The 57671-nt window shown below is 38.4% G+C and carries 57 protein-coding genes, 1 tRNA gene and 1 pseudogene (2 of these 59 cut by a window edge); 28 read left to right on the top strand and 31 right to left on the bottom strand.

What is annotated here, in order from left to right; genetic code table 11:
• The 5 genes from PSF31_RS02910 to PSF31_RS02890 form a co-directional block, all read left to right on the top strand.
• A protein-coding gene (locus PSF31_RS02910; RefSeq protein WP_096864819.1) for a ShlB/FhaC/HecB family hemolysin secretion/activation protein crosses the window boundary here: on the top strand, window positions 1–678 show its 3' portion. The gene continues 1104 nt to the left of window position 1, outside the view; the window shows 678 of its 1782 coding nt (coding positions 1105–1782); its start codon lies off the left edge, out of view; it ends in the stop codon at window positions 676–678.
• 24 nt (window positions 679–702) lie between these two features.
• A complete protein-coding gene (locus PSF31_RS02905) occupies window positions 703–5883 on the top strand; it encodes a two-partner secretion domain-containing protein (RefSeq protein ID WP_096864820.1) in 5181 nt (1726 codons plus the stop codon).
• 458 nt (window positions 5884–6341) lie between these two features.
• Window positions 6342–6755, top strand: a complete 414-nt coding sequence (gene cdiI / locus PSF31_RS02900) for a ribonuclease toxin immunity protein CdiI (RefSeq protein WP_136134808.1) — start codon at window positions 6342–6344, stop codon at window positions 6753–6755.
• A gap of 147 nt (window positions 6756–6902) precedes the next feature.
• Window positions 6903–7328 (top strand): hypothetical protein, encoded by a 426-nt coding sequence (locus tag PSF31_RS02895; protein ID WP_164560855.1) that lies wholly within the window; start codon window positions 6903–6905, stop codon window positions 7326–7328.
• Complete coding sequence (locus PSF31_RS02890; RefSeq protein ID WP_096864823.1) at window positions 7325–7930, top strand: hypothetical protein; 606 nt, start codon at window positions 7325–7327, stop codon at window positions 7928–7930. Before PSF31_RS02895 ends, PSF31_RS02890 begins: the two co-directional genes overlap by 4 nt.
• A gap of 136 nt (window positions 7931–8066) precedes the next feature.
• Here the strand turns inward: PSF31_RS02890 and PSF31_RS02885 are convergent.
• A pseudogene (locus PSF31_RS02885) lies at window positions 8067–8333 on the bottom strand (choline transporter); the annotation flags it as partial.
• Window positions 8334–8427: 94 nt separating this feature from the next.
• On the opposite strand from PSF31_RS02885, the gene PSF31_RS02880 reads away from it, so the two are divergent.
• Genes PSF31_RS02880 through PSF31_RS02870 form a run of 3 tightly spaced genes read left to right on the top strand, consistent with a single transcriptional unit; the run spans window position 8428 to window position 9219 of the window.
• Window positions 8428–8574: a hypothetical protein gene (locus PSF31_RS02880; protein WP_164561211.1), complete on the top strand. Its 147-nt coding sequence runs from the start codon at window positions 8428–8430 to the stop codon at window positions 8572–8574.
• Between the two features lie 24 nt (window positions 8575–8598).
• A complete protein-coding gene (locus tag PSF31_RS02875; protein ID WP_164561210.1) occupies window positions 8599–8814 on the top strand; it encodes a hypothetical protein in 216 nt (71 codons plus the stop codon).
• 9 nt (window positions 8815–8823) lie between these two features.
• On the top strand, window positions 8824–9219 hold the full coding sequence (locus tag PSF31_RS02870; RefSeq protein ID WP_096864745.1) for a hypothetical protein: 396 nt from the start codon (window positions 8824–8826) through the stop codon (window positions 9217–9219).
• A gap of 463 nt (window positions 9220–9682) precedes the next feature.
• Here PSF31_RS02870 and PSF31_RS02865 read toward each other — a convergent pair whose 3' ends face one another.
• Both PSF31_RS02865 and PSF31_RS02860 read right to left on the bottom strand, forming a co-directional pair.
• Window positions 9683–10642 (bottom strand): hypothetical protein, encoded by a 960-nt coding sequence (locus PSF31_RS02865; protein WP_096864747.1) that lies wholly within the window; start codon window positions 10640–10642, stop codon window positions 9683–9685.
• Entirely contained in the window at window positions 10642–11121 is a 480-nt protein-coding gene (locus PSF31_RS02860) for an Hcp family type VI secretion system effector (RefSeq protein WP_036958545.1), read from the bottom strand. The genes PSF31_RS02865 and PSF31_RS02860 overlap by 1 nt, the downstream gene beginning before the upstream one ends.
• Before the next feature lie 337 nt (window positions 11122–11458).
• Between PSF31_RS02860 and cdiI (PSF31_RS21075) the strand changes: the two genes are divergently transcribed.
• Complete coding sequence (gene cdiI / locus PSF31_RS21075; RefSeq protein WP_180359523.1) at window positions 11459–11587, top strand: ribonuclease toxin immunity protein CdiI; 129 nt, start codon at window positions 11459–11461, stop codon at window positions 11585–11587.
• 109 nt (window positions 11588–11696) lie between these two features.
• Here the strand turns inward: cdiI (PSF31_RS21075) and PSF31_RS02855 are convergent, their stop codons facing one another.
• The 4 genes from PSF31_RS02855 to PSF31_RS02840 all read right to left on the bottom strand — a co-directional run bounded on the left by PSF31_RS02855 (window position 11697) and on the right by PSF31_RS02840 (window position 15372).
• A complete protein-coding gene (locus PSF31_RS02855) occupies window positions 11697–13703 on the bottom strand; it encodes a BCCT family transporter (protein ID WP_094963056.1) in 2007 nt (668 codons plus the stop codon).
• 423 nt (window positions 13704–14126) lie between these two features.
• Window positions 14127–14393 (bottom strand): DksA/TraR family C4-type zinc finger protein, encoded by a 267-nt coding sequence (locus PSF31_RS02850; protein WP_096864748.1) that lies wholly within the window; start codon window positions 14391–14393, stop codon window positions 14127–14129.
• A gap of 75 nt (window positions 14394–14468) precedes the next feature.
• Window positions 14469–14906 (bottom strand): GNAT family N-acetyltransferase, encoded by a 438-nt coding sequence (locus tag PSF31_RS02845; protein ID WP_004905264.1) that lies wholly within the window; start codon window positions 14904–14906, stop codon window positions 14469–14471.
• A 142-nt stretch (window positions 14907–15048) separates the two neighbouring features.
• On the bottom strand, window positions 15049–15372 hold the full coding sequence (locus PSF31_RS02840; protein WP_096864749.1) for a hypothetical protein: 324 nt from the start codon (window positions 15370–15372) through the stop codon (window positions 15049–15051).
• A gap of 301 nt (window positions 15373–15673) precedes the next feature.
• Between PSF31_RS02840 and PSF31_RS02835 the strand changes: the two genes are divergently transcribed.
• Window positions 15674–16360, top strand: coding sequence for a DUF421 domain-containing protein (locus tag PSF31_RS02835; protein ID WP_004905262.1), 687 nt, complete (start codon window positions 15674–15676; stop codon window positions 16358–16360).
• A 49-nt stretch (window positions 16361–16409) separates the two neighbouring features.
• Here the strand turns inward: PSF31_RS02835 and cptA are convergent, their stop codons facing one another.
• Window positions 16410–18119 (bottom strand): phosphoethanolamine transferase CptA, encoded by a 1710-nt coding sequence (gene cptA, locus PSF31_RS02830; RefSeq protein ID WP_036958542.1) that lies wholly within the window; start codon window positions 18117–18119, stop codon window positions 16410–16412.
• Between the two features lie 360 nt (window positions 18120–18479).
• Here cptA and PSF31_RS02825 point away from each other — a divergent pair, with 360 nt between their 5' ends.
• The 7 genes from PSF31_RS02825 to PSF31_RS02795 all read left to right on the top strand — a co-directional run bounded on the left by PSF31_RS02825 (window position 18480) and on the right by PSF31_RS02795 (window position 24554).
• Complete coding sequence (locus PSF31_RS02825) at window positions 18480–19658, top strand: ion channel (protein ID WP_096864750.1); 1179 nt, start codon at window positions 18480–18482, stop codon at window positions 19656–19658.
• A 32-nt stretch (window positions 19659–19690) separates the two neighbouring features.
• Window positions 19691–20323: a cytochrome c biogenesis heme-transporting ATPase CcmA gene (ccmA, locus tag PSF31_RS02820; RefSeq protein WP_004914240.1), complete on the top strand. Its 633-nt coding sequence runs from the start codon at window positions 19691–19693 to the stop codon at window positions 20321–20323.
• Entirely contained in the window at window positions 20308–20973 is a 666-nt protein-coding gene (ccmB, locus tag PSF31_RS02815) for a heme exporter protein CcmB (RefSeq protein WP_004905254.1), read from the top strand. The genes ccmA and ccmB overlap by 16 nt, the downstream gene beginning before the upstream one ends.
• A gap of 501 nt (window positions 20974–21474) precedes the next feature.
• Window positions 21475–21759 (top strand): hypothetical protein, encoded by a 285-nt coding sequence (locus PSF31_RS02810; RefSeq protein WP_096864751.1) that lies wholly within the window; start codon window positions 21475–21477, stop codon window positions 21757–21759.
• Window positions 21760–22139: 380 nt separating this feature from the next.
• Window positions 22140–22487: a thioredoxin family protein gene (locus PSF31_RS02805; protein ID WP_096864752.1), complete on the top strand. Its 348-nt coding sequence runs from the start codon at window positions 22140–22142 to the stop codon at window positions 22485–22487.
• 42 nt (window positions 22488–22529) lie between these two features.
• Window positions 22530–23324 carry a sulfite exporter TauE/SafE family protein gene (locus PSF31_RS02800; protein ID WP_096864753.1) on the top strand — a complete coding sequence of 265 codons (795 nt, stop codon included), beginning with the start codon at window positions 22530–22532 and terminating at the stop codon, window positions 23322–23324.
• A 222-nt stretch (window positions 23325–23546) separates the two neighbouring features.
• Window positions 23547–24554, top strand: coding sequence for a LacI family DNA-binding transcriptional regulator (locus tag PSF31_RS02795; RefSeq protein ID WP_096864754.1), 1008 nt, complete (start codon window positions 23547–23549; stop codon window positions 24552–24554).
• A gap of 156 nt (window positions 24555–24710) precedes the next feature.
• Here the strand turns inward: PSF31_RS02795 and PSF31_RS02790 are convergent, their stop codons facing one another.
• The 6 genes from PSF31_RS02790 to PSF31_RS02765 all read right to left on the bottom strand — a co-directional run bounded on the left by PSF31_RS02790 (window position 24711) and on the right by PSF31_RS02765 (window position 32256).
• Window positions 24711–25682 carry an ABC transporter permease gene (locus PSF31_RS02790; protein ID WP_004905244.1) on the bottom strand — a complete coding sequence of 324 codons (972 nt, stop codon included), beginning with the start codon at window positions 25680–25682 and terminating at the stop codon, window positions 24711–24713.
• 10 nt (window positions 25683–25692) lie between these two features.
• Entirely contained in the window at window positions 25693–27177 is a 1485-nt protein-coding gene (locus tag PSF31_RS02785) for a sugar ABC transporter ATP-binding protein (protein ID WP_094963062.1), read from the bottom strand.
• Window positions 27178–27333: 156 nt separating this feature from the next.
• Window positions 27334–28194, bottom strand: coding sequence for an ABC transporter substrate-binding protein (locus PSF31_RS02780; RefSeq protein ID WP_370661211.1), 861 nt, complete (start codon window positions 28192–28194; stop codon window positions 27334–27336).
• Between the two features lie 151 nt (window positions 28195–28345).
• Entirely contained in the window at window positions 28346–29419 is a 1074-nt protein-coding gene (locus PSF31_RS02775; RefSeq protein WP_004905239.1) for an erythritol/L-threitol dehydrogenase, read from the bottom strand.
• A 737-nt stretch (window positions 29420–30156) separates the two neighbouring features.
• Window positions 30157–31458, bottom strand: coding sequence for an anaerobic C4-dicarboxylate transporter (locus tag PSF31_RS02770; RefSeq protein ID WP_094963063.1), 1302 nt, complete (start codon window positions 31456–31458; stop codon window positions 30157–30159).
• 69 nt (window positions 31459–31527) lie between these two features.
• The gene (locus PSF31_RS02765; protein ID WP_164561208.1) at window positions 31528–32256 is read right to left on the bottom strand and encodes an aspartate/glutamate racemase family protein; all 729 of its coding nucleotides are present in this window, start codon (window positions 32254–32256) and stop codon (window positions 31528–31530) included.
• Between the two features lie 460 nt (window positions 32257–32716).
• Between PSF31_RS02765 and hypT the strand changes: the two genes are divergently transcribed.
• Window positions 32717–33625: a hypochlorite stress DNA-binding transcriptional regulator HypT gene (hypT, locus tag PSF31_RS02760; RefSeq protein ID WP_004905229.1), complete on the top strand. Its 909-nt coding sequence runs from the start codon at window positions 32717–32719 to the stop codon at window positions 33623–33625.
• A gap of 409 nt (window positions 33626–34034) precedes the next feature.
• On the opposite strand, the gene PSF31_RS02755 is transcribed toward hypT, so the two are convergent.
• Complete coding sequence (locus PSF31_RS02755) at window positions 34035–34553, bottom strand: ClbS/DfsB family four-helix bundle protein (protein ID WP_096864755.1); 519 nt, start codon at window positions 34551–34553, stop codon at window positions 34035–34037.
• A gap of 621 nt (window positions 34554–35174) precedes the next feature.
• Here PSF31_RS02755 and melR point away from each other — a divergent pair.
• The 3 genes from melR to PSF31_RS02740 are packed head-to-tail and all read left to right on the top strand — an operon-like array spanning window position 35175 to window position 38872.
• On the top strand, window positions 35175–36137 hold the full coding sequence (gene melR, locus PSF31_RS02750) for a transcriptional regulator MelR (RefSeq protein WP_096864756.1): 963 nt from the start codon (window positions 35175–35177) through the stop codon (window positions 36135–36137).
• A gap of 59 nt (window positions 36138–36196) precedes the next feature.
• The gene (gene nhaC / locus PSF31_RS02745) at window positions 36197–37645 is read left to right on the top strand and encodes a Na+/H+ antiporter NhaC (protein WP_096864757.1); all 1449 of its coding nucleotides are present in this window, start codon (window positions 36197–36199) and stop codon (window positions 37643–37645) included.
• 45 nt (window positions 37646–37690) lie between these two features.
• On the top strand, window positions 37691–38872 hold the full coding sequence (locus PSF31_RS02740) for a MalY/PatB family protein (RefSeq protein WP_164561207.1): 1182 nt from the start codon (window positions 37691–37693) through the stop codon (window positions 38870–38872).
• Between the two features lie 114 nt (window positions 38873–38986).
• Here PSF31_RS02740 and PSF31_RS02735 read toward each other — a convergent pair.
• From PSF31_RS02735 to mutY, 4 genes are all read right to left on the bottom strand, one after another.
• A tRNA-Phe gene (locus PSF31_RS02735) sits at window positions 38987–39062 on the bottom strand.
• A 183-nt stretch (window positions 39063–39245) separates the two neighbouring features.
• Window positions 39246–40319, bottom strand: coding sequence for a membrane-bound lytic murein transglycosylase MltC (mltC, locus tag PSF31_RS02730; RefSeq protein WP_004264664.1), 1074 nt, complete (start codon window positions 40317–40319; stop codon window positions 39246–39248).
• Between the two features lie 54 nt (window positions 40320–40373).
• On the bottom strand, window positions 40374–40643 hold the full coding sequence (locus PSF31_RS02725; RefSeq protein WP_042848738.1) for an oxidative damage protection protein: 270 nt from the start codon (window positions 40641–40643) through the stop codon (window positions 40374–40376).
• Window positions 40644–40653: 10 nt separating this feature from the next.
• Window positions 40654–41706 (bottom strand): A/G-specific adenine glycosylase, encoded by a 1053-nt coding sequence (gene mutY / locus PSF31_RS02720; RefSeq protein WP_096864759.1) that lies wholly within the window; start codon window positions 41704–41706, stop codon window positions 40654–40656.
• Window positions 41707–41995: 289 nt separating this feature from the next.
• Between mutY and trmB the strand changes: the two genes are divergently transcribed.
• The 5 genes from trmB to PSF31_RS02695 all read left to right on the top strand — a co-directional run bounded on the left by trmB (window position 41996) and on the right by PSF31_RS02695 (window position 46002).
• Window positions 41996–42715: a tRNA (guanosine(46)-N7)-methyltransferase TrmB gene (gene trmB, locus PSF31_RS02715; RefSeq protein ID WP_004264669.1), complete on the top strand. Its 720-nt coding sequence runs from the start codon at window positions 41996–41998 to the stop codon at window positions 42713–42715.
• Entirely contained in the window at window positions 42715–43047 is a 333-nt protein-coding gene (locus tag PSF31_RS02710) for a YggL family protein (RefSeq protein WP_004264672.1), read from the top strand. The genes trmB and PSF31_RS02710 overlap by 1 nt, the downstream gene beginning before the upstream one ends.
• Before the next feature lie 119 nt (window positions 43048–43166).
• Window positions 43167–44084, top strand: a complete 918-nt coding sequence (gene glsB, locus PSF31_RS02705; protein WP_420719994.1) for a glutaminase B — start codon at window positions 43167–43169, stop codon at window positions 44082–44084.
• A gap of 23 nt (window positions 44085–44107) precedes the next feature.
• Window positions 44108–44839, top strand: coding sequence for a DUF2884 domain-containing protein (locus PSF31_RS02700; protein WP_096864761.1), 732 nt, complete (start codon window positions 44108–44110; stop codon window positions 44837–44839).
• A 212-nt stretch (window positions 44840–45051) separates the two neighbouring features.
• Entirely contained in the window at window positions 45052–46002 is a 951-nt protein-coding gene (locus PSF31_RS02695; protein ID WP_004264683.1) for a siderophore ABC transporter substrate-binding protein, read from the top strand.
• Between the two features lie 161 nt (window positions 46003–46163).
• Here PSF31_RS02695 and hemW read toward each other — a convergent pair whose 3' ends face one another.
• The 9 genes from hemW to rsmE all read right to left on the bottom strand — a co-directional run bounded on the left by hemW (window position 46164) and on the right by rsmE (window position 53046).
• Window positions 46164–47303: a radical SAM family heme chaperone HemW gene (hemW, locus tag PSF31_RS02690; RefSeq protein ID WP_096864763.1), complete on the bottom strand. Its 1140-nt coding sequence runs from the start codon at window positions 47301–47303 to the stop codon at window positions 46164–46166.
• On the bottom strand, window positions 47296–47889 hold the full coding sequence (locus PSF31_RS02685; RefSeq protein ID WP_094962051.1) for an XTP/dITP diphosphatase: 594 nt from the start codon (window positions 47887–47889) through the stop codon (window positions 47296–47298). Before PSF31_RS02685 ends, hemW begins: the two co-directional genes overlap by 8 nt.
• 16 nt (window positions 47890–47905) lie before the next feature.
• Window positions 47906–48490 carry a YggT family protein gene (locus PSF31_RS02680; RefSeq protein WP_094962050.1) on the bottom strand — a complete coding sequence of 195 codons (585 nt, stop codon included), beginning with the start codon at window positions 48488–48490 and terminating at the stop codon, window positions 47906–47908.
• A gap of 19 nt (window positions 48491–48509) precedes the next feature.
• Window positions 48510–49331, bottom strand: a complete 822-nt coding sequence (gene proC / locus PSF31_RS02675; RefSeq protein WP_004264693.1) for a pyrroline-5-carboxylate reductase — start codon at window positions 49329–49331, stop codon at window positions 48510–48512.
• A gap of 13 nt (window positions 49332–49344) precedes the next feature.
• The gene (locus PSF31_RS02670; protein WP_094962049.1) at window positions 49345–50037 is read right to left on the bottom strand and encodes a YggS family pyridoxal phosphate-dependent enzyme; all 693 of its coding nucleotides are present in this window, start codon (window positions 50035–50037) and stop codon (window positions 49345–49347) included.
• A 147-nt stretch (window positions 50038–50184) separates the two neighbouring features.
• Window positions 50185–50604 carry a Holliday junction resolvase RuvX gene (gene ruvX, locus PSF31_RS02665; RefSeq protein ID WP_004264697.1) on the bottom strand — a complete coding sequence of 140 codons (420 nt, stop codon included), beginning with the start codon at window positions 50602–50604 and terminating at the stop codon, window positions 50185–50187.
• Window positions 50604–51167: a YqgE/AlgH family protein gene (locus PSF31_RS02660; RefSeq protein ID WP_094962048.1), complete on the bottom strand. Its 564-nt coding sequence runs from the start codon at window positions 51165–51167 to the stop codon at window positions 50604–50606. The genes ruvX and PSF31_RS02660 overlap by 1 nt, the downstream gene beginning before the upstream one ends.
• 190 nt (window positions 51168–51357) lie before the next feature.
• Window positions 51358–52305, bottom strand: a complete 948-nt coding sequence (gene gshB / locus PSF31_RS02655; protein WP_004264707.1) for a glutathione synthase — start codon at window positions 52303–52305, stop codon at window positions 51358–51360.
• 9 nt (window positions 52306–52314) lie between these two features.
• Window positions 52315–53046, bottom strand: coding sequence for a 16S rRNA (uracil(1498)-N(3))-methyltransferase (gene rsmE, locus PSF31_RS02650; RefSeq protein ID WP_004264709.1), 732 nt, complete (start codon window positions 53044–53046; stop codon window positions 52315–52317).
• 279 nt (window positions 53047–53325) lie between these two features.
• Between rsmE and PSF31_RS02645 the strand changes: the two genes are divergently transcribed.
• Window positions 53326–54135: a prepilin peptidase gene (locus PSF31_RS02645; protein WP_096864764.1), complete on the top strand. Its 810-nt coding sequence runs from the start codon at window positions 53326–53328 to the stop codon at window positions 54133–54135.
• A gap of 61 nt (window positions 54136–54196) precedes the next feature.
• Here the strand turns inward: PSF31_RS02645 and PSF31_RS02640 are convergent, their stop codons facing one another.
• Together PSF31_RS02640 and PSF31_RS02635 are read right to left on the bottom strand one after the other, a co-directional pair.
• Window positions 54197–54841, bottom strand: a complete 645-nt coding sequence (locus tag PSF31_RS02640; protein WP_004264718.1) for a DsbA family protein — start codon at window positions 54839–54841, stop codon at window positions 54197–54199.
• 173 nt (window positions 54842–55014) lie between these two features.
• Window positions 55015–55887: an MBL fold metallo-hydrolase gene (locus PSF31_RS02635; protein WP_096864765.1), complete on the bottom strand. Its 873-nt coding sequence runs from the start codon at window positions 55885–55887 to the stop codon at window positions 55015–55017.
• Window positions 55888–56017: 130 nt separating this feature from the next.
• On the opposite strand from PSF31_RS02635, the gene PSF31_RS02630 reads away from it, so the two are divergent.
• Window positions 56018–56938: a LysR family transcriptional regulator gene (locus tag PSF31_RS02630; protein ID WP_094962045.1), complete on the top strand. Its 921-nt coding sequence runs from the start codon at window positions 56018–56020 to the stop codon at window positions 56936–56938.
• On the opposite strand, the gene PSF31_RS02625 is transcribed toward PSF31_RS02630, so the two are convergent.
• Window positions 56912–57671 carry the 3' portion of a LysR family transcriptional regulator gene (locus PSF31_RS02625; RefSeq protein WP_096864766.1) on the bottom strand. The gene runs 176 nt beyond the window's last position, so 760 of the gene's 936 nt are visible here — the last part of the coding sequence; the start codon falls outside the window, past its right edge; the stop codon is at window positions 56912–56914. The two genes, PSF31_RS02630 and PSF31_RS02625, sit on opposite strands and share 27 nt — an antisense overlap.

Genomic DNA, 57671 nt, shown 5'->3' with positions numbered 1-57671 from the left:
AAACAGCGTCTAACCTTACAAGGCAGTTTAAAACATAAAAATGCCCGAACTCAGTTAGCTTCCCAAACCCTGAGTATCAGCAGCCCAACTTTAACCTCGCTCTCATTTACCCCGCAGTACAGCACTACCCTCGGACAAGGCTACTTCACGTTAAACACTGCTGCTGAATGGGGAATATCCGTCTTTGGCGCCTCACCGGACACCCTCGCGAAAGATTCACCACGAAGCCATTACCGCAAATTCAGTCTAAGTAGCAGTTATCAGTATTTTTTCTCTAATGGTTTGACCTATTTAACGTCATTTTACAGTCAATATTCTCCCGATAATTTATACGGCATTGAACGCATCAGCATCGGTGGTCAGTACTCTGTCCGTGGCTACCATGAGCAGTCTTTGAGTGGTAACCGAGGTGGCTATTGGCGTAATGAAATCAATAAAGACATCGCCAATACGGCAATTGGGCAACTGCGTTTTATCGGAGCACTAGATTACGGGTTTATTGCCTCAGATAAATACCACGTTGAACATGACACTTTAGCCGGCGGAGCCGTTGGCCTCTCTTTTACAGGCAATAGCCTAATTTATTCTCAGTTTCTACTCAGTAAACCTTTGCATTATCCCTCACAACTTAAACCAGACAATTGGTCGGCTTATTGGTCGGTCTTATTCTCTCTGTAGCTTTACGTTTTTAAAGGATTATTTATGCTAAATGAACAATTACCTTCTCGCTCTAAGCGGATATTAAGTTACACCATTATTTTCTTAACCGCAGTCTACCCCTTACATCCCGCTTGGGGAGCAGCCATGACGGCGGCAGATAAAAACACCCAAATCAGCCAACAAAATAACGTCCCGATTATTAATATCGCCACGCCGAATGGGGCCGGAATATCCCACAATAAATTCCAACAATTTAATGTTGATAAACAAGGTGCGGTACTCAATAACGCCACGACTAATGTGAATTCCCAAATTGCAGGGCAAATCAAAGCCAATGCGAATTTAAAGGGAAATGCCGCTAATCTGATTATCAACGAAGTTACCGGCAGTAACCGCTCAGAATTACAAGGTAAGTTGGAAGTGGCAGGTAAAGGCGCAAATGTCTTAATTGCCAACCCGAATGGCATTACCTGCAATGGCTGTAGTTTTGTGAATACCCCTGCGATTACCTTAACCACGGGAAAACCTATTCTGGATAACAAGGGGGCTTTGTCTGCGGTTGAGGTGAAAAAAGGCAGTGTGGTTATCGGCGCCAATGGCATGAATACCGAAGCGCAAACGTATGCCGATATTATCAGCCGCGCCACCGAACTAAATGGGCAAATCAAAGCCAAGAACCTGACCCTGATGCAAGGCACGAACCGTGTTGACTTTCAAAAAGGCACCGTGACACCGATTGCGGGTGAAGGAGCAAAACCCAGTATTTCGGTAGATACCAAAGCACTGGGTGGGATGTATGCCAACCAAGTTAAATTGGTCAGTACTGAATCAGGGGTGGGGATTAACCTCAGTAATATGCAAGCCAACCAAAATGACCTGACGTTAACCGTCGATGGAAAAATTACTCTTGCGGGTAATATCCAAGGGAAAAAAGACATCAATGTCAGCACCAAAAATCTGCAAATTAATACCAATGCCAACGTGAATGCCACCAAAGACATCACATTAGCCACCAACACCCTCGCCAATAACGGGAAAGTTACCGCAGGCAAGGATATGCGTGTCTTTGCCGATTCAATAAGCAATACGGGCAATAGTGCGCTTATTCAGGCACAAGATAATTTGTGGATGCAAAAAAATGCCAAGGGGGATTTGAGTACGCTGATTGAGAATAAATCGGGGACGATAAAGACCAATGCAGGGGATTTGGTGGTTCGTACGAAGCAATTGACCAACATGTCGTTAAATACCCACTACAAGGAAAATACGATACAACCGACCTCCACAAGTAAGAACTTATTAATAGACCGAGTTAGAGAAGGAGGCGGGAATTATGATGTGGTCATGAATGCAAAGTTGGTTAACCCTCTTCCTAATAAGTGGTTCGGTGTAGCTGATTTTTCAAATGCATTTTATAAAGAGGGTGTTTTAGTCAATACAGGTCAAAGTATTTACTCTGATGATTCAGTTCGGCTCGGAGAAATAGTTAGCGGTGGAAATGCTTATCTTAATGGTAATCAAATCACTAATGATAACGGTATCATTTCTGCTAAGAAAAATTTAATTTTAACCGGTAATACTTTAGATAACAGTCAAAATATTGGCTGGAAAAAATACACCTATAAAAATTATGTCATCGATCCTTCGAACAGTGGAAGTGGAATAGTTAATATTAGAAATATCAAAGAATTAATTTTAGAAACGCATTATAAAATACAAGGTGATGTGTTCATTTTGGAATTGATTGATAATGTAAAAACAAAGAAAGGGTTACATTCAGGTGCGAATCTCATCCTCGATTTTAAACATTCGATCAGCAGTGAGAACAAACTACCTATTACCTCATCACTGATCTCAAAAATAAATCACATCGATTCCCCCGCTTATTTAATGTCAGCAAAAAATATTATTTTAAATTCTAATAATATAAATATTTCTACTAACTTACAGTCTGAAAATGATCTGTCTATTATCGCAGGTCAAAATATCAACATTCATGATGCGCAGCTCGTTGCAAAACAATCACAGAGCCTAATTGCCAACAACGACCTTAACCTTAAACAAGTCAATTTAACAGCTAAAGACAGTACCTTGATTGCGAAAAATGGCAATCTTCAATATAGCTTAAATCCTGTCTCTGCTTTTAAGGATAATGTCTTATCTCCTCCGGTTATCAACGCCGCAAACTCGTTACATATCCAAGCCGGTAAAAACATCACTTTTGATAATGCGCAGTTAGCCAAAACGAATAAACTTACCCTCAGTGCCAATGACAATATTGTTGTTCGTCGCGATGAACGCAATTTAATGAAACTCGCGGTTTCAGAGCCTGTCACCAATATTAATGCGTTACTCACAAAAACAGGAAATTGGACAAGTTCAGGGGAAATAAACCTCACCGCCGGTAAAAATATTGAAGCGCGTGGCATTGCTTTCAACAGTGGTAAATTACTGACGTTCAATGCAGGCCAAGATATTTTATTAGGCTCAAAAGCCATAAAAGATGTCGATAATGTATTTAAAACCAATCGCTATCCAGAGTTGCGTTCTCAGCTCATCGCGAATGGCAATATCACGTTAAATGCCGCTCGTGATATTGACTTGCAGTCGGCTAACCTTCAATCCACAGACAAGGTCATAGCGCTTTCAGGTCGTGATATTAAATTAACGGCTACCGCTTACTCTGCGATTCCCAACCCCAGTGAAGATAACCAAGATGTACGTTATGTGACTTCGACACTTTCCGGTGACAAAGGCGTCACTCTGGCCTCCAATGGCGCACTCACTGCACAAGGTAGCACAATCAAATCCCTAAGTGACATCACACTCTCAAGTGGGGGGAATGTACGCTTAGAGTCAGTTAAAACGAACTATCGAAAACAGTCAGGGAAAAAATTTGAAGAGTTATATCGCCAAATTGGCACTGAAATTAACAGTGGTAAAACCCTGACCATTTTGTCAGAGGGGAGCATTCTTTTCCAAGCCTCACGTCTCGTTGCCAAAGGCGCGATGGATATTGCAGCAAAAGGCGGCTATCTCTACGCCCAAGCCATGGAAGAAAGCAGTTACTTCGAAGAGTATAAAAAGAAATGCAATAGATGGACGCTTTGTATTACGAAAAAGGAAGTGAGAAAAACACGCAGTGATAAAACCAATAAAGTCACTGAGTTTACTGCTGGTGGCGATATTAATCTGTATGCCAAGGATGATGTCACATTAGAAGCGACCAAAATTAATGCGGGCAAGAATGCCAAAATCACCAGCCAAACGGGCAAGGTCAATTTTAAAGCGGTCAAAAACTCGCAATTTGAACAGGTGATTACAAATTCAAACGGTTTTTATATCACCCAACGTAATAAAGGCTATACCTCAGATAAATGGGTTTTACCTGCATTGCATATTGGTGGAAAACTGACTGTTGATGCGAATAAAGGGATCACTGCAGATGTTAAAACTAAAGAAGGGCAGTCATTCGAACAGGCATTAGCAATATTAAGTCGTACTCCTGGGTATGAGTGGCTCGGGGACATTAAAAATAATAAAAACGTCAATTGGGCTGTTGTAAAAGATGCTTATAGCCAGTGGGATGTAAAAACTGAAAGCCTTAATCCAGTCGTAGGTGCTGTGATTGCCATTGCTGTCGCGGCTGCTACTTATGGAACCTCTACAGCCGCCAGTATTGGTGGGTTAGCGAGCTCTACTGCTACAACCATGGGTGCTTCAGCGACAACAGCGTCAATGGCTTCTGCTGCGGCACAGGCGGGGTTTGCCTCACTCGTTTCTCAAGCTTCTGTCGCATTAGTCGAGAACAAAGGAAACCTGTCAAAAACCTTATCCAGTCTAGGGGAAAGTGATACCGTAAAATCAATTGTGACCAGCATGATTATTGCGGGTTCACTTGAAGGATTTGATATCGCGTTATATGGCAAAGTGACTGATCCAGCTAAAGTGACTTTACCAAAACTCAGTGATGGAAATTGGACTCAAGTCGCACAGCGTGTAGCAGGGCAAAGTGCCATCAGCTCAACCATCGGAACAGCGATCCAAGGAGGGAGCTTTAGTGAAAACTTTAAAACAGCCCTACTCAGTAATGTGGCAGGGCAAATTCAAGCCGAAGGCGCTAACTTGATAGGAGACAAATTCCAGTATTTATATGTAGATAAACAGGGAAATATTCTGGGACATACAGGGAAAGCTCTTAGTCATGCGGGTTTGGCTGCGCTAAGTGCAGAAATTAGTGGTGGCAATGTAAAAGGGGCCGTCGTTGGTGCATTAGCCGCTGAATTGGCTGCACTATCTCTTGATAACAAAAGCAAAAATAATTTAAATGCAGATACTCAAATAATCAAGGTGATTGGGGCTTTATCTGGCGGTATTTATACAGGTGAAGCGAGTGGTGCATACAGTGGTGCTAATGCGGCTGAAAATGTGTTTGTTTTTAATCATTATCTGCATAACTTTTTTGGGAATAGAGGTGACGACTTTTTTGAGAGTGGTTTTGAACTTGAAAAAGTATTAGCGAGTGACAGCAGTCTAACAGAACAAGAAAAGCATAGTATCAGATTAAATTACCTTAAAGGTGCAGGAGGGGAAGACCCTGTAAAGTCAATACTGGAGCACCTTCCAGTATCAGATACTATGATGGCATTTGCGCAAGCTAAGGATACTAAAGATTATGCTGCGGCACTCTTAACATCGTTACCAGTAGAGCGTGCATTAGTTGTTATGGGGAGATTGATTAAAACAGCTGGAACCGCTCTTCAGCGTCCAAAATTAAAAGGAGGGGCAGGCGGTAACTGGAGTGTAATGAATGAAATAGTTGACCCAACGGTAGTGAAGCAAGTAACTCCAAGTAGCTGTGGCGCTGCATGTGGGGAAATGTTACTCAGAGATCGGAATATATTTGTAGATCAAACTCATTTAGGAACACAATTGAAATCTACAGAGCAACTAATAAAAGACCTGAATAAGCAATATGGAAAATGGAATGGAGGATATGTTGGTTCGGAGCAGTTTGAGTTATTAAATAAATCAGGAAGCTGGGCTGCAATGATGTGGGAGAAAGGCGCAGGAGTCGGTCATTGGGTTGTTGTAAAAGGCACTGATAAAAAAACTGGCAATGTTATTATTCATGATCCATGGAATGGCTCAAATTACCAAATGACGCAACGAGAATTTTTTAAAGAGGGTGCTTGGAATGGAAATGCCGTTTTTAGTCAGTAGTGTATATCTTAATAATATACAATATATTAATGGAAAGGCTTTTTTAACTATATCGATAAACGGTGTTAGTCACGTTTTTATAGCGTATCCTGAAGGGGGGGAGATATCAGTCATGAGATCATCGGATGAACTATCAAAACTATTAATGCACCTATCACAATATGAAAGCTCGATATATAAAAAGATATTCACCTTGGTATGGGATTATGTTAAAGGTAAAGACGTAATACTTCCTGCAAAATTATTATAAGAAATCTGGTAATAACAATCAGTAAGCCCCAATGATAGGGGGTAGATAGCTCTAAGTTCAATAGAATTGAGCAAAAAAGATTGAAAACACAGGCGGCTATAATTTTAGCCGCCTGTGAATTCTTATCGATACTAATACACTTTAGAGTTTATTTAGATCCCAAAACTAAAAGTGTTAGTAATTTTCATCCTCAATAGGAATAATTTATATGAATGAGTCTTTTGATGAATTAAATCATTTATTGTTTGGATTACCTTATAATTATGAGGATAAAAACAATTATGATCATCACGATTGGGTCATCAAAACTTATTTTGATCGGATGTATAATGATCACCGTTTCTTAGATGTTGTAGACCACATAGTTCATAAGAGAGGCTATAGTACTGATGGTGCATATTGTCATTTTGCTTGTGAGTATGATGGATTTTTAGATGATATGATTTTTAAAGAGGGGGTTTTTTTTGCAATAGGTTATCCTCCAGAAAAAGAAGATGAAATAGTCGTCAGTGAAGAAACTTGCTTCCACTATGTCAGATTAGCTTGTGAAAAATATTTAAAAGTTCATCCTGAAGACTTAGCTAGCGTAAGTAATTTATTATCAAAAATGCAAATGTCATAAAATAGGATTCTATTGCATTAATAGACAATTGAATAAACATAGTCGGCTAACTTACTATCAAAAGGTAAGATTATTACGCTTTCAGACCATGATATTAAATTAGGCTTAATATCTCAAAATTAACCCCCCATCATAGAAAAAGAGCAGTTGCATGCCTCTGCGACTAACAAATTGATTGAGGAAATTAATAAATTAAATTCTAAATCACAAGCCGAGAAGTTTGCAGTTGGGATTGGTGCTTATGATCCTTCTATGGAGAAAACAGCATTTGGGTTTAGTAATGGTAAAGTCAGTGCGGAAGCTTTAGATGATAGAACAGTTCTTTATCTTAAAAGGCAACTTGGTGTTGAAATAGGTGAGTACACTAAACTCTGTAACAATTCTGTTGGTGCTTGTGCTGAAGTATCAGCTGCTGATAAATTAATAAGGGAAGGAGTTAAACCGGAAAATATTAAATTTACTCAACCAGTTAGGCCAAGGATTGTTTGGGAAGATTCGAAAATCAATGAGGCAGCTTTAGTGGATACATGCAAAAATTGTCAAGCTACATGGCCAACAGGAGCACATAAATGAGTACATTAGCAAATGACTGGAAACCAAGTTTTGGAACTATCTATACTTGGTTTGCTATGGATAAAAATGGAAAAATCGCGGTTGTGGTTAACAATAATTGGGGATGGTTACCTAATGCACTCCTCTCTTTGGAAAATTTTGAAGAATTGCTTGATCAATTGAATGAATATAAATGGGAAGAGTCTGCCATATTTGTAGATTACCCCGAAGATAAAAAAGGCTCGGTTATTTTAGACTTGTATTCTCATTATTTTTTTCGTTTCTTAAACACAAAGTCTGAAGTTGAGAAATACTTAAAAGATAAATTTGATAGATTAAAAGTTTGTTCGGATTATAATTTACCATTAAATAAAGGTTTTTTTATTTATCAAGCTATAGAAGGCAATAACTCTGGAGATGATTATCCTGTCGGCTATGAAGGTGAAACTAAGATGGGGGATTATTTTCGTTATTTGATGCCGACTATTTATGCTTCAATTGAAGACTTTCCTGAAGAATTGCGCCATGGAATTGCGGTATCTGATACCATTGATTTCACTGTAGACCAGTTATTTGATAACGACAAAATTAGTGAGTATTTTCCTCGTATGTACCATGGTTAAGATTATGGGCTATACGAAAAAATAAAACATGGCGAAAGTTTGGAATGTATCATAAATAACCGCCATCTTTATATAAAGATGGCGGTTATTACTGTATAAACTTCAGTCTTTAATGTTCACTCGCACTCTTTTGGGGTTACTTACTCAATAAGTTCAAGAAATGAATATGTTTTTCATATTGGTCTAGGATATCGTGAATGATCTGCTCTTTTTCCCAGCCCATCACGTTATAATCTTGCCCACCTTCTTTTAAGTGAATTTCAGCACGATAGTAGCGTTGCACCTCGCTCTTTTCATCATCACTTTCTGTCCCCATACCTGCTAAAGCAAAGGCTGGTTGAATATAGTAACGGAGGAGAAATTCATAGAAAAAGTTCATATCGTCGCCTAAATCGACTTCAAAGCTAAATTACCAGTCCTTCCCACATGATTTAAATAACAGAGCAGTCGGTTTCTATATCACAATCAGCAACAACGGCAATAATGCGAAGCTCAAGTTGTATTTTAAATTCATCGCGGATGGCAATATCACGTTAAATGCAGCCCGTGATATTGACTTGCAGTCGGCTAACCTTCAATCCACAGACAAAATTATTGCACTTTCAGGCCGTGATATTAAATTAGGCTTAATATCTCAAAATTAACCCCCCATCATAGAAAAAGAGCAGTTGCATGCCTCTGCGACTAACAAATTGGTTGAGGAAATTAATAAATTAAATTCTAAATCACAAGCCGAGAAGTTTGCAGTTGGGATTGGTGCTTATGATCCTTCTATGGAGAAAACAGCATTTGGGTTTAGTAATGGTAAAGTCAGTGCGGAACTCGTTATGTTTTTATTGCGTTATGTGAAAAAAAATGGCTTACTAAAGCTAAATGCAACATAAGGAAATCGCATGAAACACCAAATAATCATGAGAATGATTGGATCTGAACAGGGGTTAATCACGAAAGACCTTTCAAATTCAAAAAATGATGCGATCCTAATTAATTCAATTAGTTATTCTAGAGAAAAAGATGAAAATGGCACTCCAATTCTACGATTGACGATTGATAAAGATTTGGGGCACTCAACAAAATTTATCTTTGATGCTATCAAAAACGATGAAAAAATAGATATTACTCTTAAATATTTTATTGATGGGGAAGAACCTTCTATTATCAATTATAAAAATGTCATTATTGACAGTATACAATCGTTATTTTGTGCTGAAGGATTCAATTTCGATGATAACCTTGCGATAAGACAAGGTAAACCGTATGAATTAATTCAAGTGATTTCATATAATTAAGTATTATAACCTTGATGGTGATTATTATAAATCACCACCATCAAAATGAAAAACAAGACTATTTACACCAATTAAGATAAACAACTATATATTAGTATCAGAGGTCATAGTGAAAATAAGAAATATAGATAAGTTAAATAAAAATGACTTTATCAAACTTAGTTCAATTCATTCATCCATTGGAAAAGGGGATAATTTTGATTCATGGTTTGAAGAATCAGTATCAAGTAAAAAGATCCCGAAAATATTGTATTTGATTTATATTATTAACTATTTAACTCTTGTTTTTTTTATGGAGGCACCATTAATTCTATCACTAATACCTTTAACAATCGCATATTTAATCCCTGTGTTAATGGTTTTATTTATAGACTCAGTAAATAGTAAAATACCTTTTTTATTTTATCTATCCATAAAAATTAAACTTTTAATTCACTAATGAAAATAAAAAAATTATAAAATACTAATTTTCGTCATTATGTAATTCAAGAATCAATTTCAATTTTATTGCTGATGCTGTTAATGAATATAATAACATTGGCTTATTTCCTATAGCTAATTTTCTTTTATAATTTTCATTAGTCCATCTTTCTATTCTAAACCCGACGTTATCTGGAAAATAGCGTTCAAAAAAACCTAATTTTCTTAATCCTTTAGAAGTTTTTGTTGGTAATTGTTTTATTTCAGTTCTTTTCTTTGGATCAATAATTTTAAATGCTCCAAAACCGATATAAAGATTATTTACAAAATCAACATCATAATAAATTTTCTTAGCTGTGATGCTATCTCCCCCTAATGCTATAGTACCTTGTTCTATTAAAAACTTAACTGGATCTTGTCTAAAGTTTATTTCACCATCAGTTAACTCATACGTAATATCAGAAATACCTTGATATACACGACCTCCACCATAGGCCATGCTTATCGCACCGGACGTTTTCATTCCGTGACTTCCAATTGTTTTACCTATTCTATAACTAAAAATACCAACTGCTGTTTGAATTGCACCACCTAATATATCAAGGCTCTTGTCACCATAAAAAAGCCAGCCTTCACCAAAATAAGACCTAGTTGCATTATATAGTTCTTTACTTGCCTTTCTTAATTGGGAATACGCTAATTTTTCTGATTCATATTCGAGTTTAATTTCCTCAGTGTATTTATATATATCGGGCCAATTCCCCGTTGAACCTATGTTCTCTCTAAACCAATCCCGAGTGCTATCTACTCGTTGATGCCTAGCATTATTATTATACAGTGCTATATTAAAATCAGCTCGGATCAACCTTATAACTTCATTTATTTCACTTCTGTAACCTTGTTTACAGTAGGGGTCGTCAAGAAAATACCTTGCAGATAACTCAGATATTTTTCTTAATTCATTTGCATACCATTCAAAGGTCTCTTCTGGGCTAGAGAACATTAAAAGCTCCTTTCTTCCCATATACTGTATGTACTAGTACCAGCAATAACATGCTCCCAGGTAACCGATTTAAATCGAAACGATACAGACTCTTCTGGTTGGGCTTGATTGTGAGTAACAGAATTAGGATAAAAACAATTTAGGTCAACAATTGAGGCATCTGTCAGTTTTATTTTATAATACAGCTCTAACCCACCATTCATTGATGTTCTATAAAAAGTAAAGTCGCACGTTAATATCTCACTCGATGTTAATGCTTGAGAAAGTAGTGGGGAAGACTTATCAATTGGCTTACGAATACTAATAGGCTGAAAACTGACATTTTGATGCATCGATAAATTAGAAGACAACTCATTAATAAGAATTTCGTTTTCATGTCCCTTTTGATACTTATTCCCGATAGAATCTATCGTTGAGCATCCTTTCGAGATTAAACCTTGTTTATTTCCTTTTAGCGTAAGATAAATTATATTCGCCATTTTAAGCATTCCCTTTGTCATTAAAGATCAATATAGATAGTTCACAATACCATATACATTACTTAAGTTAAATATTATGATTTAGCATAGATTGCGTTTACCTTGATTTTAAAATTTCCATAAGACCTATTATGTTAAACTGGCGAACTTAGTGTCTAAAACAGCCCGTTAGGCATCATAAAACCGCCTCAGTGCGACTTTTAGCAATGTTGAGATTGAATGCGAAAACACACTGAAATCATCGAAAAACATAAACCTGTTTTGTGGTGATTAACGATTTAACCAACCGAGTCAACGAGGGTTGTAGCCGAATCAATTAGGTAAAAGACACGTGGTCATGTCTGTCTATTTGAGGGATAAAACTTTCTTCTACTACGCCAGATTAGCTTGTGAAAAATATTTAAAAGTTCATCCTGAAGACTTAGCTAGCGTAAGTAATTTATTATCAAAAATGCAAATGTCATAAAATAGGATTCTATTGCATTAATTGACAATCGAATAAACACAGGCGGCTATAATTTTAGCCGCCTGTGAATTCTTATCGACACATTTTAGGTAATGTTTCTTTTTTGGGGCTACTTACCCAGTAAGTGTAAGAAATGGATATGTTTTTCGTATTGGTCTAGGATATCGTGAATGATCTGCTCTTTTGCCCAGCCCATCACGTCATAATCTTGCCCACCTTCTTTTAAGTGAATTTCAGCGCGATAGTAGCGTTGCTCCTCGCTCTTTTCATCATCACTTTCTGTCCCCATACCCGATAACGCAAATGACGGTTGAATATAGTAACGGAGGCGAACTTCGTATAAAAAGTTCATATCTTCGCCTAAATCCACTTCAAAACCTATTCGGTCATCTTTATCAGTATGGATATGGCATACAGTACCTTGCTTAGCCAGTTCTTCAGATACCATTTCCATTGATGGCTTCACAGATTCTTCCATAAAGCGTTTAACATGCGCGCGTTTAGGGAAATATACGATGTTACGCAAGCGTCGCTGCCACGGAATAGGGTTACGGCTGGCAGTTGGTGCAATGGTCGCTAACTGTTGGCTATCGCGCTTATAGGCATCGACTCTTAAGGCTTTGAACAAGCCATAAATGGAGGCGAGCAAAACGACAGCAAAGGGAAGAGCACTCGCAATTGTCAGTGTTTGTAACGCTTGGAGACCACCTGCGAGTAACATTGTTATCGCAACGATACCCATTAAACCCGCCCAAAAGATACGTTGCCAAACAGGGGTATTAGAATCGCCGCCTGAAGCTAAAGTATCAACCACCATTGCTCCTGAATCCGCTGAAGTCACGAAAAACACAATGACCATTAGCATAGCAAAGAAAGATAAAACCGAAGAGAATGGAAAATAATTAAGGAATTCAAACAAAGCGAGAGATACGTCTGCCTGAACAGTTTCGGCTAATAAGGTTGCGCCTTTATTTTTAATTAAATCAATCGCTGTGTTACCGAAGAATGTCATCCACATTAAAGTGAAGCCAGCTGGGACAAATAATACCCCCATGACAAATTCACGAATACTACGACCGCGAGAGATACGGGCAATAAACATACCGACAAATGGCGACCAAGATAACCACCATCCCCAATACAGTAGTGTCCAGCCGCCTAACCAATTACTTGATTTGGGTTCATAGGCATAGAGATTGAAGGTTTTATTGACGATCTCTGAAAGGTAGCCACCTGTATTCTCAACGAAAGATTTTAAAAGAAGCACAGTTGGCCCTAAAGCAACGATTAATACGAGCAATAGAAATGCGAGGCCAAGATTGAGTTCCGATAAGATACGGATACCTTTATCTAGTCCTGAAACAACGGAAATTGTTGCAAGCCCTGTAAAAATGATGATCAAAGCCACTTGTACGGTTTCGCTGACTGGTAAACCAAATAAATGGTTCATCCCAGCGTTAACTTGCAGTACACCGAAGCCTAAAGATGTTGCAACACCAAATACCGTCCCTACTACTGCAAATACATCAACTGCATGGCCTATTGGGCCATAAATACGCTCACCAATAATGGGGTAAAGGGCAGAGCGTAATGTGAGAGGGAGGCCGTGGCGATAGCTAAAAAACGCTAAAATTAATGCGACAATGGCATAGATAGCCCAAGCATGTAATCCCCAGTGGAAGAACGTTAAGCGCATGGCTTCTTTTGCGGCTTCAACGGTTTGCGGTTCACCTACAGGTGGGTTGAGGTAGTGCATTACGGGTTCTGCAACCCCAAAAAACATTAGCCCAATTCCCATACCTGCTGAGAAAAGCATGGCAAACCACGAGACATAGCTAAAATTGGGTTGGGCGTGGTCCGGGCCTAATTTTATTTGCCCATAACGGGAGAGTCCCAGATAAGTCACACTCAAAAGAATAATAGCGACGGCTAGAATGTAAAACCAGCTAGCATTATTGAATAAGTTTTGCTGAAGATGACTTAGATGAGATTCTGCGACTTCTGGCATCAAAGCGGCAAAGCCAACGATAACCAAAATAATAACGGCAGAGCTATAAAATACAGGGGGACTAATTTTAGAACGAATTTTTTTAGAATCAGTATCAATTTGACTCATAACAACCTTCTTTTGTTTTGTTTTATTTTATTTTTGGCATACCGATATCGACAAATATGCAGCGAGCTGTCCTTCTTAATGAAACAATGAATAATTGCGAAAAATTTCCCCTAAGGAAACGAGATAGAAAGAACAATAATAGGGTGTTGAGGGCAGGCTAAACTGCCAAAAATAGCGATGAAACCCGAGTCTTTATCACCTTCATAAGTTAAAAAATAGGCGGTTATACTGCCATGATACGAGTGAATGATCAACAATATCGGGAAATAACATTAAATAGAGGATAAAAATATCATGTTAATTATCATTAAATTAATAATTAACAGTGCAGTATTTACATGTTTTACCAATAAGTTAACGCAAATGAGTGAAAGTAAGTACTAGATAAGTAAAAACCTTAGATAAATGGAGGTGGAAATGTGATTAGCGTAATTGGCTATCCTTACTGCCACGCCGATTATAGCCACTAAATGTAGATTGTTTTTTATCTAATTCATTTTGGCAGTTGATACAGAATTTTACGCCGAGTAATGCTAAACGGCGAGCCTCAGGAATTGCCTCACCACACTCTTCACAAAACTCGGCACTTTCACCTGAGTGCAATTGGCGACGAGCTTTCGCTACCGCATCATCAAGAGTGGCATCAATTTGTTCTTGAACAGCATCTTCATTTGCCCAACCATTTGCCATCATTCACCTCTGCTTGATTAAATATTGACCTATATACCAATATAGAGGCGAGAAAATTTAATTCAAGGGCAATTATTACTCTAAAGATAATGTCATATAAATGTGGTCCATTCCCTCTTCATCATACATTTCTCCCTCAGTTTGGTACCCCAGAGTATGGTAAAAATCAATGGCAGTATATTGCGCTGAAAGAGCGATTTTATGGTAATGATGAGAACGGCCATATTGCTCTACAAATTTCATTAATTCACGTCCTAACCCTTTACTTCGGTGTGATTTTTGTACTGCGACACGGCCAACTTTGATAAGATTGTCTTCAAGTAGTACACAACGTAACACCGCAGCTGGCTGCCCATCTAAATACAAAACGACATGTAATGCGGACTCATCATATTCATCGACATCGATATCAGCGGGAAACCCCTGTTCTTGAGTAAAAACTTGTTGGCGCAGGTTGAAAGCATCAGTAAGGAGTTCTGGGTTTGTGTACCCCATGCTATGTTTAATTTGCATTAGTTTTCCTGGTAGCTAGCGAATAAGAAACATAATTATATCGTGGAATGGCGAACGAGTTAGGCGGGTTTTGTTGTTTTTTGCACCAAATAAGAATGCAGGCATTTAAAGCCCACATTCTTGAAGGGAACTGAGCGGAAAATTATTTTTTATTGGTTTCTGCGTCATTTTCTGCTTTGAGCGATTCCGTTTTTTCTTTCATATCGGTTGCGACTTCGTCAGCTTTATTAATCGCATCCGTTTTAACTTCTTGGCTCAGTTCTGACGCATTTTGTTTTAACTCTTCAGCTTTATTTTGCGCATCTTTCGTTAATTCATCAGCTTTTTGTTCACCATCTTCTTTTAATTGCTGGGCTTTTTCTTCAGCTTGTTTAACGGTGTCACTTGGTTTGGATGAGTCATCACAACCAGCGATAACAGTAACAAGGCCCGCGAAAAGAAGTGAAGTGATGAGTTTTATATTCATAAACATATCCTTAGCACGATGCTGGTAAAAATGTTATTAAAGCTCGATATTGGCATAATCGCCAATGTGTATATTTAACTATAGTTGAAATTAAGTGAGTTATAAAATAATTAGGTAAAAAACTGAAATCGTTATATTTTTTTTGATTGTAAACTCAAGTGAATGCTTTTTTTTGGAAAGTCATCTCTTGTTCCATGCTATAGAGTTATAAAATATAGAAAACCAAGCTAAACTGTTCGAACTTATTATTAAATAAATAATGAAAACAAATGTATGGCTTAGATAACAAAGGAATAGCATTATGGCGTACTATTATTCGTTGATTATTTTAAAATTTATTATCGGTTTTGCCATTGTTATCACTCATATGAATCTATCGGGAAAAACGCAGCTTTCCCAAATGACTCCTATTGATTTTATTGGTAATTTTGTTTTAGGAGGTATTATTGGTGGGGTGATTTACAGTGATACTATCCCATTGTACCAGTATGTGACTATTTTAATTATTGGTGTTTTGTTTATAAGCTTTTTGAACTTTTTAACAAAAAGATTTAATTTTTTTCGTAATGTGGCCATTGGTAATCCCATACCTATCATTAAAAAAGGCCAATTTATAATGGAAAACATCTTAGAAAAAGCCAATAAGATAGACCTCATCAATATTTCATCTCGAATTCATGCACAAGGCATTCATTCCTTTCAAGAAATTTATTATGCACAAATAGAACCTGATGGACAGCTAACCATTATTTGTGATGAAAAAAATATGCCATCAGTGATCCTGATAAAAGAAGGGGTTATTAGAAGCTATGGTTTGGAATCTATCGAAAGAGATGAAGCTTGGTTAATGCAGCAAATTGAATTACAAGATATTGAATCAATAAACGATATTTTCTTAGCTGAATTTTGGCGTGGTGAAGTCACGTTTATTTTGCGGGATGGTAAAATAAACCGCAAGGGAGCACAGCATCTGAAAGTTATAGCTTAAATGAATAGGTCGGTGAAATGCAGATAACATTTCACCGACAGAGACCTAATTATTGTTTTAAATCATCATAAAGCATTAATGAGGATTTATTATCTGGGTCACCAATATAACGAGGTTGAGGTTTAAATGCCTCATTAAACAGGCTTTTTTCGGGCTCAAACCCAGTATAGTTTAAACCTGCTAAATCAGACCACGCGTAGATAAAGTCCATGTTACTGAATGGTCGGGTTGTTTTATCATTCAAATCAAATTGATGAGTTGATAGCCACTCAGGTGATTGCCAAACTAGGAAAGGCACATTATAAATGACCTTACTTGGCTTACCTTCACTACGCCCTAACATTTCATGAGGCGGGGTATCATAAACATCTTCACCATGGTCTGAGAAAAACACCAGAAAACCATTTTCTTTTGAAGAATCAAAGTCCTTGATTAATGTTGAAACAACATAATCGTTATAATGTTGTGCGTTATCATAAGCATTATAATCTTTCACTTCGTCATCATTTAGGTTAGCGGGAACCACGCTGTCTTTATCTTTGAAAATGGCTTTATCTTCTGGGTAGCGGAATTCATAGCGCATATGTGTTCCTAACAGATGGACAACGATAAATTTCTTTTCTGCTGGGTCTGCAAGCGCTTCTTTGAATGGTGCAAAAACCACGTCATCATAGATACGTGAGCTTTGAGCCATATCATTATTCAAATAATATTGCTTATCTGTTTGGCGAGAGAATGCCGTTAATAAGGTGTTGCGTTCAGTCATCGTCTGCTGGTTAGTGATCCAAAACGTTTTAAAGCCCGCTTGCTTCATCATGTTCATCATAGAAGGGCGCGAATTGAATAGTTCAGGCTCAGTTTGTGTCGCAAACGTCAGAATTTGTTGTAGTGCTTCAATAGTATAAGGTCGCGACGTCACAACATCATTGAATACGGATAAATTAGCAGGATAATCCCTTGCAAGTTCATCTAACTCAGGTGTCGTTGGGCGTGAATAGCCATATAGGCTCATTCTATCGCGGCTGGTGGACTCACCTATTACTAATACAAATGTGCGGGGTGTATCACCGTTTGCATCGACAAAGTTTTCTAATGGTGGAATTTTACTGTTGTCGCGGATTAATTCTTCCATGTTTGCTAGCTGGTTTTTATATAAAAAGTAACCACTCACAAACTGCCATGGCGCAGCGTAGGCGAGTTTACTATTTAAATATGATGCGACATTGGCCATTGGTCGGTCTTGTTTAATGCCTTTGTTATAATAAGGAATACCGAACAAAATAACTAAAATTAACAATGAAATACCGATTCGCCCTGACTTTGGCAGTGTTACCGGTTTTAGACGTGTCCATAGGAAAATTGCGACTACAGTATAGGCGAGTATGACACCTAAGACTTTGAAGCTAAAATATTGTTTAAGGAATTCGCCTGCTTCATTAGTATTGGTTTCAAACATCACAAACATGACACTTTGGGATATTTGATGCCCATAAACCACAAAGTAGGCGAGGGCAACTACCGAAGAAAGCCATAAAACAATACCAATTAGTCCCGCAACTAACTTAACTTTTTTAGGGAACAGTAGGGCAGGAACCAGCCAAAGAGAGCTATAGAGTAGTGAATCTCTTAGGCCAATAGAATTACTTTGCCCTGTTACGAGCACATACAGTTGTAATAGTGATGAAAAATACCAAAAGTAGATTAGTAACCAGAACAGTGAGGTCCAGCTAAATTTTTCCGAGTGTGTAGTGTTACTCATAGGTTTTTAAACTCTTGTTTTCTATTATTGTTAAATCGAATTGAAAAATAATTGAGAAATCGGTTTTTAGATATAAAGACGTAGTTTAAGTTCCAAAATATATTATCTATAAATAATATTTCCTTAATAATCATATAACCGTTTGTTTACTAGTGTTTTTTAAAAGCTGTTTTGTTCGCTTGGAATTGGGCAGCTATCGTGATATTCAATTATAGACGATGTTTTGCTAGCCATTGTTAAAATAGTAAAATGTCCAATTAGCATTTGTCATCGTCTTTACGCCATTGGTACTATCCTTTGATATATTTATGGTATATAAGAAAATTTGACGAATGCATCAATGAAGGGTGAGAGCAATACATGTTAGATAATTCATTTGTGGCTTTTTTAAAATCACCCCTATCAATCAGGGTGTTGCTTTCATTGCTAATTATTATTGATGGCGCAATGATTTTAAAGCCTGTATTAAGTGCTTATACCGACTACATTGATTGGCGCGAGTCAGGGCTAACACAGTGGTTAAAATCACTCGGCTTTATGAAGTTACTGGATATTCCTCGTTTTTTATTGGGAATTTCACTGATTTTCCTATCGCTATTTATGGTTAACGGAGCCCGTATTGCTTGGGTGTTCTCCTTATTTTTACTTGGGATTATTTCATTTGTTGACCTGCGGTTAACACAAGAAAACATACATCAAGGTTATTTTTCCCTCTTTTTATTGGTTGCTTTGTGCCTTTTTTGGAAGTTGTATCATCACCATAGCTTAACCAGTGCCGGGTTTGTGGCAATAACCTGTATTATTGCATTATTGCTGTATTCTATTTTTGGTACTTTATATATTGGTGATGAATTTTCACCAGTGGTTAAAGACGGCACAACGGCCTTTTATTTTGCTTTAGTTTGCATGACAACGGTCGGGTTTGGTGACATTGTTCCGGTTACAGTGGATGCGCGTGTATTCACGGTGACGGTGATTATTTTAGGAATTACAATTTTTACCACTTCAGTGGTTTATATTGTTGGGGTGTTAGCGAAAGGTACGAAAGAAATTGTGCGTAAGAGGTTTTCTTATATGAAAAATCATTATGTGGTGATTGGTAGCACACCAATGGCTGTCAATGTCTATCAAGGGCTGAAAAAACGAGAGCTGCCGGTGGCTGTGATTTGCCAAGAAAACCATCGCAGTCATTATCCCGAAAAAGATAATATTGTGACCGGTGACCCAACCAGTTCCGAATTGCTCGCCGCTGCTAATGTTAAACACGCAAAGTGTGTGTTAGTGATGACAGATAGCGATTCGCTCAGTACTTTCGCTTTATTGGGAGTGAAAGAGCAAGCAGGGGAAGGTAGCTCGGTAAAAACAGTGGTGCTAATTAACCAAGAAAGCAATATGGATAAAGTTCGCTTACTTAAACCTGATATGTTGTTTTCATTATCTACGCTAGGTTCAGAGGTTTTGATGCAAGTGCTTTGCGGTGAAGCAATATCGAGCGACTCTATTAGTGATATGCTGTTGAACAAAGTTGCAAAAAGCTAACCTTAAAATAAAAATAACGGGAATTGTGCTTCATGCTAAGTGCTCAACAAGTGAGTTGCCATCGGCAAAATAGGGTGTTATTCCATCAACTTGATTTTATAGTGCAACCTAGTGAAATCTTGCAAGTTGAAGGGCCAAATGGAGCAGGAAAAACGACCTTGCTACGAATGATGGCTGGGTTATTAAAACCTGATGAAGGGGCGGTCTGTTGGAATAATCAATCGATTGATAAACTAAAAGAAGAATTTACTCGTCATTTACTTTATTTAGGCCACAAACCAGCGGTTAAATCATTATTAACACCTTATGAAAACCTCAAATTTTATTACCAAATGCACCATAAAGGGCATGAAGGTGAGCGTATTTGGTCTGCTTTAGAGGAAGTTTCGTTAATTGGTTATGAAGATATTCCTGTTAGCCAACTTTCTGCTGGGCAACAACGGCGTGTTAATTTAGCGAGGTTATGGCTAAGCGAAGCCCCTCTGTGGATACTTGATGAGCCTTTTACCGCAATTGACGTGGCGGGGGTTGCTCGTTTAACAGAACGTTTTCATCAGCATGCAGAGCAAGGGGGGATTATTTTGTTTACCTCCCACCAAGCGATGTCAGGGCAATTTGGTTCACTAAAACTGACGGGCGGGGTTGAATCATGTTTTGGTTATTAATTAAAAGAGAGCTTAAAATTGCGTTCCGAGGTTTTTCTGAGCTCGTTAATCCGCTATGGTTTTTCTTAATTGTTATCACACTATTTCCCTTGAGTATTGGTCCTGAACCTCAATTATTAGCGCGCATTGCGGTTGGGGTGTTTTGGGTTGCGGCCATTTTGTCTTCACTATTATCACTAGAGCGTTTATTTAAGGATGACTACCTTGATGGCTCCCTTGAGCAACTGTTACTCGCACCGCATCCTTTATTTATCACTGTATTTGCGAAGGTGATTGCCCACTGGTTAGTCACAGGGCTGCCCTTGATCTTGTTATCCCCTGTTGCGGCATTAATGTTGTCTTTTAGCGCAGACACACTATTTGTATTAGCAGGGACATTATTATTGGGCACACCTGTATTGAGTTTTATTGGGGCGATTGGTGCAGCATTAACCGTTTCCTTAAAAAAAGGCGGTGTCTTGGTGAGCTTGCTTGTTTTACCGCTATATATTCCTGTGCTGATTTATGCAACAGGTACGATGGAAGCCCACAGTTTTAAAATGCCTCTCGATGGTTATTTTGCCATTCTTGCCGCGTTATTTGCCGCCAGCATCACCTTTTCGCCACTCGCTATCGCCGCTGCGCTGAAGCTTAATATTAGCAATAGCTAATTATTTTTCTCTCGTCAAAATAGATAACAAGAGCAAATTAATTTTTGCCTTGTTATCTATTGTCGATTCAGAATTGAAATATAATAATTACTTATACATTTAACGGGTGTTTTTTCTTAAGATTTCATTTTATTCAACTAGTTAATGGGCTTTATTTGTGTTTTTGATACAAATAAAGGTAAGTTTTATAAAAAATCGCATTGAACTCAAATAATTTATTTAAATTGCTACCGTTTTATATTGTTTATTACAAAAAATATTTTTATGTTAAATCATAATCATAATCATAATCATAATCATAATCACAATCATAATCATAATCATAATCATAATCATAATATATGAAGTTAGATGAGTTATAAAAAAGCTTAAATGAGTGTGACTGTAATTTGACTTAAGGTGTGTGATGTTTCGTATATTACTTTATCTCAAACCAATACAATTAATAATTCTAATGATTTTAAAACGTAATTTTAGCTATAGATCGATTTTGCTTACCTTTTGTCTCCCTATGGTAGCCAAGCGGGCGGTGGTTCACTGAGTCTCAATGCCAGCAAAACCGAGATGCACAGCGATTACCAATCGGTGGATAAACAAACTGGCATCAATGCAGGCAAAGGCAGCAACACCACTCATACAGCGGTATCGGAAGGTGAGATTGTTATTTGCGATAAGGCAAATCAGAAACAAGATGTTACTGATTTAAGTCGATATACAGACAATGCCCATGAGAAGCTGAATATGATTTTTGATAAAGAAAAAGAACAGAAACGGATCCCCATCTAAATGGGTTAAAATTGAAAAGCTAATAATGAATAAGAGTAAAAATATAGTTTATTTTTAATAATAAACATCTTTAAATAATCTAGGTTCATCAAAGCTAATAATATTCAGGAATAAAAATCCAATGTATAATAAAAAGCTAAAAGTGGTTTATATATCGTATGATTTTTTAAAGTTAATATAGCGAGTTTGTTTTTACTATTTATTATGAATCATATTTTTATGCTTTATTGTGATAAAATGTTAAATTGGTTTATTGTTCTTAAATGAAAGTAATCAAATGCCAAATAATACTAAATAATTAATGGACAAAAGGTGACTTATTATCTAGTGTATTGTTCCAATATGTTAGTTTAGGAAAAAATCACAAAAGGTAGCATATAATGTCGAATATTTTATCATTAGATAGTGATAATTTCTCGAGTACACTTTACCCCCTAGAGCAAGATGAGCAACAAACTGTAGTTGTTTATTTTTCGGCTTCTTGGTGTTTACCGTGTAAAAATATGTATCCTATTTTTACTAAGCTTTCTGAGTGTTTTCAAGAAAATAACATCGATTTTGGTATTGTTGATATTGCTCAATCGCCCACTTTAGCTCCTCGATATGGTATAAAATCAGTGCCGACAATTGCGGTTTTCCAAGATACTCGGTTAATCGATATTATTGCAGGAGAAGTACCATTTAATAGGGCATTAATGGTATTGGAGAAAACGCTCGGTAAGCGTTAATATTCAGCGAATATATTTAATAATAATGATAAGACATTCATAATGTTAATACTGATATTAGAAGGGCTATTGATAGGCTGTCTACTAGGTTTAACGGGAGCGGGAGGTGGAATTCTTGCTGTTCCTGCTTTAATGGCAAGCCAAAATTGGAGTGTAGCATTAGCAGCACCTGTAGGGCTTTTAGCTATTACAATAGCGGCTTTTATTAGTGTTATTCAAGGGCTTATAAAAAAGAATATTCGCTATAAAGCAGCTATTTGGATAGCGCTATTGAGTATTCCTTCTGCTAAGTATGGTATTTACCTTGCCCATATTGTTCCTCCAGTTTGGTTAACGCTTATTTTTAGCCTTGTTATGCTTTATGTCGGGGGACGTATATTTTTCAATCGGGGTGATGAGCAAAATGATGCACATTGTTTAATTAATACAGAAACTGGGAAATTTACTTGGAACACTAAAACAGCGTTAATCTTTGGGGGAATTGGTGTCATTACAGGATTACTTACTGGCATGTTAGGTGTCGGTGGTGGTTTTATTATTGTTCCTGCATTGCGAAAATTCACTAATTTGAATATGAAGAGTATTATCGCAACATCATTAATGGTTATCTTCTGTATTGGTAGTATTAGTATTTTTATTAATGTCTGGAATGGGTTTCAATATCCTAAAGAAATTAGCATCGTTTTCATTGCTTCATGTGTTGTTGGCTTATTAATTGGTCGATTAATAATGCATTATATTTCTAATAAAGCCATTCAAATACTATTTTCAAGTGCTGTTATCTTTGTTGCCTTAGGGTTGATTTCATCAGTATTGATTGAATTTAATGTCATTTGAAATAGGTTTTAAATATCACTTATTAAATAAATTTTTATAATTCATGCAGTGTGTCACTATTTTGAATGTTCAATCATTTATTCTTCTTTAAAAAAGTAAATTTGATTTATCTTCAAGCTCAAAAAGGTATAATGAACCATCGCATTTTTCTACCCTGATAATAGTGAAATGGATTGCTAATATACTCTTCTGGGTAATCATTAAAGGTTGACTAGTATAATTATGACAAAACAAGATAGCTCAACAACGATAATTGATATAGCTAAACGTGCTAATGTAACTGATATTACAGTCTCTAGAGCATTTAATCATCCTGAGATGGTAAAGAAGGAAACTCGAGATAAAATATTAGCGATAGCACAAGAGCTCAATTATGTGCCAAATCTTTTTGCACGTAATCTGAAAAATAAAAATAGCCGCATAATAGGTGTGGTTACTGATAGCACATTTAACCCATTTTATATCGTACTGATTCAAACTGTCTCACGCTTAGCGAAAGAAAAAGGCTATCAAGTCATGATTTTTGATTCAGATAGTGATGAAAAAGCAGAAAAAACAGCAATCGAAACATTAGTCAGCTACAAAGCGAGTGGGATCCTACTATCGCCAGTTCGTGATGATAAAGACTATCAACCAAGTTACTTATCATTAATTGATCAACATAATGTGCCTTTAGTTTTTGTTGACCGTTCAATTTATGGTTATCAGAATAAGTATTCGGGGTTGTTTTTGAAAAATTTTGAAATTGGCGCTTTAACAGGAAAATTTCTTAACCAGCAAAATAGTGAAAATACACTGATTGTTTCAGGGCCAGAAGGATCTGAAATTAGTTTGTCTCGTTTAGCGGGTATATATGAAAACTTTCCAAATAGAAAAAATATTAATGTCTTATACAGCAGTTATATGTTTAACAAGAATGACGAAGATTATCTAAGAAAAAAAGTTCAAGAGCTTTATACACCAAATATGTATATTGTTGGGCTGAATGGAATTATTACGGCAGGGATGTATAAAATTATTTTAGAACTAGGTCTTTCTTGCCGTTATTTTTCTGTAGATTTACCACCCTATGCAGATACTTACCATTTATCTATTTCTGGTGTACATCATGATTCGGTATATCTTGGTGAATTAACAACTGAGTTATTGTTTTCTGAAATAGAGCGAGATTCACATAAAGATTATAAAACAAAGCAAATATTTGTTGATGGGAAACTTGTTGTTTATTAATAAGAGTTAGAAAGAAAACCCGTTATGATTTATATACTCTAAAGAATTCGAGTCATATATGAACACAGTCAACACCCATGCAACTTGAAGTATGGCGATTATAGATAGGCAGGTAACGATACCTGCCTATTTTAATGGCGATGAGGTACTATTAATTTAGCGTTTCATTGAACTAATTAAGGTAGCGCCCCAAATAATTAAACCTTTTACAATATATTGAACATAAGGTGAAATACCTAATAAATTTAAACCATTATTAAGTACGCCTAAGATCATTGCGCCAATCAGTGTGCCGATGATCATACCACGGCCTCCTGCAATTGAAGCGCCGCCGAGTACGACCGCAGCAATAGCATCTAACTCAAATCCTACCCCTGCATTGGGTTGCCCACTCATTACTCGAGAGGTAAATATTAACCCAGCGAATGCAGCAGTAAAACCGCTAATGACGTAAACTAACATTTTATAACGTTCAACGCGGATACCACTGAGGCGTGCGGCTTCTTCATTACCGCCAATGGCGTAAATATAACGGCCAAAAGAGACATGATTTAGTACAACATAGAAAATAAGATAAAGGCCAAGCATTAATAAAATAGGAACTTGAATTCCCATTAATTCTTCGCGTCCCCAAAAAGCAAATTCTTGAGGTAACCCTGACACTGGGTAGCCACCGGTATAAATTAAGGCTAGCCCTTTAGCAATAATCATGGCGCCTAAAGTGACAATGATTGGTGGCATTTTACCATAAGCGGCTAAAATTCCATTAATGAAACCAAAAGCAACACCGGATAATAAGCCCAGCGCAATTGCGGCGTAAGGGTCCATTCCATAATATTTCATTAAGCCAGCCATCAAGGTTCCAGAAAGTGCCATAACAGCACCAACGGACAAGTCAATTCCACCTGTTAAGATAGCAAATGTCATACCAATAGCGATGATGGCATTAATAGAAACCTGACGAGCAATGGTCGAAAGGTTATTTACAGTTAAAAAATGTTCATTAAAAATGGACATGCAGACAAATAAAAGAATTAAACCAACAAGTGGTAAAAATGCAGGTATTTTTGTTAGCTTAGAAAAACTAAATTTATTTTTAGTTAATGGAATTGCACTTTGATTAGACATAGTCGTTATCCTATATAATATTGCCGGCCGCATGTACCATGATCTGAGTTGAGTTTATTTCGTCTCCAGTTAACTCAGCAGCAATTTCACCATCTCGAAAAACCAAAACTCTATCACTGACACCAATAACTTCTGGTAGCTCCGATGAAATCATAATAATGGAAATTCCTTTTTCAGTTAGAGAGCGCATTAACTGATAAATTTCTGATTTTGCCCCAACATCAATACCTCGGGTGGGTTCGTCGAAAATAAGAATTTTGGCTTGTTTATTTAGCCAGCGAGCAATAACAACCTTTTGCTGATTTCCACCACTTAAAGTAGAAACCGCGGTGTGAGGTTCTGGTGTTTTAACTTTTACTTGGGAAATTAAATCAATAGATAAAGTGAGTTCTTTTTTATTTTGAATTAAAAATAATTTTTGAGCATGATTGTTTAACCATATATTTTCTTTAACGGAAAAGGGCAATACAAGGCCTTGAGTTTTTCGGCTTTCTGGTAATAAACCGATACCTAATTGCAATGCAGCCGCAGCCGATTTAACTTTAACTTCTTTGCCCTCTAAAATAACTTTCTTCTTATATGCTTTATCAGCACCGATCATGGCAAGAATAGTTTCTGTGCGACCCGATCCCACCAACCCCGCAAGCCCTAAAATTTCACCTCTCTTTAATTGAAGGTGGTTAGTTGGGCTATATGAGAAACGCTGAACTTCTGCATCTAAGATGACTTCTTGCTCGTTGAATTGGCGTTTATGAGGATAAATATTCTCAACTTCACGACCAACCATCATTTCGATAATAACGTCTAAATCTGTTTCATCGACCTTACGCGACCCTATATATTGTCCGTCACGTAGTACACTGATGGTGTCACAGATTTCATAAATTTCTTCTAGATGGTGGGAAATAAAAAACATTCCAACCCCTTTAGCTTTTAAATCACGCATTACATCGAATAAATGGTTTGCTTCATTGGGGGTTAATGTCGCAGTTGGCTCATCTAACACTAAAATTTTAGCATCCAAAGACAGAGCCTTTGCGATTTCAACAAACTGTTGCTCTGCGATACTTAAATGGCTAATAGGTTCATCAATATTGATATTTACACCCAGCTCAGCTAGGATTTCCTGCGATTTTTTTCGCATTAATTTTCTATCTAATAAACCAAACTTATTTTTTAACTCTCGATTTAAAAATATATTTTCAAAAGCGTTTAAATAAGGAATAAGAGAAAATTCTTGGAAAATAATACCTACGCCAGCTTTGATGGCATCTCTGTAGTTATGAAAGGTGTGTTCTTTGCCTTCAATCAGAATTTGTCCGCTATCAGGTTTATGTATTCCACATAACACTTTCATTAGCGTTGATTTACCTGCGCCGTTTTCACCTAATAATGCGTGAACCTCCCCTTTTTCTAGGGAGAGATTAATATTATCTAACGCCTTAACCCCAGGGAAAGTTTTACTGACATCTTTTAATGCTAATAATTGCATCATATTGCTTCCCTATATTTCTCAACTGCTTAAAAATGGGTAACAAAGCCATTTGGAATTTTTATTCCAATATGCATTTAATAATTAATATTTATGAAAATGTATTGCACCGAACATCAGAAATACAGGTGCAATACATTGGTTATTGATAACTAACTATTACCAGTGAAAATCTTTAGCATTGGTTTTGTCGATCAATTTAACATCAATTGGGACTTCTTTAGGGACATTGGCACCCCAGTATTTTGCTAAGCCCATAGCTAAACCAATACGAACTTGGTCACGAGGGAATTGCGCTGAAGTAGCAATAAATGGAGAGTTACCTTTGGCAATTTCAGCAACCGCTTCAGGAGAACCGTCAACACTCACTAATTTGACATCACGACCAGAGGACTCAATCGCTGCTAACGCACCTAAAGAGCCGACATCGTTAACACTGAAAATCCCATTGAGTGTTGGATTTGCTTGCAACATATTTTCTGTAACGTTCATTGCAGTATCACGTTCTTGTTTACCGTTCAATTTAGTTACGATTTTGATATTTGGATATTCTTTCATCGCCGCTTCAAAACCGCGAACACGCTCAAGAATTGGCACAACAGGAATACCATCTAAAATTGCCACTTCGCCTTTGCCGCCTAGTGCTTCACCTAAACGTTTACCTGCCATTAAGCCAGCATCATAGTTTTTAGAACCAACGAAAGAGTCAATTGGGCCATTTGCTTGAGCATCAATGGCGATAACTACAACTCCCGCTTTTTTCGCTGCCAGTACAGCCGTTTCTGCACCAACGCTATCTGCCGGGTTTATTAACAGAATATCGATTTTTTTCTGTAACATATCTTCGATATCACTGGTTTGTTTTGATACATCATGAGCTGCATCAGAAATGTATAGTTGTGCGCCCATATCACCCGTTGCGCTCTCTAAGGCTTCCTTCATGGTGACAAAATATTCATTGTTTAATTCTTGAAATGACATGCCCACTGAAACTGGCTTAGCGGTAGCGTTAAATGCCATACCTAAAGTCAGTACACTTGCAGCGACAGCTAACTTTTTAAATTTACTCAGCATAAGATGTTCTCCTAAAAGAGCGTTCAATTATATGTAGGGTTTTTACTTATTTAGTGTTTATTTGAATTATCAATTATTACTGCCAGTTAAAACATGTTTATGGCTTGATGACGACTTTAATTGAGTCTGCCGATTTCGCCATGACAAAGGCTTCTTCCCAATCATCGATGGAATAGAAGTGAGTAACGATATCATCAGCACTAACTAAGCCACGGCTAAATAGGTCAATAGCGACTTCATAACTATATGGCCCTAAGTGAGCACCGCGGATATCGAGTTCTTTGCGGTCACCAATGATTGACCAGTCAACTGTTGTTTCTTTACCAAACACGCTGAATTCCACGAAACGGCCAAGTTTGCGGATCATTTCTAGCCCTTGAGTAACACCGATTGGTGCACCCGTTGCTTCAATATAAACGTCACAGCCATAGCCTTCAGTCATATCTTTGACTAGTTTAATCGCATCTTCTTTCAGTGGATTGATAACGACATCTGCACCAAATTTTTTTGCTAATTCAAGGCGCTCATCAATCGCATCAATGACAACCAGTTTTTTCGGCGTTTTTAATTTTGCGACTTGGATCATGCACAGCCCTAGTGGGCCTGCACCTGCAATGACGACGACGTCATTTAAATCAATATCACCACGGCGTACAGTGTGGATAGCACAAGCCATTGGCTCAATTAATGCGGCATCTTTATCAGATAGTTCATCAGGGATTTTATGAATAATGGCGCGTTCTGAAAAACGCATATATTCAGCCATACCACCGTCGGCAACTTCTTTTTGGAAACCGTAAATATCATGGGTTTCACACATCCAGTATTTGCCAGACTTACAGAAACGGCACTCCCAGCAAGGGACTATCTGTTCTGCTAAGATGCGGTCGCCGATTTTCAGTTTGAATTTTTCAGCGGAGCCTTCACCGAGCTCTGCAACGCGGCCATAAAACTCATGGCCAGGAACTACTGGGGCTTTGATCCATGGGTCATCTCCCCAAAACATTTGAGCACCATCGTTGGCTTTACAGTCGCCAGCACAGATCCCGCACCCATCAACTTTGATGACAACTTCTCTAAATCCTGGCGTTGGTCTTTTAATATTTTCAAAGCGATAATCATGTGGGCCATGACAAACAACTGCTTTCATTTTTTCAGGTAGGTTACTCATGTTCTAAGACCTCTTTCTAGTTGTTAACCCTAATGTTGACGTCAACATTAAGCGTTTTTTTATAACGCATTTGCTTTAGTTTTTTTAACGCTTAACTATCAATATTGATATGTATGTAAGAAAAATGGTTGTTTAATGTTATAGATAAAATAAATTTTTTTTAATATGACGACGTCGTCATTTTTGAAAGTAAGTATCTTAAAAACTAAAATTTGTGATTTAAGCCCTAATTTTAGTCACCTAATTGAGTACTTTCATTGGGAAATGAGACTGCCGAAACTGACTTTGTAACATGATGAAAATCATAATAAAAATCTTAATTCATTCCTTATTCTGTTTTTTTTAAGAAATGAATATGAAGCCGAGTATAATTATTTTAACTATTTTCAGAAGTGAATATTTCATGCAAAAACATTTCAGCTCACACTTTTGAATGAAAACAAATTTAAACTACATTTAATAAAGAGATATTGAGTGGTTAACAGGATATTATTTTTAATTTATAAAATTTAATTTAAAAAATTAAATAGAGTAATGAGTCATTTTGATACGCTGCTATAATATTTTCTTTGCAGATATACCTATAGGTATTAAAAAAATAGCTTTATACCTTGTAATTGTATTTTGCCAATTAAGCAAAGTATAAAGCTAAATAGAGCCAAAGTTTAACTTCATTTTGTCAATAAAATCATTTCGTTATATTCTAAAGGGGGGTGAGGAGACCTCACATCCTAGTGTTAGACAATCATTGGTGCAATGATAAAACCGAAGGCGACACCTGCAATAATTCCACCTAGCCCTGGTAGCATAAAAGGGTGATTTAAAATATATTTTCCAACCCGAGTAGACCCTGTAGAGTCGAATTCAATGGCTGCTAATGATGTTGGGTAAGTGGGTAAGACAAATACCCCGGTGACGGCGACAAAAGAGGCCAATATTGCCCATGTCGGGACATCTAAGGCAATGGCTAATGGAATAATTAACGGTGTTGTGGCACCTTGTGAATATAGCAAGGCACAGGTTAAGAACAGCACTAAAGCCAATAAAATAGGGTATGCAGATAACACATCTCCCGCGATGGCCTTGATTTGGTCCATATGGGCATCAACAAAAGTAGTGCCTAATGTCACAATTCCGAGAATCACCGCAAGAGAACTCATTCCTGAACGGAATGTTGGTGCCAATACAATGGAATCCGGTGATGTTTTACAGAAAACTACCATCAAACATGCTGCACTTAGCATACAAATGATGATGATATCTCGTGTTCCCATCGGCTTACCGATATCAAAACCAGGACGTAATTGTGGGAATGCAGCGAGGATCACGATAGCAATAGTGGCAATAATGAATAGAACAACAGAGAATTTTTCTCTCGTTGTGCTCTCGCCTTTTTTCTCTTCGTACTTATGCACTAAGCCTTTTTGTAAACGTTCTAAATAGACCTCATCGTTTTCAAGTTCGCAGCCTTGACGCGATGCAATAAAGGCGGCAACCATAGCAGCAACAAAAGAGGCGGGTAAACATACTGACATGACAACGATAAAAGTGATGCCGTTACCTTCCATAATTGTCAACATCGCAGCCATTGCTGCACTGATTGGAGAGCCAGAAATAGCAATTTGTGAGGCAACCACTGAGCCTGCTAATGTTCTTGATGGTCGGATACCCGAATCTTTCGCAATTTCCGCTATCACAGGCAGCATAGAAAACACAATGAAACCTGTACCAGCCATGATAGTCATCACCCAAGTGGTGATTGGTGCTATTATATTCAAATACTTAGGATTTTTACGCATAAATTTACTGGCTAGGCGTACTAGATAATCCATCCCACCAGCAGCTTGTAATGCCGAAGCTGCTACCACGACCGTCATAATAATTAAAATAACATCAACAGGTGGTGAGCCAATGGGTAAACCAAACCCGATGGTTAATACAGCTAATCCTAATCCACCGCAGAGCCCTATACCTATTCCGCCCATGCGAATACCAAAGAATATTGCACCTAATACAACAATGATTTCTAGCCAAACCATAATCGTCTCCAATAGACAATATATTGTCATGAGTAATATAAAAAATTAATTTTTGATAGTTGATATAAGTTAAATATTTTTATTTATCATTAAATTTTGTTTTCCGACTCTGTTTTCATACCAGTGAATACTTGCTCTGACTAATGAGCTAGTTGAGTCGATATATTTATCTGGATAATTATTTATTTCATTTTCAAGAATGACAGGGACTTCGGTACAGCCAAGAACAATAACTTCAGCTCCTCGGGAGAATAATATCTCAGCTTGTTTTTTCATAATGGATTCAGCCATTTTTTTATTCCCTGACTTTAATAAATAAATGCTTTCCATTACATTTTCTTGGTTTTTTTTATCAGGTGTAATGCAATTTAAATAATTGCTCTCTATATTTTTTTGGTATAACCCCATATACATGGTGGCATTTGTTGCAAGTAATCCGATATTTTTTTTCTTAGTTGCTAGTACCTCTTTCGTTGTCGTTTCAACGATACTTAGCATATCGACGTGGCAAACCTCTTTCAGTTCACTAAACCAAAAATGTGCGGTATTACAAGGTATAACAATGCATTCGGCACCTGCATTTTCTAGCTTTCTCAAATAGTCAGTCATTAAAGGTAGAGGAGATTCACCATGGTTTAATAGTGCGTCCGTTCGGTCTGGTATATCAGGAATAGATGATATAATTAAAGGAATATGCTCTTGGTCTCTATTTACTACGGTATAATTTACGAATTTATTAAATAAATCGACAGTAGCGGCAGGCCCCATACCACCTAATACACCAATTAAGCCTTTCATTTTAATACTCCTGCATTTCATTAGTCTTTTTATAAAATAAAAAACAATAAGCACTTATCTTTATTAATTTATTTAACATATACTTTAATGTTAAAATGGTTATTAACTTATTTATAACTGCCTAGCCTGTGGTTAATATTTATCAATGTTTATCTAAGATGAGAAATGCAAGTAAGTATGGTTTGATGCAAGATATGCATTAAGAGTTTTTATTCAAAATAAAAGCATTTTTATAAATGGCTCTGAAAGCCTGAATAGACTGGATTCTATGGATTAAAAAAAGCAAATGAAATTAATTTTTGATTTTTGTTAATGTTTTAAATGGTAGGGCTATGCATAATACAAATAACGCCACTACAAATTTAGTTTGATTATTTAACCAGTCATTAACTTAAAATATCAATAAAAATACTTTTGATTTTTTATATTTTAACAGCAAGTCAATTTAAGGCTTAATAAGATGAAAAATATAGAAACAAAATGGCTATATGATTTTTTAACACTAGAATCGTGCCGACATTTTTCTCATGCAGCAGAACAGCGAAGTATTTCTCAGCCCGCGTTTAGCCGTCGTATTAAAGCTTTAGAGGAAGCCATTGGCGTTGAATTATTTGATAGAACGACGTCCCCTTTACAGTTATCTGAAGAGGGCAAAATTTTTCATTCTCAAGCGCGTAGTTTATTACAACAACTGGAATGTAACTTAAATGAATTATCCGGCCATAATGTATTGAGCCTACCGAATATTAAAATTGCTGCAGCTCATTCGTTGTCGTTAACATTACTCCCAAAATTAGTTCACGGGCTGTCTGGCTACGGTGGAGAATTTGTTTACCATGTTGAGGCTATTGATGTCGTACAAGTTGTGAACACATTGAGAGAAGGGAAAAGTGATTTTATTATCTCATTTTATGATGAAGATTTAATGCAATCACCATTTTCCTCATTGAATGTATTTGAATCTGAATTATACCCAATTTGTGCAGCGGATGAGCAGGGTAAGCCGCTATTTGACATCTATCAACCTCAAGTGCCGCTGCTGAATTATACCAGTGCTTCATATATGGGAAGATTAGTTAATCGTCGGTTAAGTGAGTTTGGTGCGATCAATTCAAAAACACTTTTTATGTCATCAATGAGTGAGTTACTAAAAAATATGGCTTTGGATGGCCATGGTATAGCATGGTTACCCATTTATTCTGTAGTGAATGAATTGAAAGAAAAAAAACTCGTTTGTTTGGATACACCTGAATTAACGATACCTATCCAAGCGTATATTTACCGCATGGATACACGACTAAATAAAACTGCAGAGGATTTTTGGCGTATTTTGAAAAAAAATATTCCAGAGGATTTACGGAATTTATAGTGGGGAAAGGTAATTTATAAGTAAATAACCTGCGAATATAAGCAGGTTATTTAAGTAATTCGCCTTTTATTTAGCGGAAATATAACACCTTAAAAGTGAGAAAATTAATGATCTAGAGAAACAGAATGCACATATTCCAACTGTTTTAAAGAACAGTAAAATTCAGGTAAAGTGATTTTTTGGCGTACTAATAGCTTTAAATTTACCTCGACGCGCTCTTTCTTGATATCTCTGATAGTGAGATTCTCAATTAAGTCCTTATGACTTTTTAGATACTCAATAAGTAAAGGTACACCTTTTTCATGAGTAAATAGCATACGAACTTTAATTTTTCCTAGTTTTTGGTTTTTCATCTGAAAAAGACATGGGGATAGAGCGAATTTTCGTCCATATAATTTGATGCTGATGCTTATTTTAAATTGATATTATTATTTTTTGCCCACATTCTTAATCTCCCATTAGCGTTAGCATAAGGCGAAGAAGTATTAAATGAGATCATCCGGCCCATTGTCCATTTTGAGTACCATGGTTTACCATATAAAACATCATCAGTTCGCTCATCAATAAGCTTCACAATTTCATTTTTTACAGTCTGAAGTTCAGCTACTAACGAGTTATAATTTAACTCACTGTAATCTGAATAAAATTTTTGGGCAAGAAGACCTAGCTGGTTCCATTTAAAACCAGTGTCTGGAAAATCGACTGGCAGACCTTTGGCATCAGAGGTGATCCATTTTACAACAAGAGAATTCCATCCGAGCAAATACGAAACAAGATCACGAACACTCATTTCCGTTCCTTTGGCATGTCCATCCATTGAGTGCTCTGAGATAACTTCTGGCGGGATTGCATTAAGGTAACTAATTAATTTACTGAAATTTTTATTAATAGCTAAAAGTAGTTCAGCTTTTGTTTGGGGTACGCTCATAAGGAGTTCTCTCTTATTAAAATAGATACACCATAAAAGCACTGTGTGGTGCTTGAAAATGAATCAATTATGTATTACCAACCTCAACAGAGGAAGAGTCAATCATTAACTAGCTCCTTCTATCAAGTTCTGATGACCAGTTGAACTTTTGATAAGTTCAGTAATTAAGCAGCTTTGTTCCCATTTTTTCTAATTTTTTAGGGCGCTACATATAATATCGTGGCTGCACCACAGGCCTTATTTTGTAGTATTTGGCGCATTACTGGCGCTAGCATTTTCTCTACTAGCTTTCATTGATGCTCTGTCCCCAACAACTGATGCCAGAAAAGCTCTCTCAAATAGCTGAACGATTGGATAATCTGGCGCAATACAGTTTTATAGGCCACCAATTTAGGCTTTCAACTGAGAGGTATAGGATGAAGCTTAACAAAAGTTACTGCTTAACATGGAATGTAAACTTACAAAAGATTATTCCCATAAAGTCAGATTGATGATCTGCCACATCGTAATCTGACTTTATGGGATTAAATCCAATGAAATGTAGGTAAATTTGGGAAGTATCTACGCTAAGATACAAATGCAGTAGATACCTTTTCAATCAGTTGGCTCGGAGTAAGTGCTATGGCAGATAAAAACTATCCACGGTTACCGAATGATCCATATATGTGCCGTAGTTATGATAAGCAGACCAAAAGCCCACTGGCTCTATATTCAGAGTCGCAAAGAATGGACATAGAACTCCGGGCGCCTCTAGCAATGTCTTACAGTCACTGGCATGGACAGGTAGAAATAAATATTCCATTCGATGGTAATGTTAATTACCTGATAAATAATGAGACCGTGCAGTTCCAGCAGGGGCATGTGACATTATTCTGGGCATGCACTCCCCATCAGTTAATAGATCCGGGGTACTGCCAGCAAATGGCTATTATAAACCTACCTATGCATTTGTTTTTATCGTGGCCTTTGGAACGGGAGTTAATAAATCATGTTACGCACGGGAGGGTGATACAATCTTTGAGCGTACAGCCGTTGAGCATTATTGAGGTTCAGCGCTGGCAGAATGAACTCAACAGTCCTAATCCACATATTCGACAATTGGCAATTGATGAAGTTGCTCTGATGCTTAAGCGCTTTAGTATGTTGGGATGGTCCCCTGTATCTGCACATAAAACATCTTCTTCAACCCAGAATTCTACCTCTCGTCACGCGCAGTTTTATGTCAGTCAGATGCTTGAATTTATTGCCGTAAATAGTGATCAACACCTTACTGTTAATGATATCGCTGAACATGTGAAATTAAATACTCACTACGCCATGGGTATTTTTAAGAAGTCTATGCAGATGTCGATAAAGCAATACATCATGTCACTACGTATTAACCATGTCCGAGCACTGCTAAGCGATACTGATAAACCGATTATGGATATCGCCATGCTGGCTGGTTTTACATCTAGCAGCCGATTCTACAGTATTTTCAAAAACCATGTTGGTATACCTCCTAAAGAGTACCGAAGGTTGAGTCATGAACATAGTCTACATGTTTCCTCACCAGAGAAAGGTATTAAACATATAAATAAGTAAGTGTAAATAATAATGAAATATAAGCCTGTTCCATAATATAAAAATCAGGGATATATAAAATGAAAAACATTCCACATCCAGGTAAGCAGCGACCTTCTTTCTTCTGGTCACTGTTCCCTATGCTTATTATGTTAGCTGCAATTAGTATTGGATATTTTGTATTTAATATACGCGCTGAACCCATGATCCTTTTAGGAACAGCGACAGCTTCTTTTGTTGCTATTGCCCATGGTTATACGTGGGATGATATTTTGAAATCTATTTGTTTGAAAATATCAGAGGCCTTACCCGTTATCTTAATTGTAGCTAGTATTGGTTTTCTTATTGGTGCATGGATGGTATCCGGCACTATTCCTATGATGATATATTATGGCCTTAAGATTATAAATCCGCAGTATTTTTATATTTCGGCATTCTTTCTTGGAGCTCTCATTTCTGTTTGTACGGGAACGTCATGGGGATCAATCGGAACAATAGGAATTGCAATGATAGGAGTTGCTATCGGATTGAATATTCCCTTAGCGATTGCCGCTGGAGCCATTGTTTCTGGTTGCTGGTTTGGAGATAAGCTTTCTCCTGTTTCCGATTCGACAAATATGGCAGCTTTAGCAGCAGGTGTGAATTTATATTCACATATAGGCCATCTGCTTTGGACAACTGGTCCCGGATTTATTCTGTGCTGTGTTGTATATACTTATATGGGGTTAAGTATTGATGCCTCAGCGACAACACCGGACAGTATTGCCATACTGATGACGTCTATTGCTAAAGTATATAATTTTAATGTTTTGCTTATTTTGCCACCTATCATTGTACTATACGGTTCTTTGAGCAAGAAACCGCCCATTCCAATGCTTTTTTTATCAACGTTAGTTTCAGTCATTTTAGCACTTGTTTTCCAGTCATTTACTCCTGCTTCTGTAGGAGAGTCTGTGGTAAGTGGCTTTAGATTAAGTATGGCTGATGGCGTGAATATTTCGACATTATCTTCAGATATGCCACGCTTACTAGAGCGAGGTGGGGCAATCTCCATGTTTAGCAGTTTCGTTACCGTATTCAGTGCGTTCAGTTTTGCTGGTGCTATGAGTGCAACAGGCTCTTTGCATACGGTTATTCATAGAATGACTGAAGGGGTGAAATCTACCTTCAGACTAATACTTACAACGATTCTGAGTGCTTTTACTATATGCGCTTGTACTGCAAATGGCACATTACCATTGTTACTATGCGGGGATGCATTTAAAGATGAATATAAAAGGAGAGGGCTGGCTACTAAAAATCTTTCCAGAACCACAGAGGATGCAGGTACGGTAGTTGAGCCTATAATTCCATGGTCAGCTTCTGGGGTGTATTGTGCCACGATGCTGGGTGTTGCAACTCTCGATTATCTTCCTTGGGCAATTCTGTGTTACAGCGGTGTATTTTTTGCTCTGTTATGGGCCGCTACAGGTATTGGTATTGCTCCTTACGATAAAGATGACGACCCCGAATATCTGGCTGCATCCTGAGCTACAGAAAATTTAATTTAATATCGAGACAATGGTGTACAAAATATGTCTTTATTTGATCAAGCTATTTCCAGAGATCCTATATCCCGCAAAACTGGGCAAATGAAACAAATGTTTGGGACAGATACCGTTATACCTTTATGGATTGCGGATATGGATTTTAGTACTCCCGATGCTATTTTGTCAGAGATGAAATCCGTTCTTTCACAGTCAATTCAGGGATATAATATGGACTACCCTGGTTGGAAAGAGGCTATAATTTACTGGTATAAAAAGCGGTATGATTGCCAGATTAAAGAGGAGTGGATACATTTTATTCCGGGAGTAATAAAATCAGTTGTTTTATCTTTGCTTGCTCTATCTCAACCGGGGGATAATATTCTGACCTTGACACCGATATACGACCCATATCGAGAATTAGTGCCAGGGTGTGAGCGTACTCTTATACAGTCCCAGTTGATTGAAAGTCAGGGTTCTTATGAGATTAACTGGATTGATTTTAGAGACAAATTAAAAAAATCTAGATTATTTTTATTCGTCTCTCCTCATAATCCTGGTGGAGTCTTATGGAGCAAAGAGACACTTTCAAAAATAAAGCGTTACTGCCATGAAGAAAACGTTATCGTAATATCGGATGAAGTACATAGTGATTTAGTATTTTCTAAAACATCACATATACCTTTTTTTAACTTAGATGATGACATGGTTAGCCAGTCGATAGTCTTGCACTCTCCCGGAAAAACATTCAATGTACCGGGGGTGCAGGGTGGGTTCATGATTATTAAGAACCCACAATTACGTGAAAAGGTATTTGGTTTTCTTGATCAATGTCATCTTGCTGAGACAAATTATCTTCAACAGGCAGTTATTTTTTCATCATTCATTCATTGTGAAGAATGGTATCAGAAATTACTGGGGTATCTGGCAGATAATATAGCATTTGTAAAAGCAACAATAGAAAAACATTGCCCAGACCTCTCTGTTGTACATGGAGGAGCTTCTTATTTATTATTTTTGAACGCTGAAAAATTAGGTATGGATGATGAACAACTAGCGACCTTTTTTACCAGAGATGCGGGATTGGGGCTCTCCCCAGGAAAGCAATACGGTCCCGGGGGGGAACAACATATGAGACTAAATGTTGCGTCTCCACGGGATGTACTGGATCATGCTATGGAAAACCTCAGGGCTGCTTATAAAAAACGGCATGTTTTACCCGCACAGTAAGGTTGATACGGGTAGGTTCGAGTTGAATTTAGTTAAGTTGAAACATTGGGCGAGTGCTGACTTCAAGTAGATACAAAGCAAAAACCCGCCTTTTGGGCGGGTTCTTTAAAGAAGTGGTGCCCGGACTCGGAATCGAACCAAGGACACGGGGATTTTCAATCCCCTGCTCTACCGACTGAGCTATCCGGGCAACGGAGCGTATTAAACCTGATTTCATTGGTTGAGTCAAGGCGCTTTCAATAAACTTTTGACTGTATGCGCTTTTTTTCAACATGTTAGCTAGTTTTTAATCGAAAACACATAAAATTATTAAGGTTAATGACTAATGCCAGCCTTAAATCAAATTTTGGCTGGCATTCACTATTGGAAAATTTTAACGTAGATAATTTTTCTGTGCTTTGTTCACTTTAATCAGGTAATTACGTGACTCTGCAGCAGGGTGCTTAGTGGACAAGGTTTCATACACTTCACCCGGTTCTAAATTATTAATACGCTGCGCGGCTTGCTTTTTATCGCTGTGGAACACCCGCAGAACGCTGCCTGCGCCGCCATTATATGCGGTAATAACAGCATAACGGCGTGAGGTTTGATTACGAATATCGCCTAAGTAGCTGTTTTGCAATATGGCTAAGTAAGCCGTACCCGTATCAATATTTTTTTCTGGGTCAAACAAATAGCTACGGCTAGGAACACCGGATTTCCCTTGTGAGCGGAAAACATCTTTGCCGGCGGTATTTGGCATAATTTGCATTAAACCAAGCGCATCAGAGCGGCTAACTGCATAAGGGTTGAAACTCGACTCAATTTGCATAATCGCGAGGATTAATGACTCATCAACACCATATTTGGCCGCAGATTTCTTAATATAAGGTAAATATTTATGAGCCCGTTTATCTAAATGGTTTGGTACTAATTGCATAGTCACGGACCAAACAATATTCATACCAGACTGTCTGCGCTGCATTTTATTTTCAATCAGATAATCAGCAAACTTTGTGGCTCTCCATTCCCAACGAATCGCTTCTCCTGTGTTATCGAGCACTTGGCCAAATAAAAAGGGTTCTTTGCTGTGAGGAATATCATTGATATCAGAATAGAGGTCAATGGAATTGGGGTCGTCCCCCATTAATAAGGTGGTGACAATGGCTTTCTTTAAGTGCTGTGAAGGCTCTACCGCTGAAATAGTCTCAACCGTAATGGTCCCTGCATCAAAATTAATATGGCTACGAGTTCGGTATTCATCGGTATATTTTACGTAGTCTTTTGGACCCGCAATTAATACTTCTTTAATGCCCCAAATATTTTCAATATTGTGGGCAAATTGACCCATTAATATATCGAACCCATTGGTATCTTTGACATAATCAGGGTTAAAGTCAGATTTTTGCTTGCTAGAACAAGAAATAATTAGAGGGATCAACAAACTCAGCGCAAATAGTTTTTTCATACGATTCACAGTCTTGGGGCAAAAGTCTACCTACTAAGTAGGTAGACAAACAGATTATTTTTCAGGTGTATAGCCATCAATATGGATATCGTGGCCTTCAAACAAGAACTTAATCATTTCTTGTTCTAACATTTTACGGTCATCAGGGTTCATCGTATTAAGTTTCTTTTCATTAATGAGCATGGTTTGCTTTGCCATCCACTGGCTCCATGCCTCTTTTGAAATCTCGTTAAAAATACGTTTTCCTAACTCACCTGGGTAAAGCTGAAAATCTTGCCCATCTGCATCACGTTGTAAAAATGTACAAAAAATGGTTCTACTCATTAATTTTTCCTCAAATATCAGGTAGTAAGGCGAGCTGTTTTAGTAAACTTTCAACTGGGGCAGCAAGGCCGATAGTTGCGCCTAAGTGTAAGTTATACCAGAGTCCTTTGCCTTCATCCATGGCAGAATTAAATGCCTGAATCTTAACTTTTACAGGGATAATATCTAAATGAAAATGGCTAAATGTGTGACGAAAAGAAATTAATTGCTCTAATTGAGTATACTCAAAGCCAGATTCGTTCAGCCAATCATTGAGTTGCTCTAAAGAATCAAACTGTGGAAAGGCAAATAATCCCCCCCAAATACCGGATGGTGGACGTTGTTCTAACCACACATCATCGTCGTGCTGAATAATTAGAAACCAAGCACTCTTTTCAGGGATTTTCTGTTTTGGTTTTTTACCTGGGTAGTTTTGCCATGAATGATTAGCATAGGCCATACAGCCAAAATTAAGCGGGCATAGTTCGCATTTTGGTTTACTGCGAGTGCAGACCATTGCGCCTAAATCCATCATCGCTTGGTTAAAAAATTCAACTCCCACTTGTGGGGTGACATCAGTGCTGATTTCCCACAAACGGTTTTCGACTTCTTTTTTACCCGGCCAGCCATCAACCGCATAAGCTCGAGCTAATACGCGTTTAACATTACCATCGAGGATAGGGTAATGCTGTTTTTGCGATAATGATAAAATTGCCCCAGCAGTAGACCGGCCAACCCCAGGCAGCGCTAAAACCTCATCAAATGTAGTGGGAAATGAGCCCCCATATTGAGTCGCGATCACTTGAGCGGCTTTATGGAGATTTCTAGCCCGGGCGTAATAGCCGAGCCCTGTCCATAAGTGCAAAACTTCATCAAGAGGAGCGTTGGCAAGGGCGGTCACATCCTCAAAGCGAGAGATAAACTTCTCAAAATAAGGGATTACAGTACTCACTTGGGTTTGTTGCAGCATAACTTCTGATAACCAAACATGGTAGGACGATTTTTCCTGTTGCCATGGCAACGTCTTACGACCATATTTGTGATACCAGTTAAGTACTGCAGATGAAAATTGTTGAGCTTCCATTAATAATTTTATTTTTTATTGATATTTCCAGTCATGGTAGGAATTGCAACATAGACGAAGGGGGCTGTAAACCGCTATTGTGTTGTTTAGTGTAAAGTTAGCGAATTATCAACTGCATCCTTGTGGAAGTTTTGCTAAACTCCGATATCCATCATGCCTCAAGGGTAAAGTTAATCACTACAACTTGGGCATTTAGGGCTGTAAATTGATAGGTTTGGTAACCAATCACCTTATAAACTTGATTGTTGGCACATTAACTTAATTGGGCACTCATTTTAGAACCTTTATTATGATCAATAATGTTATCTCCCCCGAATATAATGAAGATGGGCGGGTTATGCGCCGAGTCCGTAGTTTTGTCCGCCGTCAAGGGCGTCTGACAAAACGTCAGGAAGACGCATTAGAAAAAGAATGGGCAGAAAAAGGCATCGATTTTATCAATGAACCTTTTGATTTTGCCAAAGTATTCAATAACTCAAATCCAGTTACCTTGGAAATTGGGTTTGGGATGGGCGCCTCATTGGTGACCATGGCATCTCAAAATGCAGATAAAAACTTTTTAGGTATTGAAGTTCATGCTCCCGGTGTTGGCGCATGTTTAGCATCAGCAAAAGAAGAAAACGTCACCAATTTACGGGTGATGTGCCATGATGCAATAGAAGTTTTAGACTGCATGATCCCAAACGGCAGCCTTGCGATGGTTCAGTTATTTTTCCCTGACCCATGGCATAAAGCGAAACACAATAAGCGCCGTATTGTGCAAGTTCCGTTTGCAGAAAAAATTCGTAGCAAACTAGCTATCGGCGGTGTTTTCCATATGGCAACAGATTGGCAGCCTTATGCAGAGCACATGCTTGAAGTGATGACGAGTGTCGAAGGGTATAAAAACTTATCACCATCAGGTGATTACGTTCCTCGTCCAGAAACAAGACCAGAAACAAAATTTGAAAAGCGCGGCCAGCGGTTAGGGCACGGTGTATGGGATTTAATGTTTGAGAGGATCAAATAATGGCTAAACAACCACGTAGTCGTCGTTTACGTAAAAAATTACGCTTGGATGAGTTCCAAGAGTTAGGCTTTACTGTTAAGTGGAGCTTTAAAGAAGGTACGCCGATTGAGGAAGTTGACAGCACCGTTGACCAACTGATTGCAGAAGCGATTGAACCGAATGGTTTGGCGTTTGAAGCAAGTGGCTATATGAACTGGGAAGGGATCGTTTGCTTACAAAAAATTGGCAAATGTACCGAAGAGCACCGTCAAATTGTTGAAAATTGGCTAAAATCAAAAGGCATGAATGACGTCGTCGTTTCTGAGCTGTTTGATGTTTGGTGGGAAGAATAATTTTATTGAGTCAATCTCAATAAATAAACTGAGCTTTCAGTCGCTTGAAGAGGCATCCAAAAATTGGGTGCCTTTATTTTCTGTTGCAAATACTATCTGGAGTCAACGTTTTGAGCGCCATGCTTTCTAACCAGCTACTCAACGATATCCTAGACCAAGTTCGCCCACTGATTGGGCAAGGTTGTGTTGCAAATTATATTCCTGCTTTAGGTTGCGTACCTTCCCACCATTTAGGCATTGCGGTATCCACGATTGACGGTGATATTTTCACCGCAGGGGACGCATATCAACGTTTTTCAATTCAATCTATTTCAAAAGTATTAAGCCTCACGCTTGCAATGACACGTTATGAGGAAGAGGAAATTTGGAGCCGTGTAGGTAAAGAACCCTCAGGGCTACCCTTTAATTCGTTAATTCAAATTGAAATGGAAAAGGGGATACCTCGAAACCCGTTTATCAATGCGGGAGCCATTGTTATTGCTGATATGTTGCAATCACGTCTAAGCGCACCTAAACAGCGCATGCTAGAGTTTGTCCGAAAGTTGTCCTGCGAACCGGATATCAGTTATGACACGGTTGTCGCTCGCTCAGAATTGGAACACGCCAGTCGTAATGCAGCTATTGCTTATCTTATGAAATCTTTTGGAAATTTTGAAAATGATGTTTTAACGGTTCTCGAAACTTATTTTCATTATTGCTCTCTAAGTATGAACTGTGTTGAATTAGCGAGGTGTTTTTCCTATTTAACATCGCAAGGGATGTCATCTTGCTCCATTGACCCCATCATCACGCCACTACAATCAAGGAAAATCAACGCATTAATGATGACTTGTGGTATGTATGACGGTTCTGGTGAGTTTGCATTTCGGATAGGAATGCCCGGCAAGTCTGGTGTTGGTGGCGGTATTGTTTGTGTGGTTCCAAACCAATTTACCGTAGCGGTTTGGTCACCTGAGCTAGACTCGGCGGGGAACTCTTTAGTCGGCTGTGCGGCTTTAGAGTTATTATCGAAACGAATTGGGCGTTCTGTTTTTTAATTAATGCTCTACTAGGAGATTTTATGTTACGCCGTACATTAATTGCATTTTCACTCCTTGCTTGTGCGACGAGCCAAGCTGCAGATTATAACTGTTCTGTAACACCAAAGGATGACATCGTTATGACACCTGGAAGTGTGCAAGTTATTGGTGCAAGTGGCGATTTAAAAATTACGCCAAATGGTGATATCACGCTTAACGGTAAAAATGTTGCTGCAACAGAGGCCCAAAAGCAGCAAGCTATTCGTTACCAAGCCTCTATCCGTCAGGATTTACCTTGGATAAAACAAGAATCAGAAAAAAAATTATCAACTTCAAGGGAAACGATAGACAAAGTTGTTGTTAAAGTGGTTGGTAGCGATAGCAATATCCTTAACCGGTTAACAAAACTAGAAAAAGAGCTTAATGGGCAAATCAATCAAATTATTGAGACTCGCCCTAATGGTTATGTATTTCACCATGAAGCCATGAAAACCGTTGAAGCGAAAGGACGCGAGTTAGTTAATGAAAGCTTGGGTGGCATTTTACAAGACAGCATCAACGAAATGGGGCGCAAGCAATTATTATCGGGTGGTGATGCTAATAAAGCGCTACAAGGTATGTTAGGGAACTTAGGCGGGTTACAACAAGAGCTCGAATCTGAATGGAAAAAACAAGAGAAAAGCTTCCAGCAATTTGGCCAACAAGTTTGTTCTAAAGTAACCTCAATAGAGCAACAACGCGTCTCATTACTTAATTCAATCAAAAGTAGCTGATAGCACTAAAATCACAATAACCTTATGAGCAGTAATGTATTTTTTGTACATTACTGTTTTTTTATTTTATCTGTATTATCTCTATCATCAATTTGTGTGACATTAATTCCATTAATGGGAATGAAAATGAAATTGATTCTTATTTGATTGACATCTAAGCTGCTCACTTTACAATGCGGGTTTGGCTTAATGACTAAATTGGGATCATTTAAATGAAAAAGTTCATTCCTGCTCTGCTTGTTTCTGTGTTGTCATTCTCTGCGCCTTTCGCCCTCAGCGCTGAATCTACCACTTTCACGCCAAATGCGGTTACAGCACAAGGTGTTGAAAAAGTGACGATCAAACACCTATCAGGTGAAACTGAAGTCGTGAAAAAACCACAAAAAGTGGTTCTGTTTGATTTCGGTGTTTATGACTCAATGCAAAAACTCGGCTTAGGTGACAAGGTTGTTGCACTACCAACTGGCAATGCTCCCGCTTATATAAAAGGCAGCATCCCTGCATCAATGGAAAATGCAGGTGGAATGAAACAACCTGATTTAGCCAAAATCGCGCAATTAAAACCTGACCTGATTGTGATCACGGGTCGTCAAGGTAAGTCTTATGATGAGTTATCAAAAATTGCACCCACCATCAATTTAGGCTCTGATAGCAAGCACTATATTGATTCTGTAAAAGCCAACATTGGTGTGATTGGTGAGCTCTATGGTAACCAAAAAGCGGTTGATGAGCAGTTGGTTCAATTAGATAAAGTCATCGCAGACGCCCAGAAGAAAGCGGCTGATTCTAATAAAAAAGTGTTAGTGCTGATGCATAATGACGGCAAATTAATTCCAAACAGCCAAGCTGTTGTTTACAACGTTGTGAAAGCGCAACGCGCTGACCTACCTGTTGATGAAAGTGCAGATAAAGCAAAACGTCGTGTAGTGGATACCAAAACTATTGCTCAAGCGAATCCAGACGTGATCCTGATTGTTGACCGTAGCGAAGCGATTGGTGCAGGTAAACTGGATAAAACGGTATTTGAAGACAGCAATATTCAAGAAACCAAAGCTTATAAAGATGGCAAAATTACTTACCTGCAATCTGACTTATGGTATTTGTCAGGTGGTGGTTTAGTCAGCTTAACTGAACAAGTTAATGCGGTAGTTAATGCCCTGTAACTGATATCTGCCACTGTCTTATTGATGGTGGCAATATGTATTACCTCAATTGTTATTCTTGTCTATTTCATTTTTATCTCTAAACAAAAGCCCACGTCAAATGAAGTGGGCTTTCATCTAATTTATAAGTGAAATGATATTATAAATAAATCGAATAACCGCTACTCTTCACCTAAAAATAACTCTAATAGGGAATTGAGAAACAATTTTCCATGCTCAGTGATCTGCCATTCATCCACAGTTTCTGTGATATAGCTTTTAGCTAAGGCTTCATCAATAGCCGCTCTAACTGTTGATTCTGGTAACCCTGTATATTGGGTAAATTCAGCGCGAGGCATAGCTTCAAGCAGGCGAAAGCGGTTCATGAAATATTCAAATGGCCTATCGGAGGCATCAACATCATAGGATTGGTGCATATAACGCCCCTCCATATAACCTCGAGGGTGTTTTGTTTTTACGGTTCGTAAAATTTGACCATCTTCAAAAGAAATTTTTCCATGAGCACCACAACCGATGCCTAAATAGTCACCAAAGCGCCAGTAATTGAGATTGTGTTGGCATTGGTAACCAGGTTTAGCATAGGCGGATGTTTCATATTGCTGATAACCTGCCGCACTCAATAATTTATGGCCTTCGGTGTAAATATCCCACAGTGTATCGTCATCGGGTAATACCGGAGGACGTGAGCCAAACTGAGTGTTGGGTTCAATGGTTAATTGGTACCAAGACAGGTGCGGAGGTGCAAGTTCAATGGCTTGGCGCAGGTCAGATAAACCTTCAATTTGAGTTTGCGCAGGTAACCCATGCATTAAATCGAGGTTAAAGCTTCTTAAATTAAGATTAGTGGCCAACTGAGCGGCGCGTTTCGCTTCATCAGCGCCATGAATACGCCCTAAAGTGATTAATTTGTCATTACCGAAACTTTGTACACCAATAGAAATACGGTTGATTCCTGCCGCTTGGTAACCTGCAAAACGGTCAGCCTCAACAGTTCCGGGGTTTGCTTCCATGGTGACTTCTGCGTGAGGGTCTAAATCAACTCTCTGACGTACGCCATCCATTAATGCTTGCATTGACTCAGCACTTAATAAACTGGGCGTTCCACCCCCAATAAAAATGGTTTTTACCGAACGCCCTGCAACTAATTTTGCATCAATGTCTAAATCGGCCAACAAGTGTGCCACATATTCTTGCTGAGGAATTTCCCCCTTAAGTGTGTGCGAGTTGAAGTCACAATAAGGGCATTTTTGCACACACCAGGGGATATGGATATACAGGCTAAGCGGGGGTAATTTAAGCATTCTTCAGCGCATCCAACATCATTGTGAGGGCTCTTCCACGATGTGAAACGGCTTGTTTTTCTGCTTTTGTTAACTCTGCTGAGGTGCAACCTAATTCAGGAACATAAAATATAGGGTCATAACCGAAGCCACCTTGGCCTTTGCGTTCATGAGTTATGACACCGTGCCAGCGACCATGAAAAACCAACGGCGTTGGGTCTTCTGCATGGCGTAAATAGACCAGAACGCAGTTGAATTGAGCCTGACGTTGGTCGTCAGGCACATTTTTCATTGCTTCAAGTAATTTTATCAGGTTTTGCTCATCGGTCGCATCTTCCCCTGCATAACGTGCAGAGTAAATGCCAGGTGCGCCACCGAGTGCATCAACAGAAATTCCTGAATCATCAGCAATTGCGGGTAACCCGGTTTGTGCTGCTGCATGGCGTGCTTTTAAGATCGCATTTTCAATAAAGGTTAAGCCTGTTTCTTCTGCAGATTCAACACCTAATGAGGTTTGTGCGACGATATCCATCCCAAAATCACGTAGTAGGTCAGCTAACTCATTCACTTTCCCGGGGTTACCGGTGGCTAAAACAACTTTTTGCATTATTTAAAACTCGTTTTTACATAATACCAATGGAATACATCATTGCAGTCAATGATGGGTCAATCATCAGTGAGATATCAACACGCAGATAATTCAGTGCAATTAAAATAAACATCACAATCATTGCGGAGAAATCTAACCCACCCATAGCAGGGATGATACGACGAATTGGCGCCATTAAAGGTTCTGTTAATTGGTATAATAAATAGTCTACAGGGTTACGGCCTTGGCTGACCCAGCTTAAAATTGCACGGATTAAAATCATCCAAAAAATCAATTTACCGGTATAGGTTAATAATAAAATCAGCCCCATAGGCAAAATACTTATGCCTAAAATAGGGAGCAAGTTAGTCGCCCACATACCAAAAATAATAGCTGCAATGGCTAAAATAAATGCCACAACCACTGAAGCGGTATCTATCGCGCCAAAAGAAGGAATGACTCGGCGCAATGGTGCGACGATAGGCTGTGTTGCTTTGACAACAAATTTCGAAAAGGGATTGTAAAAATCTGCACGCACCCACTGCATCCATACGCGCAGTAGTAATACAAAAATATACAGTTGAATCAGGGTAGTAACGACGAATACTAAGGTCTGCATGGTGAGTTCCGCGATTAATTTAAAAAAGTTTTTCCATTTCTTCCGCTCTATTTATTGCGCTTTGCATTGCATCGGCAACAATCTGCGGAAGATTTCCATTATAAAATTGCTCTAAAGCCATCGCGGTGGTACCGCCTTTAGAGGTGACTTGTTCACGTAGAGTCGAAAAAGCCGTGTCATTTTGTGACTTAGCAAGTTCTACAGCCCCCTCAATCGCATGAAGAACGAGCTCTCTAGCTTGTTGTTTATCATAACCGAGTTGCTCTGCTTTTTGCTGCATTGATTCCATAAATAGAAAGAAATAGGCAGGAGAGCTACCAGTAATAGCAATAATGTTATTGATTTCTTGTTCTTGTTGGCACCAAATCGTTGAGCCGACACTTTGCATCAGTTCTTGTGCAAATTGTTTGTCTTGCTCTGAAACTTTCCCTTGAGCAAATAGCCCACTAACGCCTTTCCCTACCAATGATGGCGTGTTTGGCATGATGCGCACTAAATTCAGCGAATGAGCGAAATAGTCGTTATAACGTTCTGCTGGGATCCCAGCCGCAATGGTTAGGACTAATTTTTGCTCAAAATCAGCCGCATTTTGTAGTGGTTCACATACTTCTTTCATCATTTGCGGCTTAACGGCAAGGACAATCACATCCGCAGCTTTGACAGCGGCTAAGTTATCATGACTGCTGATAATGCCATATTGTTCAGCCAGTTTATCTCGACGCACAGGTGTCGGAGAACACACCGTGATCATCGATGCAGGGTAACCATGGTTAACCAGCCCAGCAATGATGGCGTGAGCCATATTTCCGGCGCCGATGAAGGCAATTTTACGATGTTGCATTCTGTTCTCCTATTTATTGGTGATATTGGCGCGCGCCAAAAATAGCGGTTCCTATGCGAACAAGTGTTGAACCGCAATGGATTGCTGCACGCATATCATCAGTCATCCCCATTGAAAGGGTGTCAACCGTGGGATAAGTGGTTTTTAATTGCTCAAATGCCTCATTCATTTGATGAAACACCGCACACTGGCGTTCATAATCCGTTTCAGGTGCAGGGATCGTCATCAGGCCGCGTAACACTAGGTTTGGCATAGTAGCGACCTGTGCAGCAAGTTCTGCGACTTCTGCTAGTGTTATACCCGATTTACTGTTTTCATCGCTGATATTAATTTGAATTAGCACATTGAGAGGGGCTTTTTCACTAGGACGTTGGTCATTTAAGCGCTGAGCAATTTTCGCTCTGTCTAAGGTATGAAACCAGTCAAAATGTTCAGCGACAAGGCGGCTTTTATTTGACTGTAATGGGCCAATAAAATGCCAAATAAGGTCATTTCTATGTGAAAAATATTGAATTTTCTCAACACCTTCTTGAACATAATTCTCACCAAATTGGCGCTGACCTGCCTCAATGGCTTCTGAAATAGCTTCACAAGGTTTTGTTTTACTTACCGCGAGTAGCGTAATGTCCTGTGGTGAGCGCTGGCACTCTGCGGCAGCATGCTCAATACGCGCGGTGACATCAGAGATATTATTTTGAATGGTCATTATTTTATTCAATATGGTTTATTCAATACTATTTTATTCATGTCATACATGAATAGCGGCTGTTGACCATAGTGTAAAGCAAATTACATCAGAACGGCACCATGGCGTGAGGTTAAGCTAAAAATAACCACGCAAAATACGCAATAATTACATCTGTTGTTCAAACCAGCTTTCAAGGATCACCACGGCAGAGGCTGAATCAACTTTGCCTTTGCTTAGTGCTCGATAACCGCCTTGTTCAAAAAGGCCTGCTTTTGCTTCAACCGTGGAAAGACGTTCATCATGTAGTTCGACTTTAACACCAAAACGGCCATGAATTCGATTGGCAAAATTACGGGCTTGGCTTGTAACCAGTTGCTCCGTACCATCCATATTAAGGGGAAGCCCGACAATAACCAACTGTGGTTGCCATTCTTTAAGTAACTTTTCGATTTGTTGCCAATCAGGGCGGCCGTCACTGGCTTTCAATGAGGTTAATGGTCGTGCAGTACCTGTAATTTCTTGTCCAACTGCAACACCGATACTTTTGGTTCCAAAATCAAAGGCTAACAAAGTTCTTCCAGACATTAAGCATGCCCCGCTTGCATTGAAATTGTATGAATATCAACACCAATTAATTTAGCCGCGGCACTCCAGCGTTCATGAATGGGTGTGTCAAAAATAAGCTGAGGAGAAGCTTCAACGGTTAGCCAGCTATTTTCCATAATTTCACGCTCAAGTTGGCCTGGCTCCCAGCTTGCATAACCTAGCGCCACTAATGAGTTGGTAGGCGAGTGCTCACTTCCTAAAGTCTCTAAGATATCTTTTGACGTCGTCACCATAACGTCATCATTTAAATGCAGGCTAGATAAAAAGCCTTTAATTGGTGTGTGTAAGATAAACCCATGTTCTTCTGCAACAGGGCCTCCCGCAATGACGGGCTTTTTTAAATTACGGTTATCAATTTTATCTGAAATCGTAATTTCGAGTTTTTTGAGCATCGTATCGACAGAAAAGTCATCAATAGGTTTGTTAATCACGATCCCCATCGCCCCTTTTTCATTGTGCTCACACACATAAACGACCGACTGTTCAAAATAAGGGTCTGTTAAGGATGGCATAGCGATAAGAAAATGGTTTTGCAGATTCAAACTTAGACTCCAGCAAATTTAAAAACAATTGATAGAACACAATAAAAGGCAAAACTATAAGGTGGTAAATAAAACTGATGACTTTTATCGTTTGAAAATAATATATCGCGTGAGGGAATATCTCTTTTAAAAACAATATATTGCATGGAAAAAATAAAAATCATCAGTAAGAATAAACCACCGCTATAAATTATTTATTGAGACGGCGTTCAATGGCATCCATTAACATACCGGTAATGGAGATATCAAATGCGGCTTCAATTTCCCGTGCACACGTTGGGCTGGTCACGTTAATTTCAGTTAAACGGTCACCGATGATATCAAGACCAACAAAAATTAAGCCTTTTTCTTTTAATGTTGGCGCGACAGCACGCGCAATGGCCCAGTCACTTTCACTTAATGGACGCGCTTCCCCACGGCCACCCGCAGCAAGGTTACCTCGGGTTTCGCCTTGAGCTGGAATTCGTGCTAAACAATACGGAACGGGTTCACCATCAACAACTAAGACACGTTTATCACCATCTTTAATTGCTGGCAGGAAGTTTTGTGCCATGCAGTAGCGGGAGCTATGTTCTGTTAGCGTTTCAATAATCACACCCACATTTGGATCATCTTGTTTGAGGCGGAAAATCGAAGCGCCACCCATACCATCGAGTGGTTTAAAAATGACATCGCCATGTTTTTGGTGAAATTCTCTCAACTTTTGTGGGCTGCGAGTGACTAATGTGTCCGGTGTTAATTCAGCAAACCAAGCCGTAAACAATTTCTCATTACAGTCGCGTAGGCTTTGCGGCTTATTCACAATTAGGGTGCCGGCTTGTTCCGCTCTTTCTAAAATATAAGTCGCATAGATAAATTCAGTGTCAAAAGGCGGGTCTTTACGCATTAAAATGGCATCAAGTGAACTTAGGGCGATGTCTTGTTCGCCATGAAATTCATACCATTTTTCAGGGTTTTCTTCGACCGTCACGATTTTTGTTTGTGCGCGAGCTTCACCTTGGTGTAAATACAGGTCATTCATTTCCATATAATGGATTTCATAACCACGACGCTGAGCTTCCAACATCATTGCAAAACTGGTGTCTTTCTTGATTTTGATGGATGAAATAGGATCCATCACTATACCGAGCTTGATCATTTTTTCTCCTTACCCCAGATCACCTAAGCGCACTTGCAGTGCTGTGATAGCGGTTAGCGCAGTCGTTTCTGTTCGTAATACTCGAGGCCCTAACAGTATATCGGTAAATTGATAGTTTGCTGTCATGGCAATTTCGTCTGCTGACAAGCCACCTTCAGGGCCAATCAACAATCGTACTTTCTTTAGTTCAGTGGGTAGCGTATTAATACTTTCTGTTGCCCGTGGGTGTAAATTGACTTTAAACGCACCGTCATTCTCGGTGCACCAGGCTTCAAGGGTTTGCACTGGGCGAATTTCTGGAATTCGGTTGCGGCCGCATTGTTCACAGGCTGCAATTGCAATTTTTTGCCATTGTAGTAATTTTTTTTCGAGTCGTTCGCCATCTAAGCGAACACCACAACGTTCTGATAATAAAGGTGTTATTGTATTAACTCCGAGTTCGACAGATTTCTGGATGGTAAATTCCATTTTTTCCCCACGAGACATGACTTGCCCTAGGTGCAAATCGAGCGGGGATTCTCTATCATCAATTTGGCTATTTTCAATGTGTACGAATACGTTTTTTTTAGTTGCTTCAGTAATTTCAGCACTAAAGGTCTGATTGCTGCCATCAAAAAGTTCGAGTTTTTGGCCAGCAGTCATGCGTAGCACCCGGCCGACATGGTTTGCGGCATCATCACCAAGAGAAATTGTTGTATTTATTTGAAGAGGCTCAGGGTGATAAATGCGTGGAATGCGCATAGCTTTTCCTTAGTACAAACTGGGTTAATAAATAATATAACTTTGATGAATATGGGGGTTGAATTGTTAAACTCAAGCGCTACTACCTAGTTTATAACGAAATACTGACCTTTTATAGTATGTCTGTGCCATAAGCGATATCTTAAACAGTGATGAAAGCAAACTAGGAGATCATGATATTCGAATAAACCGACTCCACTCAACGGAATTAAAGTGTTGGGAGCATCGAAAATTCACAGTATATTTATTTTTATCTCCATAAAGGAATAAGGAGTTAATATGAGGGAACTAATTTGTATTTTTATATCATCAGCTATATCTATTATTTCACCGTCTGAGCAGTTTATATTATCATGCCAAAATGGAAAATTTACAAATCCGTTTGATTTTGTTTGTATTTTTTCTGCTTTGATTATGTTGTTAATCTCTTTTTTCTCGACTAAAAAGCTACTTATTTATTTACCAGTTGTTTTTTTTGATAAATCAAAAATTATTATTAAAAATACTATTCTACTTCTAATATATGGCGTATTAATTTTTATAATATATTGGAAGTCTGATGGTTTATATATGATTTTATTTTTAATACTATATATTAATTTGATAATTCCATTATTCATCATTGATAATAAAATAGGTTATCTCCCTGATATTCTTACATACCCATTATTATGGTTGGGGCTGTTATATCAAATTCATTTGCCAAATGGGAATGTGGTTTCAGCTATTTACGCGGTGCTGATCAGTTACTTAGTTATGCTTATGGTGGTGACATTGGTTGAAAAACAAACGTCTCAGCCACAAATGGGGAGGGGGGATTTTAAACTCGTTGCCGCTTGTTCTGCCTGGCTTGGGGTTTGGCAGCTTCCTTACTTTTTGGGGACTGCCGCAGGGGTAGGGCTATTACAATATTGGGTAATCTATGGGTTATTGCCTAAAATATATCAAAAGAAGCAACAGGCGAATCAGGCCTACCCTGAGACATTATCTGGGGAAAAAATAGCTAAAAAAACGAAGACGATCCCATTTGGTCCCGCGCTAATTATTAGCGCTAGCATATGGTTGTATTTATCAATAATTGAATATTAAATTAAAAGACAACCATACGTGCATGCATGAAAGGGGTGAGTAAAAATCGGAGTTGTAGTTGTTAAGACGCTGCTGTTACTAGAGAGTCTAAAAACTGCTGCCATTTACTCGGCTCACCGAGGTAATTTTGTAATGGAACACGCAACCATCTATCCTGTTGTTGTATTAACAGTGTTGGAAAACCGGATGCACCTGACTGCGCTAACAGAGCCTTACTTGTTCCAATGTGGGCCGCAGTTTCATGTTGCTCACACTCACTGTAGTCGGACACATACTGGGTTACATCGAGGCCAATTTCTTTGGCGAGCTCAAGAAGTACCGCGGTATCTTTAATATGGCGTCCTGAAATGTAGTGTGCTTTTTGAATGGCTTTAAGCATTTCAAAGCCTTTGCCTTGCTTGGTTGCCGCTAATATAGCGGTTTGCGGTGGTGTTGAGTCCATAACCAAATTAGGTTCGTGTAGCATTTTTATATAGTCATCGCCAAACACTTGCCCTGTCATTGATGCAATGCGCTTATCGGATTGCAGAATATATTGGCGAAAATTATCATCTAAATGTAGACGAGCGTCACCTGCTAGCATGCCTCCACCATGCATTTCAATGTTGATACTTGGGTGTTGCTTGGCAATTTCAACTAAAGGCGCAGCGGCATAGCACCAGCCACAATAAGGGTCATAAATATAGTGTAGGGTGATGTTGCTCATAATCGTTCTCTTTATTTGCTATTTTTAAATAATTTGAGTTAAGTTGTATCATCATCAAGAAATTAATACCACTATCATTCGGTTAAATCAGCCAAATTGTTTTTAGCAAGTCATTCAGGGAATTGATACGGAACAGACTGCACAAAATGGCTGAAATAACGTGTATTACAGAGTTATTGTGGCCATTGCATTTCGCCTTTAATGACTTTTGCACTAAGTTCTAAGCTCGACTTGTCATCTAATTGTGGGTATTTTTCCACAACTTTCTGGATGAGCTCATCTGAGTTTGTACTTGTTTTTGCCGAATTTTCAAAATGTTGTAAATATTGTTGAGTAAAAGAAACTGAGCTTGTATCTAATTTAGATGCTCCCGTAAAGTGGCCGGGAACGACAGTTGTTGGGTTCAGTGCTTTGATGTCTTTCAATGTTTGCTGCCAATTTTTGCGTGACTCTTCTGTTTGGGTATCCGCTACCCAAACATGAATATTGTCAGAAACAATAACGCCACCCACAACGGCTTTTAATGATGGAACCCAGAGATAAGTTCTATCTGGTGACACGCCATCAAGGCCTTTAATTTCAAGTTTTTCGCCATCAACGGTGAAGTAGTCTCCTTTAATAACTTCAGGGACGATAACATGGGCAGGGGCTTCATCTTTTAATACACCGCCCCAGTAAGCCAGCTTGCCATCTTTAGTTGCTTTAATGGCTTCAACTGTGTTTGCTGTTGCGACCACTTTAGCCTCTGGGAAGGCGTTTGTTAGGGTATCTAGCCCAAAATAGTAATCTGGGTCAGAATGGCTAATGTAAATCGTGGTTAATTTTTTATTGAGTTTTTTAATCTTATCAACCAATTGTTGTGCATCATTTTTTTGAAATTGTGCATCAATCAACACCACTTCACTTGAACCGCTAATTATTTCAGAGGAAACTGGAAATACGCTGTTATTTCCAGGGTTATAAACATCTAGTGTGAGTGTTTCAGCTTGGGCCAGGTTCATCGTTGTGGCAATTAACGCGGTTGCTGCTAATAAGGTCAATTTCATGTTGTATCCTAAAATGAAGTTATACAGAAAAGTTTGTTTTGCATGTCATGTATACTAAATTGCAATGATAAGGTGAAAAACTCCATAATTAGGTTTTGTTTGTTGCATAATTCGGTCAAATGAGAATGGTATGGATAGATTAAAAGCGGCTGAGGTATTTATTACTATCGTTGAACAAGGCAGCCTAAGTGGAGCAGCAGAAAAACTGGATATGTCTAGAGCGATGGTGACACGCTATTTGTCAGAAATGGAACAATGGGCGGGGGTACGTTTATTAAATCGCACCACACGGAAATTAAGTCTAACTTCAGCAGGGGAAGGGGTATATCAACAATCTTTGCAACTTAATGCTATTTCCCAAATGGTGCCTGTGCAGCAAGAGCTTGATGCAAAAGCATTATCTGGTTTAGTGCGTATTAGTTGTTCACAATCAATCGCCCAAAGTGCGCTTTCTGTGGCTATTTCTGAGTTTATGAAACTTTACCCGAATATGGCTATTGATATGCAAATATCGAATAAATCGGTTAATTTGATAGAAGAACGAATTGATTTGGCAATCCGTATCACGAATCAACTGGAACCGAGTTTAATCGCAAAACCCTTGTCAACTTGCCATTCTGTCATTTGTGCTTCACCTGACTTTTTAAAAGGAAAGAAGCAGCCTGAAAAGCCAGAGGATTTAGTTTTGCTTGATTGCTTAACCTACAATTTTTTTGGTCGTAGCTTATGGGTATTTGAAAAAGCAGGCATGCAGCATAGTGTGTTAGTTGATGGGCGCTTAAGTGCTAACGAATCCGTATTTCTCGCTGAAGCAACATTGCAGGGGGCGGGTATCTCTATGCAACCTTATTATTCAGTTGCTAATCATTTGGCTTCGGGTGAGTTAGTTCAGTTATTACCTGAATATACACCAATGCCACTAGGTATTTACGCTGTGTATACTAGTCGCCAAAAAATGCCAACCGCCCTGAGAGTGGTGATTGATTATCTCGCTAATTGGTTTGAAACTTCACCTCATTGGCAGCTATTGATGCAACAGCGCGGAAGTTAGCTGAGTTTTTATTTGATTAAAGTTATCCTCTAAATGTTGAGTAAAAATATTGGTCAATTGTGATGAAGGGCGGTGAATTGGCCTTATTAAACTAACAGTAAAAGGAATCGAAAAACTGAGTGGACGTAGAGCTAACTTCCTAGCTGATTGCTGATGAAAATCTAATGCAGTTAACGGGTTAACAATAGAAACTCCAATCCCTTTTAGTGCCATGGCACAAATGGATGATGCCGAATGCGTTTCCATGACCATTTTACGTTCGACGTGATGTTCCGCAAAGGTTGAGTCAATCAACTGACGATAGCTGTCAGTTAATGATAGGCTAATAAAACGTTGGCCTTGAAAATCGTTGGGTGTTAACACTTCTTTTTGGGTTAAAGGGTGGCTCGCCGGTAAGACACACACTTCATTTAAACTTCCTAGTGTTTGTTGTTCAGTTCCCGGTGGCATTTGTAGATGCTCTGTTAAGCCAAAATCGTAACGCTGGGCTGACAACCATTCTTCTAATACAGGGGACTCTTGTGGGATCACCGTGATACTGACATCAGGGTAATTTTCCATAAATGATTGGCAAACCTGAGGTAATAAAGATTGGGCGAAAGCAGGTAGACAGGTTATCGATATTTGTGCATGTTCGAAGCGCCGGATGGTTTCCGCTGAATTTTTAATGCGTTCTAAACCATAATAGGAGCGTTCAACCTCTTCAAGAAACCGTAAACCTTGCGCTGTAGGT

The organism is Providencia sp. PROV156 (assembly GCF_028480905.1).
GTDB classification, from domain to species: Bacteria; Pseudomonadota; Gammaproteobacteria; order Enterobacterales; family Enterobacteriaceae; genus Providencia; species Providencia hangzhouensis.
This window is presented reverse-complemented; position numbering and strand designations above follow the sequence as displayed.

Excerpts from the sequence above, each read along its gene's own strand:
- PSF31_RS02905 (WP_096864820.1), top strand. The coding sequence starts at position 703 with ATGCTAAATGAACAATTACCTTCTCGCTCTAAGCGGATATTAAGTTAC.
- cdiI (WP_136134808.1), top strand. The coding sequence starts at position 6,342 with ATGAATGAGTCTTTTGATGAATTAAATCATTTATTGTTTGGATTACCT.
- PSF31_RS02890 (WP_096864823.1), top strand. The coding sequence starts at position 7,325 with ATGAGTACATTAGCAAATGACTGGAAACCAAGTTTTGGAACTATCTAT.
- PSF31_RS02870 (WP_096864745.1), top strand. The coding sequence starts at position 8,824 with ATGAAACACCAAATAATCATGAGAATGATTGGATCTGAACAGGGGTTA.
- PSF31_RS02865 (WP_096864747.1), bottom strand. The coding sequence starts at position 10,642 with ATGTTCTCTAGCCCAGAAGAGACCTTTGAATGGTATGCAAATGAATTA.
- PSF31_RS02860 (WP_036958545.1), bottom strand. The coding sequence starts at position 11,121 with ATGGCGAATATAATTTATCTTACGCTAAAAGGAAATAAACAAGGTTTA.
- cdiI (WP_180359523.1), top strand. The coding sequence starts at position 11,459 with ATGTCTGTCTATTTGAGGGATAAAACTTTCTTCTACTACGCCAGATTA.
- PSF31_RS02855 (WP_094963056.1), bottom strand. The coding sequence starts at position 13,703 with ATGAGTCAAATTGATACTGATTCTAAAAAAATTCGTTCTAAAATTAGT.
- PSF31_RS02850 (WP_096864748.1), bottom strand. The coding sequence starts at position 14,393 with ATGGCAAATGGTTGGGCAAATGAAGATGCTGTTCAAGAACAAATTGAT.
- PSF31_RS02845 (WP_004905264.1), bottom strand. The coding sequence starts at position 14,906 with ATGCAAATTAAACATAGCATGGGGTACACAAACCCAGAACTCCTTACT.
- PSF31_RS02840 (WP_096864749.1), bottom strand. The coding sequence starts at position 15,372 with ATGAATATAAAACTCATCACTTCACTTCTTTTCGCGGGCCTTGTTACT.
- PSF31_RS02835 (WP_004905262.1), top strand. The coding sequence starts at position 15,674 with ATGGCGTACTATTATTCGTTGATTATTTTAAAATTTATTATCGGTTTT.
- cptA (WP_036958542.1), bottom strand. The coding sequence starts at position 18,119 with ATGAGTAACACTACACACTCGGAAAAATTTAGCTGGACCTCACTGTTC.
- PSF31_RS02825 (WP_096864750.1), top strand. The coding sequence starts at position 18,480 with ATGTTAGATAATTCATTTGTGGCTTTTTTAAAATCACCCCTATCAATC.
- ccmA (WP_004914240.1), top strand. The coding sequence starts at position 19,691 with ATGCTAAGTGCTCAACAAGTGAGTTGCCATCGGCAAAATAGGGTGTTA.
- ccmB (WP_004905254.1), top strand. The coding sequence starts at position 20,308 with ATGTTTTGGTTATTAATTAAAAGAGAGCTTAAAATTGCGTTCCGAGGT.
- PSF31_RS02805 (WP_096864752.1), top strand. The coding sequence starts at position 22,140 with ATGTCGAATATTTTATCATTAGATAGTGATAATTTCTCGAGTACACTT.
- PSF31_RS02800 (WP_096864753.1), top strand. The coding sequence starts at position 22,530 with ATGTTAATACTGATATTAGAAGGGCTATTGATAGGCTGTCTACTAGGT.
- PSF31_RS02795 (WP_096864754.1), top strand. The coding sequence starts at position 23,547 with ATGACAAAACAAGATAGCTCAACAACGATAATTGATATAGCTAAACGT.
- PSF31_RS02790 (WP_004905244.1), bottom strand. The coding sequence starts at position 25,682 with ATGTCTAATCAAAGTGCAATTCCATTAACTAAAAATAAATTTAGTTTT.
- PSF31_RS02785 (WP_094963062.1), bottom strand. The coding sequence starts at position 27,177 with ATGATGCAATTATTAGCATTAAAAGATGTCAGTAAAACTTTCCCTGGG.
- PSF31_RS02780 (WP_370661211.1), bottom strand. The coding sequence starts at position 28,194 with ATGGCATTTAACGCTACCGCTAAGCCAGTTTCAGTGGGCATGTCATTT.
- PSF31_RS02775 (WP_004905239.1), bottom strand. The coding sequence starts at position 29,419 with ATGAGTAACCTACCTGAAAAAATGAAAGCAGTTGTTTGTCATGGCCCA.
- PSF31_RS02770 (WP_094963063.1), bottom strand. The coding sequence starts at position 31,458 with ATGGTTTGGCTAGAAATCATTGTTGTATTAGGTGCAATATTCTTTGGT.
- PSF31_RS02765 (WP_164561208.1), bottom strand. The coding sequence starts at position 32,256 with ATGAAAGGCTTAATTGGTGTATTAGGTGGTATGGGGCCTGCCGCTACT.
- hypT (WP_004905229.1), top strand. The coding sequence starts at position 32,717 with ATGAAAAATATAGAAACAAAATGGCTATATGATTTTTTAACACTAGAA.
- PSF31_RS02755 (WP_096864755.1), bottom strand. The coding sequence starts at position 34,553 with ATGAGCGTACCCCAAACAAAAGCTGAACTACTTTTAGCTATTAATAAA.
- melR (WP_096864756.1), top strand. The coding sequence starts at position 35,175 with ATGGCAGATAAAAACTATCCACGGTTACCGAATGATCCATATATGTGC.
- nhaC (WP_096864757.1), top strand. The coding sequence starts at position 36,197 with ATGAAAAACATTCCACATCCAGGTAAGCAGCGACCTTCTTTCTTCTGG.
- PSF31_RS02740 (WP_164561207.1), top strand. The coding sequence starts at position 37,691 with ATGTCTTTATTTGATCAAGCTATTTCCAGAGATCCTATATCCCGCAAA.
- mltC (WP_004264664.1), bottom strand. The coding sequence starts at position 40,319 with ATGAAAAAACTATTTGCGCTGAGTTTGTTGATCCCTCTAATTATTTCT.
- PSF31_RS02725 (WP_042848738.1), bottom strand. The coding sequence starts at position 40,643 with ATGAGTAGAACCATTTTTTGTACATTTTTACAACGTGATGCAGATGGG.
- mutY (WP_096864759.1), bottom strand. The coding sequence starts at position 41,706 with ATGGAAGCTCAACAATTTTCATCTGCAGTACTTAACTGGTATCACAAA.
- trmB (WP_004264669.1), top strand. The coding sequence starts at position 41,996 with ATGATCAATAATGTTATCTCCCCCGAATATAATGAAGATGGGCGGGTT.
- PSF31_RS02710 (WP_004264672.1), top strand. The coding sequence starts at position 42,715 with ATGGCTAAACAACCACGTAGTCGTCGTTTACGTAAAAAATTACGCTTG.
- glsB (WP_420719994.1), top strand. The coding sequence starts at position 43,167 with ATGCTTTCTAACCAGCTACTCAACGATATCCTAGACCAAGTTCGCCCA.
- PSF31_RS02700 (WP_096864761.1), top strand. The coding sequence starts at position 44,108 with ATGTTACGCCGTACATTAATTGCATTTTCACTCCTTGCTTGTGCGACG.
- PSF31_RS02695 (WP_004264683.1), top strand. The coding sequence starts at position 45,052 with ATGAAAAAGTTCATTCCTGCTCTGCTTGTTTCTGTGTTGTCATTCTCT.
- hemW (WP_096864763.1), bottom strand. The coding sequence starts at position 47,303 with ATGCTTAAATTACCCCCGCTTAGCCTGTATATCCATATCCCCTGGTGT.
- PSF31_RS02685 (WP_094962051.1), bottom strand. The coding sequence starts at position 47,889 with ATGCAAAAAGTTGTTTTAGCCACCGGTAACCCCGGGAAAGTGAATGAG.
- PSF31_RS02680 (WP_094962050.1), bottom strand. The coding sequence starts at position 48,490 with ATGCAGACCTTAGTATTCGTCGTTACTACCCTGATTCAACTGTATATT.
- proC (WP_004264693.1), bottom strand. The coding sequence starts at position 49,331 with ATGCAACATCGTAAAATTGCCTTCATCGGCGCCGGAAATATGGCTCAC.
- PSF31_RS02670 (WP_094962049.1), bottom strand. The coding sequence starts at position 50,037 with ATGACCATTCAAAATAATATCTCTGATGTCACCGCGCGTATTGAGCAT.
- ruvX (WP_004264697.1), bottom strand. The coding sequence starts at position 50,604 with ATGTCTGGAAGAACTTTGTTAGCCTTTGATTTTGGAACCAAAAGTATC.
- gshB (WP_004264707.1), bottom strand. The coding sequence starts at position 52,305 with ATGATCAAGCTCGGTATAGTGATGGATCCTATTTCATCCATCAAAATC.
- rsmE (WP_004264709.1), bottom strand. The coding sequence starts at position 53,046 with ATGCGCATTCCACGCATTTATCACCCTGAGCCTCTTCAAATAAATACA.
- PSF31_RS02645 (WP_096864764.1), top strand. The coding sequence starts at position 53,326 with ATGAGGGAACTAATTTGTATTTTTATATCATCAGCTATATCTATTATT.
- PSF31_RS02640 (WP_004264718.1), bottom strand. The coding sequence starts at position 54,841 with ATGAGCAACATCACCCTACACTATATTTATGACCCTTATTGTGGCTGG.
- PSF31_RS02635 (WP_096864765.1), bottom strand. The coding sequence starts at position 55,887 with ATGAAATTGACCTTATTAGCAGCAACCGCGTTAATTGCCACAACGATG.
- PSF31_RS02630 (WP_094962045.1), top strand. The coding sequence starts at position 56,018 with ATGGATAGATTAAAAGCGGCTGAGGTATTTATTACTATCGTTGAACAA.